Annotated in this window: 56 protein-coding genes (2 of these 56 running past the window's edge); 33 read left to right on the top strand and 23 right to left on the bottom strand. The window is 71.7% G+C overall.

The window, feature by feature from the left end:
* On the bottom strand, nt 1–210 hold the 5' portion of the coding sequence (locus QBL25_RS03680) for a 2'-5' RNA ligase family protein (RefSeq protein ID WP_409055506.1). 339 nt of this gene lie to the left of the window's left edge; only the first 210 of its 549 coding nucleotides appear in the window; the start codon lies at nt 208–210; the stop codon falls past the left edge of the window.
* 106 nt (nt 211–316) lie between these two features.
* Here QBL25_RS03680 and QBL25_RS03675 point away from each other — a divergent pair, with 106 nt between their 5' ends.
* Nucleotides 317–883: a cysteine hydrolase family protein gene (locus QBL25_RS03675; protein ID WP_409055505.1), complete on the top strand. Its 567-nt coding sequence runs from the start codon at nt 317–319 to the stop codon at nt 881–883.
* 15 nt (nt 884–898) lie between these two features.
* Here QBL25_RS03675 and QBL25_RS03670 read toward each other — a convergent pair whose 3' ends face one another.
* Complete coding sequence (locus tag QBL25_RS03670; RefSeq protein ID WP_409055504.1) at nt 899–1,219, bottom strand: cupin; 321 nt, start codon at nt 1,217–1,219, stop codon at nt 899–901.
* A 190-nt stretch (nt 1,220–1,409) separates the two neighbouring features.
* On the opposite strand from QBL25_RS03670, the gene QBL25_RS03665 reads away from it, so the two are divergent.
* Nucleotides 1,410–2,465: an endonuclease/exonuclease/phosphatase family protein gene (locus QBL25_RS03665; protein ID WP_409062539.1), complete on the top strand. Its 1,056-nt coding sequence runs from the start codon at nt 1,410–1,412 to the stop codon at nt 2,463–2,465.
* A 67-nt stretch (nt 2,466–2,532) separates the two neighbouring features.
* Nucleotides 2,533–3,000: a hypothetical protein gene (locus tag QBL25_RS03660; RefSeq protein WP_409055503.1), complete on the top strand. Its 468-nt coding sequence runs from the start codon at nt 2,533–2,535 to the stop codon at nt 2,998–3,000.
* Between the two features lie 27 nt (nt 3,001–3,027).
* Here the strand turns inward: QBL25_RS03660 and QBL25_RS03655 are convergent, their stop codons facing one another.
* The 3 genes from QBL25_RS03655 to QBL25_RS03645 all read right to left on the bottom strand — a co-directional run bounded on the left by QBL25_RS03655 (nt 3,028) and on the right by QBL25_RS03645 (nt 7,207).
* Nucleotides 3,028–4,560 carry an aldehyde dehydrogenase family protein gene (locus tag QBL25_RS03655; protein WP_409055502.1) on the bottom strand — a complete coding sequence of 511 codons (1,533 nt, stop codon included), beginning with the start codon at nt 4,558–4,560 and terminating at the stop codon, nt 3,028–3,030.
* A 52-nt stretch (nt 4,561–4,612) separates the two neighbouring features.
* Entirely contained in the window at nt 4,613–6,016 is a 1,404-nt protein-coding gene (locus QBL25_RS03650) for a 2-oxoadipate dioxygenase/decarboxylase family protein (protein WP_409055501.1), read from the bottom strand.
* 63 nt (nt 6,017–6,079) lie between these two features.
* A complete protein-coding gene (locus QBL25_RS03645; RefSeq protein WP_409055500.1) occupies nt 6,080–7,207 on the bottom strand; it encodes an NAD(P)/FAD-dependent oxidoreductase in 1,128 nt (375 codons plus the stop codon).
* 367 nt (nt 7,208–7,574) lie between these two features.
* Between QBL25_RS03645 and QBL25_RS03640 the strand changes: the two genes are divergently transcribed.
* The gene (locus QBL25_RS03640) at nt 7,575–8,525 is read left to right on the top strand and encodes a LysR family transcriptional regulator (RefSeq protein ID WP_409055499.1); all 951 of its coding nucleotides are present in this window, start codon (nt 7,575–7,577) and stop codon (nt 8,523–8,525) included.
* Here the strand turns inward: QBL25_RS03640 and QBL25_RS03635 are convergent.
* Both QBL25_RS03635 and QBL25_RS03630 read right to left on the bottom strand, forming a co-directional pair.
* Nucleotides 8,516–9,682: an alanine--tRNA ligase-related protein gene (locus QBL25_RS03635; RefSeq protein ID WP_409062538.1), complete on the bottom strand. Its 1,167-nt coding sequence runs from the start codon at nt 9,680–9,682 to the stop codon at nt 8,516–8,518. The two genes, QBL25_RS03640 and QBL25_RS03635, sit on opposite strands and share 10 nt — an antisense overlap.
* A 356-nt stretch (nt 9,683–10,038) precedes the next feature.
* Nucleotides 10,039–10,497 (bottom strand): DUF3592 domain-containing protein, encoded by a 459-nt coding sequence (locus tag QBL25_RS03630; protein ID WP_409062537.1) that lies wholly within the window; start codon nt 10,495–10,497, stop codon nt 10,039–10,041.
* 203 nt (nt 10,498–10,700) lie between these two features.
* Between QBL25_RS03630 and QBL25_RS03625 the strand changes: the two genes are divergently transcribed.
* Nucleotides 10,701–11,363: a TetR/AcrR family transcriptional regulator gene (locus QBL25_RS03625; protein WP_409055498.1), complete on the top strand. Its 663-nt coding sequence runs from the start codon at nt 10,701–10,703 to the stop codon at nt 11,361–11,363.
* A gap of 80 nt (nt 11,364–11,443) precedes the next feature.
* Here the strand turns inward: QBL25_RS03625 and QBL25_RS03620 are convergent, their stop codons facing one another.
* The gene (locus QBL25_RS03620; protein WP_409055497.1) at nt 11,444–11,986 is read right to left on the bottom strand and encodes a hypothetical protein; all 543 of its coding nucleotides are present in this window, start codon (nt 11,984–11,986) and stop codon (nt 11,444–11,446) included.
* A 151-nt stretch (nt 11,987–12,137) separates the two neighbouring features.
* On the opposite strand from QBL25_RS03620, the gene QBL25_RS03615 reads away from it, so the two are divergent.
* The gene (locus QBL25_RS03615) at nt 12,138–12,719 is read left to right on the top strand and encodes a sugar O-acetyltransferase (RefSeq protein WP_409055496.1); all 582 of its coding nucleotides are present in this window, start codon (nt 12,138–12,140) and stop codon (nt 12,717–12,719) included.
* 12 nt (nt 12,720–12,731) lie between these two features.
* Nucleotides 12,732–13,280: a TetR/AcrR family transcriptional regulator gene (locus QBL25_RS03610; protein ID WP_409055495.1), complete on the top strand. Its 549-nt coding sequence runs from the start codon at nt 12,732–12,734 to the stop codon at nt 13,278–13,280.
* Between the two features lie 174 nt (nt 13,281–13,454).
* Here the strand turns inward: QBL25_RS03610 and QBL25_RS03605 are convergent, their stop codons facing one another.
* Together QBL25_RS03605 and QBL25_RS03600 are read right to left on the bottom strand one after the other, a co-directional pair.
* Nucleotides 13,455–14,366, bottom strand: coding sequence for a calcium-binding protein (locus tag QBL25_RS03605; RefSeq protein ID WP_409055494.1), 912 nt, complete (start codon nt 14,364–14,366; stop codon nt 13,455–13,457).
* Between the two features lie 280 nt (nt 14,367–14,646).
* Complete coding sequence (locus QBL25_RS03600) at nt 14,647–15,684, bottom strand: NAD(P)-dependent alcohol dehydrogenase (RefSeq protein WP_409055493.1); 1,038 nt, start codon at nt 15,682–15,684, stop codon at nt 14,647–14,649.
* A 132-nt stretch (nt 15,685–15,816) separates the two neighbouring features.
* On the opposite strand from QBL25_RS03600, the gene QBL25_RS03595 reads away from it, so the two are divergent.
* The 3 genes from QBL25_RS03595 to QBL25_RS03585 all read left to right on the top strand — a co-directional run bounded on the left by QBL25_RS03595 (nt 15,817) and on the right by QBL25_RS03585 (nt 18,612).
* Complete coding sequence (locus QBL25_RS03595) at nt 15,817–16,404, top strand: TetR family transcriptional regulator (RefSeq protein ID WP_409055492.1); 588 nt, start codon at nt 15,817–15,819, stop codon at nt 16,402–16,404.
* A 280-nt stretch (nt 16,405–16,684) separates the two neighbouring features.
* Entirely contained in the window at nt 16,685–16,858 is a 174-nt protein-coding gene (locus QBL25_RS03590) for a hypothetical protein (protein ID WP_409055491.1), read from the top strand.
* Nucleotides 16,859–16,887: 29 nt separating this feature from the next.
* A complete protein-coding gene (locus QBL25_RS03585) occupies nt 16,888–18,612 on the top strand; it encodes an HEXXH motif domain-containing protein (RefSeq protein WP_409055490.1) in 1,725 nt (574 codons plus the stop codon).
* Between the two features lie 21 nt (nt 18,613–18,633).
* Here the strand turns inward: QBL25_RS03585 and fxsT are convergent, their stop codons facing one another.
* The 4 genes from fxsT to QBL25_RS03565 are packed head-to-tail and all read right to left on the bottom strand — an operon-like array spanning nt 18,634 to nt 26,146.
* On the bottom strand, nt 18,634–22,521 hold the full coding sequence (fxsT, locus tag QBL25_RS03580) for an FxSxx-COOH system tetratricopeptide repeat protein (protein ID WP_409055489.1): 3,888 nt from the start codon (nt 22,519–22,521) through the stop codon (nt 18,634–18,636).
* Nucleotides 22,518–23,534 (bottom strand): MoxR family ATPase, encoded by a 1,017-nt coding sequence (locus tag QBL25_RS03575; RefSeq protein ID WP_409055488.1) that lies wholly within the window; start codon nt 23,532–23,534, stop codon nt 22,518–22,520. Before QBL25_RS03575 ends, fxsT begins: the two co-directional genes overlap by 4 nt.
* Nucleotides 23,531–25,801 carry a hypothetical protein gene (locus QBL25_RS03570; RefSeq protein WP_409055487.1) on the bottom strand — a complete coding sequence of 757 codons (2,271 nt, stop codon included), beginning with the start codon at nt 25,799–25,801 and terminating at the stop codon, nt 23,531–23,533. Before QBL25_RS03570 ends, QBL25_RS03575 begins: the two co-directional genes overlap by 4 nt.
* A gap of 24 nt (nt 25,802–25,825) precedes the next feature.
* Entirely contained in the window at nt 25,826–26,146 is a 321-nt protein-coding gene (locus QBL25_RS03565) for a trypco2 family protein (protein ID WP_409055486.1), read from the bottom strand.
* 305 nt (nt 26,147–26,451) lie between these two features.
* On the opposite strand from QBL25_RS03565, the gene QBL25_RS03560 reads away from it, so the two are divergent.
* From QBL25_RS03560 to QBL25_RS03545, 4 genes are all read left to right on the top strand, one after another.
* The gene (locus QBL25_RS03560) at nt 26,452–27,579 is read left to right on the top strand and encodes an NAD(P)/FAD-dependent oxidoreductase (RefSeq protein WP_409055485.1); all 1,128 of its coding nucleotides are present in this window, start codon (nt 26,452–26,454) and stop codon (nt 27,577–27,579) included.
* 187 nt (nt 27,580–27,766) lie between these two features.
* Nucleotides 27,767–28,195, top strand: a complete 429-nt coding sequence (locus QBL25_RS03555; RefSeq protein ID WP_409062536.1) for a DUF6010 family protein — start codon at nt 27,767–27,769, stop codon at nt 28,193–28,195.
* Nucleotides 28,196–28,330: 135 nt separating this feature from the next.
* Nucleotides 28,331–29,698: a magnesium transporter gene (gene mgtE / locus QBL25_RS03550; protein ID WP_409055484.1), complete on the top strand. Its 1,368-nt coding sequence runs from the start codon at nt 28,331–28,333 to the stop codon at nt 29,696–29,698.
* Between the two features lie 278 nt (nt 29,699–29,976).
* Entirely contained in the window at nt 29,977–30,423 is a 447-nt protein-coding gene (locus tag QBL25_RS03545; RefSeq protein ID WP_409055483.1) for a hypothetical protein, read from the top strand.
* Nucleotides 30,424–30,520: 97 nt separating this feature from the next.
* Here QBL25_RS03545 and QBL25_RS03540 read toward each other — a convergent pair whose 3' ends face one another.
* On the bottom strand, nt 30,521–31,411 hold the full coding sequence (locus QBL25_RS03540; RefSeq protein ID WP_409055482.1) for an SAM-dependent methyltransferase: 891 nt from the start codon (nt 31,409–31,411) through the stop codon (nt 30,521–30,523).
* A 271-nt stretch (nt 31,412–31,682) separates the two neighbouring features.
* Complete coding sequence (locus QBL25_RS03535; RefSeq protein WP_409055481.1) at nt 31,683–31,973, bottom strand: hypothetical protein; 291 nt, start codon at nt 31,971–31,973, stop codon at nt 31,683–31,685.
* A gap of 183 nt (nt 31,974–32,156) precedes the next feature.
* Here QBL25_RS03535 and QBL25_RS03530 point away from each other — a divergent pair, with 183 nt between their 5' ends.
* Entirely contained in the window at nt 32,157–33,566 is a 1,410-nt protein-coding gene (locus QBL25_RS03530; protein ID WP_409055480.1) for a PepSY-associated TM helix domain-containing protein, read from the top strand.
* A 6-nt stretch (nt 33,567–33,572) separates the two neighbouring features.
* On the opposite strand, the gene QBL25_RS03525 is transcribed toward QBL25_RS03530, so the two are convergent.
* Entirely contained in the window at nt 33,573–33,932 is a 360-nt protein-coding gene (locus QBL25_RS03525; protein WP_409055479.1) for an ArsR/SmtB family transcription factor, read from the bottom strand.
* A gap of 66 nt (nt 33,933–33,998) precedes the next feature.
* On the opposite strand from QBL25_RS03525, the gene QBL25_RS03520 reads away from it, so the two are divergent.
* The 6 genes from QBL25_RS03520 to QBL25_RS03495 all read left to right on the top strand — a co-directional run bounded on the left by QBL25_RS03520 (nt 33,999) and on the right by QBL25_RS03495 (nt 39,060).
* Nucleotides 33,999–35,156 (top strand): cation diffusion facilitator family transporter, encoded by a 1,158-nt coding sequence (locus QBL25_RS03520; RefSeq protein WP_409055478.1) that lies wholly within the window; start codon nt 33,999–34,001, stop codon nt 35,154–35,156.
* A gap of 134 nt (nt 35,157–35,290) precedes the next feature.
* Nucleotides 35,291–35,704, top strand: coding sequence for a hypothetical protein (locus tag QBL25_RS03515; RefSeq protein ID WP_409055477.1), 414 nt, complete (start codon nt 35,291–35,293; stop codon nt 35,702–35,704).
* A gap of 156 nt (nt 35,705–35,860) precedes the next feature.
* Complete coding sequence (locus QBL25_RS03510; RefSeq protein ID WP_409055476.1) at nt 35,861–36,526, top strand: DUF3105 domain-containing protein; 666 nt, start codon at nt 35,861–35,863, stop codon at nt 36,524–36,526.
* An 84-nt stretch (nt 36,527–36,610) separates the two neighbouring features.
* On the top strand, nt 36,611–37,363 hold the full coding sequence (locus QBL25_RS03505) for a hypothetical protein (protein WP_409055475.1): 753 nt from the start codon (nt 36,611–36,613) through the stop codon (nt 37,361–37,363).
* 52 nt (nt 37,364–37,415) lie between these two features.
* On the top strand, nt 37,416–38,324 hold the full coding sequence (locus tag QBL25_RS03500) for a DNA-binding protein (protein ID WP_409055474.1): 909 nt from the start codon (nt 37,416–37,418) through the stop codon (nt 38,322–38,324).
* Nucleotides 38,325–38,334: 10 nt separating this feature from the next.
* Complete coding sequence (locus tag QBL25_RS03495) at nt 38,335–39,060, top strand: tyrosine-protein phosphatase (protein WP_409055473.1); 726 nt, start codon at nt 38,335–38,337, stop codon at nt 39,058–39,060.
* Nucleotides 39,061–39,072: 12 nt separating this feature from the next.
* Here QBL25_RS03495 and QBL25_RS03490 read toward each other — a convergent pair whose 3' ends face one another.
* From QBL25_RS03490 to QBL25_RS03480, 3 genes are all read right to left on the bottom strand, one after another.
* Entirely contained in the window at nt 39,073–40,104 is a 1,032-nt protein-coding gene (locus tag QBL25_RS03490) for a phosphotransferase enzyme family protein (RefSeq protein WP_409055472.1), read from the bottom strand.
* Between the two features lie 101 nt (nt 40,105–40,205).
* The gene (locus QBL25_RS03485; RefSeq protein WP_409062535.1) at nt 40,206–42,398 is read right to left on the bottom strand and encodes an FUSC family protein; all 2,193 of its coding nucleotides are present in this window, start codon (nt 42,396–42,398) and stop codon (nt 40,206–40,208) included.
* Between the two features lie 196 nt (nt 42,399–42,594).
* Nucleotides 42,595–43,167: a TetR/AcrR family transcriptional regulator gene (locus QBL25_RS03480; RefSeq protein ID WP_409055471.1), complete on the bottom strand. Its 573-nt coding sequence runs from the start codon at nt 43,165–43,167 to the stop codon at nt 42,595–42,597.
* Nucleotides 43,168–43,487: 320 nt separating this feature from the next.
* Here QBL25_RS03480 and QBL25_RS03475 point away from each other — a divergent pair, with 320 nt between their 5' ends.
* From QBL25_RS03475 to QBL25_RS03445, 7 genes are read left to right on the top strand one after another with little or no spacing between them, the layout of a single operon-like run.
* Nucleotides 43,488–44,051 carry a (2Fe-2S)-binding protein gene (locus QBL25_RS03475; RefSeq protein WP_409055470.1) on the top strand — a complete coding sequence of 188 codons (564 nt, stop codon included), beginning with the start codon at nt 43,488–43,490 and terminating at the stop codon, nt 44,049–44,051.
* Complete coding sequence (locus tag QBL25_RS03470) at nt 44,048–45,040, top strand: FAD binding domain-containing protein (RefSeq protein ID WP_409055469.1); 993 nt, start codon at nt 44,048–44,050, stop codon at nt 45,038–45,040. Before QBL25_RS03475 ends, QBL25_RS03470 begins: the two co-directional genes overlap by 4 nt.
* Nucleotides 45,037–47,175, top strand: a complete 2,139-nt coding sequence (locus tag QBL25_RS03465) for a xanthine dehydrogenase family protein molybdopterin-binding subunit (RefSeq protein ID WP_409055468.1) — start codon at nt 45,037–45,039, stop codon at nt 47,173–47,175. Before QBL25_RS03470 ends, QBL25_RS03465 begins: the two co-directional genes overlap by 4 nt.
* A complete protein-coding gene (locus tag QBL25_RS03460) occupies nt 47,168–48,316 on the top strand; it encodes an XdhC family protein (RefSeq protein ID WP_409055467.1) in 1,149 nt (382 codons plus the stop codon). The genes QBL25_RS03465 and QBL25_RS03460 overlap by 8 nt, the downstream gene beginning before the upstream one ends.
* A 53-nt stretch (nt 48,317–48,369) precedes the next feature.
* On the top strand, nt 48,370–48,717 hold the full coding sequence (locus QBL25_RS03455) for a PadR family transcriptional regulator (protein ID WP_409055466.1): 348 nt from the start codon (nt 48,370–48,372) through the stop codon (nt 48,715–48,717).
* The gene (locus QBL25_RS03450) at nt 48,714–49,421 is read left to right on the top strand and encodes a hypothetical protein (RefSeq protein WP_409055465.1); all 708 of its coding nucleotides are present in this window, start codon (nt 48,714–48,716) and stop codon (nt 49,419–49,421) included. Before QBL25_RS03455 ends, QBL25_RS03450 begins: the two co-directional genes overlap by 4 nt.
* Nucleotides 49,422–49,450: 29 nt before the next feature.
* Entirely contained in the window at nt 49,451–49,663 is a 213-nt protein-coding gene (locus QBL25_RS03445) for a hypothetical protein (protein ID WP_409055464.1), read from the top strand.
* Nucleotides 49,664–49,665: 2 nt separating this feature from the next.
* Here the strand turns inward: QBL25_RS03445 and QBL25_RS03440 are convergent, their stop codons facing one another.
* Nucleotides 49,666–50,430: a YqjF family protein gene (locus QBL25_RS03440; protein WP_409055463.1), complete on the bottom strand. Its 765-nt coding sequence runs from the start codon at nt 50,428–50,430 to the stop codon at nt 49,666–49,668.
* A 92-nt stretch (nt 50,431–50,522) separates the two neighbouring features.
* The gene (locus tag QBL25_RS03435) at nt 50,523–50,927 is read right to left on the bottom strand and encodes a DUF5997 family protein (RefSeq protein WP_409055462.1); all 405 of its coding nucleotides are present in this window, start codon (nt 50,925–50,927) and stop codon (nt 50,523–50,525) included.
* A gap of 58 nt (nt 50,928–50,985) precedes the next feature.
* Here QBL25_RS03435 and QBL25_RS03430 point away from each other — a divergent pair, with 58 nt between their 5' ends.
* Nucleotides 50,986–51,813: a LysR family substrate-binding domain-containing protein gene (locus tag QBL25_RS03430; protein ID WP_409055461.1), complete on the top strand. Its 828-nt coding sequence runs from the start codon at nt 50,986–50,988 to the stop codon at nt 51,811–51,813.
* A gap of 135 nt (nt 51,814–51,948) precedes the next feature.
* On the opposite strand, the gene QBL25_RS03425 is transcribed toward QBL25_RS03430, so the two are convergent.
* A complete protein-coding gene (locus QBL25_RS03425; RefSeq protein ID WP_409055460.1) occupies nt 51,949–52,965 on the bottom strand; it encodes a YdcF family protein in 1,017 nt (338 codons plus the stop codon).
* Between the two features lie 114 nt (nt 52,966–53,079).
* On the opposite strand from QBL25_RS03425, the gene QBL25_RS03420 reads away from it, so the two are divergent.
* The 4 genes from QBL25_RS03420 to QBL25_RS03405 all read left to right on the top strand — a co-directional run.
* A complete protein-coding gene (locus tag QBL25_RS03420) occupies nt 53,080–53,310 on the top strand; it encodes a hypothetical protein (RefSeq protein WP_409055459.1) in 231 nt (76 codons plus the stop codon).
* Between the two features lie 122 nt (nt 53,311–53,432).
* On the top strand, nt 53,433–53,744 hold the full coding sequence (locus QBL25_RS03415) for a hypothetical protein (protein ID WP_409055458.1): 312 nt from the start codon (nt 53,433–53,435) through the stop codon (nt 53,742–53,744).
* 628 nt (nt 53,745–54,372) lie between these two features.
* Entirely contained in the window at nt 54,373–55,461 is a 1,089-nt protein-coding gene (locus QBL25_RS03410; protein ID WP_409055457.1) for a DUF1996 domain-containing protein, read from the top strand.
* Between the two features lie 119 nt (nt 55,462–55,580).
* Nucleotides 55,581–55,785, top strand: partial view of a discoidin domain-containing protein gene (locus tag QBL25_RS03405; RefSeq protein WP_409055456.1) — the beginning only. 1,550 nt of this gene lie beyond the right edge of the window; 205 of the gene's 1,755 nt are visible here — the first part of the coding sequence; its start codon is at nt 55,581–55,583; its stop codon lies beyond the right edge, outside the window.

The following is a 55,785-nucleotide window of genomic DNA, read 5'->3' as shown; positions in this document are numbered from 1 at the left end:
GGCGAAGAGGGCGGACAGCTCGCGGTGGGCCGCGGCGTCGATGCGGCTCGCGTGCACGAAGGGGTAGAGCACCGTCACATGGGCCGGGAACCCCGCCCGGACCAGCGGATCGGCCGCCGGCACCTTGATGGTCAGCGCGGTCTCACCCGGCACGTCCGGCCACCCGTCCCCCGTGGGCTCGGGCTCGGCGTGCTTTTGGTCGGCAGTCATCACGCGCCATGATCGCACTGGCCGGAGGTGACCTTGTCCCGGCGGCACGGACGGGGTGGACTGGGCGGGCCCCGCGGAAGAACCGAGAGACGAAGGGACCACGAGCATGGCGGCGAACAGCGCCCTCCTCGTCATGGACGTCCAGCGCGAGATCGTCGGCCTCGCCGACGCCGGCCCGGATTATCTGCCTGGCCTGCGCCGGGCGATCGACGGCGCACGCGCGGCGGACATCCCCGTGATCTACGTGGCCATCGGGTTACGGCCGGACCGCCCCGACGTCAGCCCCCGCAACAAGGCGCTCACCGCGGTGGTGCGGGCGGGTCTGCACGTCGAGGGCGGGCCGGGCAGCGAGATCCATCCCGACATCGCGCCCCGGCCGGGCGAAATTGTGATCACCAAGCGGCGCGGCAGCGCGTTCTCCGGCAGCGACCTGGACCTGGTGCTCAGGGCGCGCGACATCGACCACCTCGTGCTCACGGGCATCGCCACCAGCGGCGTCGTCCTGCACACCGCGTGTCACGCCAACGACCACGACCTCGGGCTGACCGTGCTGTCGGACGCCTGCCTCGACCTGGACCCCGAGGTGCACGAACTCCTGGTCCGCAAGCTGTTCCCGCAGTGGGCGGAGGTCATGGCCGTGGAGGAGTGGCTCAAGGCCGTCGCGGCGCACTAGCGCGGGTCCGCCGGCTCAGACCTCGGTGACGGCCGTCAGGACGACCGCCGAGTCGTCGAGCGCGGTCAGGCCGTGCCGCTCGTGCGGGATGGGCGCGAACTCGCCCTCGCCCAGTTCGAGCGTGTCGCTGCCGGTGGTGAGACCGACCCGGCCGCGCAGGACGAACAGGGTGGCGGCCCGCGGCGTGTCGTGCTCGCCCAGCTCGGTCCCGGTGGTGAGCACGATGAGGCTCTGCCGCAGTGGGCCGTCGTGCAGGAGCAGCTCGGCGCTGCGCCCGTGTGCGGCGGTGCGGGCCTTTTCGAGGTGCTCCCCGACGAGGGCGTAGAGGTCGGCCACGGCAGGTCCCTTCGACGGGAACGGGCGTTTGGGTGCGGACGCGCGTACGAACGCACGTCACCTCAGTGTTCCCGCTGCCGGCACGATCCGCATCCGTCGGCCGCAACCCGGTCACCCGACGGGGGCGTCCTTCTGGCCAGCCGCGCTCACGTCCGGGGAGCGGGCGGAACACGGAAGACGGGTGCGCGGAGTGGAGCGGGTGGACGGCGGCAGCGCGCCGGGAACGCCGGGAACGACGGAGTCACGGAGGGCGCGCCTGCGGCGGTGGCCCAGGGCCGGCGGCCTGCTGCGGTGGGGAGCGGAGGCGACGGGCCGCTCGCCCTGGGCGCGCGGCCGCGTCCTCGCGGCGCTCGCCGTCGTGACCGCGGCCCTGCTGGCGTTCCACTCCGCCGTGCCCAACAGGGTCGGACGCCTGGGCAGCCTCCTGGAGACGTTCCTGCCCTGGCTCGGTCTGGCCGTGCCCCTTCTGCTGGTCCTGGCCTTGCTGCGCCGATCGGCCGTGGCTCTGGTGGCGCTGCTGTGGCCGGCCGCCGTCTGGGGATTCCTCTTCGGCGGGCGGGTGGTCGCCGGGGACCGTGGCGCCCATGACATCACGGCCGTCCAGCACAACGTCAGCGACGTGAACACCGACCCGGCGGGCACCGCCCGCGCTCTGAGTGAGTCCGGACCTGATCTCATCGCCCTGGAGGAACTGACACCGGCCGCCCGGCCGGCGTACGCGAGGGAACTGGCGGCACGCTATCCCCACCGGGCCGTGCGGGGCACGGTCGGCCTGTGGTCGAAGTACCCCCTGGCCGACGTCCGGGCGGTGGACATCAGGCCGCAAGGCGTCGGCACGGACTGGAACCGCGGGCTGCGGGCGAGTGCCCGTACGCCGTGGGGCGAGGTCGCGGTGTACGTGGCGCACCTGCCCTCGGTGCGTGTCCAGGCGCGCGGTCTGACCTCCGGGCGACGCGACGAGAGCGCCGGTCTGCTGGGCGCGGAACTGGCCGCCGAGAAACGGCAGAAGGTGATCCTCCTCGGTGACCTCAACGGCACGGTGGACGACCGCGGCCTCGACCCGGTCACGGCCCGGCTGGACTCCGTGGGCCGGGAATTCTCCGCCTTCAGCTGGCCGACGGCTTTCCCCGTGGCCCGGATCGACCACGTCATGACCCGCGCGGCCACCGTCACCCACGTCCGCACGCTCCCGGCCACCACCAGCGACCACCTCCCCCTCGCCGCCGACATCACCTTCACCCCTTGATCCGCACTTCCCCGGCCTCCACCCGTGCGACAGCATGAGGTCTTTCGCCGTCGCAGAAGGAGTGGGAATGGGATACGACCTGCAAGCAGTGATCGGCGGCGAGATGCTGCGCACCGCGTCGCGGGAGCTGCCTGCCGCCCGGCTGGCTTCGATCGGGCAGGGCCTGTCGCTGATGCCGATGACGGACGCCTTCCTCGACTCCCTCGCAAAGGGCGGTGAGGACGGCGCTCTGGGCTTCTGGCAGCTGCGAGCAGGGTTCGCGGAAACCCTCGCCACGTGGTCAGCCGCCGGGCCGCTCGCGTACGTCGAGGCCGAGTACTTCGGCGGCGCGGGTGAACAGACGGCGGTCGTCTGGGACGGGGGCGCAGTCGTGCTGGGGCCGCTCCACGAGCCGGAGGGGCAGGCGTCGCCGCCCGAGGGCAGCCCGATCTCCCGGGCGCTGCGGCGGCTGGGTGCGGTCGCGGCCCCCGGGCAGGACGAGTTCACGGCCGTGGGCCTTGACCGGCACCGGAGCAACGAGCGGTGGATCGCGTGAGCTCCTGACGGGGCCGGCCCCGTTCGGTCAGAGGAAGCTGACGTTCTGGGCCAGGGCCAGGCGGCCGGAGTAGTTGATGGTGTTGGTGGCCGGGCGCATGTACGCGCGCCAGGCGTCCGAGCCGGACTCGCGGCCTCCGCCCGTCTCCTTCTCGCCGCCGAACGCGCCCCCGATCTCGGCCCCGGACGTCCCGATGTTGACGTTGGCGATGCCGCAGTCGGACCCCTCGCAGGACAGGAAGAGCTCGGCCTCCTGCTGGTCGCGGGTGAAGATGCTGGAGGAAAGACCCTGCGCGACGTCGTTGTGCAGCGCGACGGCCTCCTCCAGGGAGTCGTAGGTGAGCACGTACAGGATGGGGGCGAAGGTCTCCTGGCGTACGACGTCGGTCTGCTCGTCGACGCGGACCATGACCGGCTCGGCGTAGGCGGCCCGTGGCGCCACGTCCGCCAGGCGCCGGTTGCCCCCGGCGAGGACCTTGCCGCCCTGCGCCTGTACGCGGCTGAGCGCGTCCCGCATGCGGTCGAGGGCGGCGGTCGAGATGAGCGGACCGACCAGGGTGCTCTCGTCGAACGGGTCACCGATGGGGAGCTTGCCGTACGCGGCGGTGAGACGCGCGAGGAGGGTGTCGGCGATGTCGCGGTGGACGATGAGGCGGCGCAGCGTGGTGCACCGCTGGCCCGCCGTCCCCGCCGCCGCGAAGACGATGCCCTGCACCGCCAGGTCCAGGTCGGCCGACGGCGCCACGACCGCGGCGTTGTTGCCGCCGAGTTCCAGCAGGCTGCGCCCGAAGCGCGCGGCCACCCGGGGGCCGACCTCCCGGCCCATGCGGGTGGATCCGGTGGCGCTGAGCAGCGCGACACGCGGATCGTCGACCAGCCGCTCGCCCACGGCCCGGTCACCGAGCAGCAGCCGGTGCACGTCGCGGGGCGCGCCGACCTCCTCCGCCGCCCGGGCGAGGAGCCGGTCGCAGGCCAGCGAGATCAGCGGGGTCAGCTCGGACGGCTTCCAGACCACGGTGTCACCGCAGACCAGGGCCACCGCCGTGTTCCAGGACCAGACCGCGGCGGGGAAGTTGAACGCGGAGATCACGCCGACCACGCCCAGCGGATGCCAGGTCTCGGCGAGGCGGTGGCCGGGGCGCTCGGAGGCGATGGTGCGCCCGTAGAGCTGGCGCGAGAGACCGACGGCGAATTCGCAGATGTCGATCATCTCCTGGACCTCGCCCAGCGCCTCGGAGCGGATCTTGCCCGCTTCGATCGTGATCAGGTCCGCCAGGTCGCTCTGGTGGTCGCGCAGCAACTCGCCCAGGCGGCGCACCAGTTCGCCGCGGCGCGGGGCCGGTGTGGTGCGCCAGGCGAGGAACGCCTCGCGGGCGGCGGCCACGGCGTCGTCGGCGTCGACCGCGCTCGACGCCGTCAGCCCGAAGAGGTCCTCGCCCGTGATGGGTGTGCGGGCCCGCAGGGCGCCGCCCTCCGGGACGGTCACGCCGACGCGCCGCAGGCTCGTACGGGCACGGGTGCGCAGGTCGTCGGTGGTGGGCAGGGCGGTGGTGCCGGTCATGGCGCTCCCTGGGTGAGGTGTGCGGACGGGCTGAGGACGAACACGGAGGAAGTCAGCGGGGCCCGGGCCCGGCCTGGACGTCGATGCCCAGTTCGCGTCCTGCCCGGGCGATCGACAGGCGCTGTTGATCCGCGTACAGGGCGAACGGGTCGATGACCTCGCGGTCCATGGCCCCGGACAGCCAGGCGTCGTCGTACGCGGCGCCCTCCTGTCCGGTGTGCCGGGAGCCCTCGCCGCTGAGGTTGGACTGGAAGATGCCGGCGGCGGAGCGCGGCAGGAAGTCCTCGTACACGATGGGCTCGGCCCGCAGCCAGCCCCGGCTCTCCAGCTCGCCGAGGGTGGTCGGGGGCTGCGTCCCGTCGCGCGGCCGGTCGGGCTCGGCGCGGTAGGTGAAGTAGGCCAGCTCCTGGGCGGCCAGTTCACGTTCGGTGGCCGGGACGTGCGCGGTCCACAGGGCGCGGGCCGTTTCGGCGCGGTCGGCTGCGGGGCGCCGGGCGCACTCCTCGTCCACGAGGGTGAGCAGGCGGTCGTAGAGGGCGCGGCCCGCCGGGGTCAGGGCGATGCCGCGGGCCTCGACCTCGCCGAACCGCACCCGCAGGGCGCCGCGCGTGACGCTGCCGTCGGCCAGACGCAGGGCGCGCGGTTCGGCCAGGGCGCGGAAGGACGTCTGGCGCAGGAGCAGGTCAGGTCCCTTCCAGGCGGGTGGACCCTGGATGGTGTCGATCATCTCGATGCCGCGGTCGGTCATCCGCCGGTACAGCTCGTCGATGTCCAGGACCCGCGGAGTGAGGTGGTTGATGTGGGTGGAGCGGACGCCCCCGATGTCCGCGGCGACCGCCGAGACCCTCTCCAGTTCCTCGTACCAGGACCGGTCGATCGGTTCGGCGGACAACTCGAAGGCGCGCACGGCGAGGTGGAGGAAGCGCCCGGCATCCGCCTCGGGCAGCGCACGCTCCGCCTCGGCCCGGTCGGCCAGCGTGAGCAGCTCCGGCGGGAACAGCTCGCGCCCGGCGAGGAAGGTCTCCAGGCGCGAGCGCAGGTCGGCGTCGAAGAAGCGCGGATCCGCGGGTGTGAGCAGGGAGGTGAAGACCCGGAAGGGATTGCGCGCCAACTCGTCGGCGTCCACCGGCCGGAACGCCGTCGACACGACCGGCACCGCGCTCGCGGCCGCCTCCCGCAGGTCGTAGAACCCGACGGGACGCATGCCGAGCGCGCCGAAGATCCGGGCGACGTCGCGCAGTTCGGCGGGGGTGCCGACACGGATGGCGCCGTGCCGCTCCGCGGTGACCCGGCCGATGGATCCCAGCCGTTCGGCGTCGGCGCCCCGCGCCCTCAGGGTCTCCTCGTTCACCTCGCGCGAGACGTCCACGAGGGTGGTGTAGGCGGGGACTTCCCGTCCGTACATCTCCGAGAGCCGTGCGGCGAAGGCGGCCCGCAGCCGCCACTGGCTGATCATGAGTGTTCTGCCTTTCGGACGACTCGGATGCGTACGGCTAGGACGGCTCGGACGGGACAGGGGTCATACGACATGGGCCTCGGGACGGCTCGCGGCCCCGGCCCGGAAGCGGTCGACGCTCATCGGTGCGATGTCGACGCAGGGCGCACGCCCCAGATACAGATCGCGCACGATCTCGCCGACCGCCGGTGCCTGGAGGAAACCGTGCCCCGAAAAGCCGGTGGCGTAAAGGAAGTTGGACGGCTCGTCGGAGCGGCCGATCAGGGCGTTGTGGTCGGGCGTGACCTCGTACAGGCCGGCCCAGCCACCGGCGAGGGGCATCGTGGCGAGGGCCGGGGCGCGGTGGCGTACGACTTCTTGGAACAGGTCGAGCCACTCCGGGGTCCAGGTGGTGTCGAAGCCATCGGCCTGCCGGGGGTCCGCGAGGCCGAGGAGCAGGCCGTCGTCGCTGTTGTGGAAGTAGGCCGACGAGGTGAAGTCGATGGTGAAGGGGATGCGCGGGGCCTGCGGGGACAGCGGCGCGGTGAAGGCGAGTTGGCGCCGCACGGGCCGGACGGGAAGCTCGACGCCGACCATGGAGCCGAGCTGCGCGGCCCAGGCTCCCGCCGCGCAGATCACGGTGGAGCAGCCGACGGTCCCACGGTCGGTGTGCACGGCGCTGACGCGGTCGCCGGTGGTGTCCATGCCGGTCACGCGGGTGTGCGTGGCGAAGCGGACGCCCGCCCCGCTCGCCGCGTCGGCGTAGCCGTGCACGACCAGACCGGGGCGGGCGTGCCCGTCCGTGGGGGAGTGGACGGCGGCGACCAGGCCCTCGGTGGACAGGTAGGGGCAGAGGCGTCGGGCCTCGGCGGCGTCGATCATGCGGCTGGGCACGCCGAGGCTGTTCTGCAACCGCACGCTCTCGGTGAACTGCTCTGCCTGGCGCTCGCCGGTGAGCAGGAAGAGGTAGCCCACGGTGTCCAGGCGGATGTCGGCGCCGGGCCGGTGCGGGAAGTCCTGGAAGGCGCGCAGGCTGCGGCGGCCGAGCTCGATGTTGAGCGGGTCGGAGAAGTGGGCGCGTACGCCGCCGATGGGTTTGCCGGAGCTGCCGCAGGCGAGTTCGCCGCGTTCGACCACGAGGACGTCGCTCACGCCCGCTTCGGCGAGGTGGAAGGCGATGGAGGCGCCCATCACGCCTCCTCCGACGATCACGACATCGGCGGCCGACGGAAGGGCGCGGAAGGCGGGGGTGCCGGACGCGCGAGGGGAGGACGGACCCGGTGGGGAGGAAGGACTCGGCGGGGAGGACGGGCGCGGTATGGAGGACGGGCGCGGTGAAGAGGGCACAAGAAGCCGATCCCTTCCGGAGGCCGCGCCCGGACCGACGCCCCTGAAAGGGCATCAGTTCACGTGCACGGCAGGGCCGTCAGAAACTTGCTCATGCTCATGGTGCGGAGAAGGCTCAGGAACTCGCGGGGCGCAGATCAGCCGGCTGCCCGCCATCGTGACGCAGCCCGACCGTTGACGTCCATGAACGGTTTCTGCTCCTGATCTTTGACGGTCTCTGTACGGTCGCCTCATGGACTGGACGAGTGCGCAGCTGCGGTCCCTGGTGGAGCTGACCCGGCGCGGCACCGTCACCGCCGTCGCCCAGGCCCTCGGCTACACCCCGGGCGGGGTCTCCCAGCAGATCGCCGCGCTGGAGAGGGCGGCGGGGACGCCCCTGCTGTGCCGGGCGGGCCGCCGGGTGGAGCTGACCGACGCCGGGCTCACGCTGGCCCGGCACGCCCAGCGGATCCTGGCCGCGGAGGCCGAGGCCGTCGAGGAGCTGGAGCGCGGTCGCGGCACGGTCACCGGCACCCTGGTGGTCGGCCTGTTCGCCACGGCCGCCGCCGAGATACTGCCGCCCGCCCTGCGGCAGGTGCACGCGGCTCACCCCGAACTCGCCGTGCACAGCCGCGACATGGACGTGGACGAGGTGTACGACGCCGTCGCCTCGGGAGGCGTCGACCTGGCGCTCGGCCTCGACTATCCGGACGTGCCCATCCCGCGTGACGCCGCGCTGCGCGTGAGCCGGCTCTACCGTGAGCGCTTCGCCCTTGCGGTGCCCACCGGCTGGATGGAGGGCCGCGACCGCGCCGCCTTGGCCGACACCCGGGACCTGGCGTGGATCCTGCCGTCGGCCGACAGCTACTACGGGCGGGCCGTGCGCACCGCGTGCCGCCGAGCGGGTCTGGAACCGGACGTGCGCCACGAGGTCACCGACACCGCCGCGACCCTGGCGCTCGTGGAGGCGGGCATCGGCGTGAGCACGGTGACCGAGTTGATGCTCGGCCTCCGTGCCTCACGCTTCGACGTGGTGCGGCTGCGCGAGCGGATCGAACGGCACGTGGTCGTGGTGTGCCGCGCCTCCGCCGAACGGCGCCCGGCGGTGGCGGCACTGGTCGACGTCCTGCGCACGGTGACCGATCAGCGCCGCCAGGCGCACGGGGGAAGCACCCCCGAAGCGCCGGACACCCGTCAGCCCTGACGCAGGGCCACGACCAGATCGCGCGGCAGGCCGTGGGTGTCGTGGAGGTAGTGGAAGTCCTCCTCGCCGATCGGACCCCGGAAGCGCGGGCGGGCGAGCACCTGCCGCCCCCGCTCGATGAGCCCCCGGAACCGTCGCTCCTCGTCGAGCAGAACGCCGCGCACCTCGTGCGGATCCACGGCCTGACGGAAATGGTCCACGGTGTGCCGCACCAACTCGTCGGGCAGGTCGACCAGTTGACGCGAAGGGTCGTCCCGCCACAGCACGGTGAGCACACGCCGTACGAGTCGGCGCAGCACATAGCCGCGCCCGGTGTTGGAAGGACGCACCCCGTCGCCGATCACCACCATGGCCGAGCGGAGTTGGTCGCAGACCAGCCGCAGCGTCGGCTCGTCCAGCTGCCACAGCCCCGGCAGGTGCCGACGCCACGGATCGAAGAGGTCGCCTCCGTACACCGACGTCTGTCCCTGGAGCAGCGAGGCCAGCCGCTCCAGGCCGAGCCCGGTGTCGACGTTGCGCTGGGTAAGCGGTACGAGTGACCCGTCGTCGAGCCGACGGTGGCGCATCATCACGTGGTTCCACACCTCGACCCAGCGGTCGTCGCCGGTCGGCGTGGACTTGGGCGGGGTGTCGCCCGTCCAGAGGAAGATCTCCGAGTCGGGTCCGCACGGCCCGGTGGTGCCGTTGGGCCACCAGTTGTCCTCGACGGTGAGCTCCACCGGAACTCCGCGCTCCTGCCACGACTCCAGGGAGGCGGTGTCGGGACCGACCTGGTCGTCGCCGCCGAAGACGGTGGCGTGCAACAGCCGCGGATCGATGCCGAACCCCTCGGTGAGCAGGTCGTATCCCCAGTCGAGGCTCTGCGGTCCCTCGTAGTCGCCGAGCGACCAGGTGCCCAGCATCTCGAAGACGGTGAGGTGGGTGGGGTCGCCGACCTCCTCCAGGTCGGTGGTGCGCAGACAGCGCTGCACGTTGACGAGCCGCCTGCCGAGAGGATGCGGCCGTCCTTGCAGGTACGGGATGAGCGGATGCATGCCCGAGGTGGTGAACAGCACGGGGTCGCCGGGCGGGGGCAGCAGCGTCGAGCCGGTGATCCTGCGGTGGCCGCGCTCCTCGAAGTACTCGACGAACGTGCGGACGACGTCCTCGGTGGTCATCTTCACGGTGTTCATGGGTGGCTCCTTCGCGTGCAGCGGGGAGGCACCGGACGACGGGTCCGCACATCGGAGCCGGGACGGGAGAGCCACGGAGAACCACCGGCGGACCGTGTCCGGTCGCCGGTGGAAAGGGGAGGTACGTCAGGCGGCGGCAACCGGCGAGCTGGGCGCTCGCGCGGTCGCGGTGGTGTACAAGCCGGTGACGTTCATGAGCCCGACGATAACGCGCGCCTCTTCCGGGCGCACACGAATTTCAGCCGACCGCCGGCCACGCACGCCGAGACCACCGGCGACCCCACGCCGAGCCCACCGGCCGCCCCAAGCAGAGATGACCGGCGGCCCTCGGTCGACCGCGGCTACGAACGCCTTCGGCCCACCAGCGCCACGACCGTCCCGGCCCCGATGATGATCAGGCCGATTCCGCCGAAGATCAGCGGCAGCAGCCACAGCGAGACGAACCCGTCGATCCGCGCGTCCTCGGGGGAATCCGCGCGGTAGAGGACGTCGACCCGCTCACCCTGGTCGTAGGACGGGGGATTGGAGCCCATCGAGCTCTCGAAGGTCCGCGGCTTCCCGTCCGCCGACGTGAACTCGACCACGGGGTAGGCCACCGGCCCGTCGTTCCCCCGCGTCTTGCGGGACGAGCCGCTGTGGTCGGTGCGCCACTCCAGCGACACCACCGTGCCCTTGGCGCGCTCCGCATCCGTCAGGAAGGAGATGGACACCCCCGCCAGGATCACTCCGATGACCGTGAACAACGTCCCGAACGCGACCAACCCGAACGTGATCCACCGACGGGCACCCCACCCACGCACCTGCAACCGCACGACGTTCCTCTCGCTCCGCAAAGGAGAGGGACGCTATCCCAGGCGCGAGGGCCGCCGTCACCCGCCCCGGGGCCACCGCCACCTCGCACACGAGCCGGACACGTCCTGCCCACAGCCCCACGGATCGCTCTATGTCATCTAGTGACATAATGTCGCTTGAGGATGCACGAGATGGAGGGCGGCGAGGCGGTATGGCGACGGAGAAGCGCGGCTCGGGAGGAATGAGCGAGCAGCGGCGCACCCGGCTGCGCCTCGAGATCTCCCGGGAGGCGGCCCGCCTGTTCTGGGAGCAGGGAGTGGCCGCCACGAGCGGCGACCAGATCGCGGAGGCCGTGGGGCTGTCCACGCGCACGATCTGGCGGCACTTCCGCAGCAAGGAAAGCTGTGCCGAGCCGGTCGTCATGCAGGGCGTCGTCACCCTGCTGAGCGTGCTGCGCAGTTGGCCCCGAGCGGTCTCCCTCGAAGACCACCTGGCCACGGAGCTGGCCGCGTTCCGCCACACGAAGCCGCCCGTCGACCTCGCCGACGAGATGCTCGCGGTGAAGATGATCCGTCTCGCGGACACGGAACCCGCCCTGCGAACGGCATGGTTGATGGCCTGCGACCAGACGGAACAGGAGATGTGCGCGATCATCGGCGGCCGTCTCGACCGTCCGGCCGACGACCTGGAGGTGCGGATGCACGCCGCCGCCTCCGCCGGAGTCATCCGGGTGCTCGACGAGCACATCGGCGCCGCTCTCCTGGCCGACGCCGACGACCTGGCGGACTTCGCCGGCGTGGCGGCCGTCTCCCGGCGCTACGCCCACGCGATCCGTACGGCGACGGGCGGAGCGGTGGGCGACCCCGTCACCTGAGGACGCCGAGCCCCGGACGCCGGTGGCTCACGGGGCGGGCGCCGGCGTCCCGCTGGCTCACGGGGCAGTCGTCGTGCGTCTCAGGCGGCCGTAGTGGTCGTGTGCCGCAAGGACGAGTCCATGTGGCGGAAGTGGTCGAGGGTGCGGCGGCGCATCCACAGCGCCCAGCAGCAGAACCCGATCAAGGCGCCCGCGAGGACCAGCGGCATGGCCGAGAGTCCGGTGGTCACCGCCCCGAGGACGACCATGCCGACGGCGAGCAGGACCAGCGCGCCCAGCCAGTAGGGCAGCCACCGGCCGCCGCGTTCCATCTGGCCCAGCTGGTGGGTGACGAGCCGACGCATGGATGCCCGCTCCTCCGGCTCCTGCGGCACCTCGCGATGCCGGATCTTCCGGTGGAGCTCGACGACCCCTCGCCCGTCGGTGCCGGCGGCCCGGCCGGCCTTGCGCCGCTGCACGGCGACGAAGGCCATGGCGATGGCGGAGTAGAACACGCTCTGGATCACCCACACGACCGGGTGCTCGTCCGGGCGGAACAGCGCGGTGACCCCCACGCCCAGCACGAAGATCAGGGCGGCTTGGGTGATCAGGCTCTGGTCGAGCCAGCGCTTGACGACACGCATGGAACTTCCCCCTCGAAGTGGACCGACGTACGGGCGACGGGCACCGTTACCGCCTCCGAATACCCCGCCGGGACCGGAACATGAGCGATCCACGCGGGGTGGGAGCGTACGTTCGTACCTTCCGACTTCCCGAGAGTGTACGATCGTACGCATGTCGACGGACCACTTCGCGGGCGATCCGCGCACCAACCTCGAGCGCATGCTCGCGGGCGACCTCTACATCGCGGACGATCCCGAGATCGCCCGCAGGCAGCAGCGGGCCATGCGGCTCGCCGCCCGCTACCAGGCCGACTTCCTGGACGACGCGGGCGCGGCCCGGTCGGTCCTCGCCGAACTGCTCGGCTCGGTGGGCGAAGACGTCGAGGTGCGGCCTCCGCTGTACGTCGACTACGGCAGCAACATCAGCATCGGGGCCCGCACCTTCGTCAACTACCACCTCACCGCCCTGGACGTCGCGCGCATCACCATCGGCGAGGACTGCCAGATCGGCCCCAACGTCCAACTCCTGACCCCCACCCACCCCGTGGAGCCCCGGCCCCGGCGCGACAAACTGGAGGCGGCGCTCCCCATCACCATCGGGGACAACGTCTGGCTCGGCGGCGGCGCCATCGTCTGCCCCGGCGTGACGATCGGGGACAACAGCGTCATCGGGGCGGGCGCCGTGGTCACGAGAGACGTTCCCGCCGACGTGGTCGCCGTGGGGAACCCCGCCCGGCCGATCCGCGCTCTCTAGGGGCGCGTCACCATGGCCACCGGACACGCGGATCCCCGGCGGCGCGAGCGCATCCTCGCCGCCACCCTCGACCACATCGCCGACGAAGGCGTCGCCGGCGTCTCCCACCGCAAGATCGCCACCCGCGCCGCCGTGCCCCTCGGCTCGATGACGTACCACTTCACCGGCATCGACGACCTGCTCCGCGAGGCCTTCACCCTGTTCGCCGACCACATCGAGGTCGTCTTCGAACGGCACTTGGAGGACGCCGACAGCCAGGAGCAGGCCCGCGAGGCCGTCACCGACCTCATTCACGCACTTTCCGAGGGGCCCCGCCGCGACCTGGTCCTCACCCAGGAGCTCTACACCCTCGCCGCCCGCCGCCCGGAATACCGCGAGCTGACCCAGGCATGGATGCGTCGCAGCCGCCGTCTCCTGGAACGTCACTTCGACGCGGACACCTCGCGGCAACTGGACGCGCTCATCGAGGGGATGACCCTGCACCGCGCCCTGGACGGCGCACCGCACGGCCGCGAACTGACCCGTCGAGCGGTCGAACGCATCACCACCGCCGTCGCATAGCCGAGCACCTCACCACCGCCGCTCGGCCGAGCGCTTCACCGCCATCGCACGCGGGCGGCAACAGACGGCCTGTGGGCGCGCGGACCTGACGCCGCGCGCCCACAGGCGTGTGCCCGTACACATTCCGCTCGCGCGGCGCCCCCGGGTTGGCGTGATGTGCCGTGACGTGCGGCGTCAGTCCTGGTGGACGACGTTCGTGCCGGGGCCACCGGAGAGGGTGTCCCGGCCCGCGCCGCCGTACAGCTTGTCGTCGCCGCTGTTCCCGTAGATCGTGTCGTTCCCGCTGTTGCCGTACAGCGTGTCGTTGCCCCTGCCGCCGTAGACGAAGTCGTCGCCGGCGCCGGCGCGAACGGTGTCGTTGCCGTCGCCGCCGGAGAGGTTCTGCCGCTCCGCGCCGCCTTGGAGCACGTCATGGCCCGCGCCGCCGTCGGCCGCGCTCTCCGCGCCGTCCGAGTAGATCGTGTCGTTGTCGTCGCCGCCCTGCGCGATGCCTCCGGACGCGGCGTGGAGCGTGTCGCTGCCGCCGTCTCCGGCCACCACCCCGCCCGAACCCGCCGTCAGGTCGTCGTCACCCGCACCGCCCAGGACGGAGTTGCCGTCGACGTCGCCGGTGTGGGTCGAGGTGTCCTTGCCGGGGCCGAGTTCCGCCCGGGCGAAGCAGTAGGACTGGTCGGTGGCGTTGTCGTAGGCGAGCGTGTCGTCGCCGTCGCCGAGGTCCAGACGCAAGGTGACGTACGGGTCCTGGCTCTCCAAGGTGTCGACCGTGCAGGAGACCTTGGTGCGGTCCGCGCCGTCGGGGTAGGCGCAGCCGTCGAGCGCGCTGATCGGGACGGCGTCGTCGATCACGTACGTGATCTGTTCGGAGCCTTCGGACATCGACGCCCTGACGGTGACCTTGTTGGTCTGGCCGGGGGCCGCCGTGTAGACGATCTCCCGCTCGGACGTACTGAGTGCGGCGGTCGCCGTCGGCGCCGCGGCACCGGCGCTGCCCGCCAGGAGCAGCGGCGCGGCCAGCCCCGTACCGAGAGCCAGCGTCACCGCCGACGCGGAACGAACAACCCGGCGAGGAATGAGAGAAGAGGGCATGGAAAACCTCCGTGAGGCATACGTGGTCCTTGCAATGACGTGTGACTGACGGGGTTTGATGTTGGTTGTGATCCGATGAGGGAGGTGAGCGCGCACGGACTTTCGGTTACGAATTCCCACGTACCCGCTGACCAGCGGTGTTTGACCACGCATTCAGGAAGCGACGCATTGCCGTAAAGCGAGGTTGGGCGGAAATTCACGGGGGCGAGAAGATGTTTCCCGCGCCCGTCGAGCACGCCGTACAACGGGTCGAGCCTTTCCCGATCCAGCTCAGTCCAGCTCAGCCCAGGTCGGACATGTCGAGGACGAAGCGGTAGCGGACGTCATTGCGCCGGAGCCGGTCGAGGGCTTCGTTCACCTGCGCCGACGGGAGCAGTTCGATGTCGGCGGCGATGCCGTGCTCGGCGCAGAAGGCCAGCAGGGCGGCGGTGGCGGGGCGGCCGCCGCTGCCCGCCGAACTGAGCTTCTTGCGTCCGATGAGCAGGTCGGTCGTCTCCAGTGTGATCGAACCGAGGTGTCCGAGGTGGCTGAGCGTGCCGTCCATGGCGACCAGACGCAGATAGGGGCCGAGGTCGTGCGGTGCGGCGATGGTGTCGATGACGACGTCGAAGCTGTCGCGAGCGGCGGCCATCTGGTCCGGATCGGTGGAGACGACCACCTCGCGGGCGCCGAGGCGACGCGCGTCGTCGGCCTTGCCCGGCGACCTGCTGATGACCGAGGTGTCGGCACCGAGCGCCACGGCGATCTTGACGGCGAGATGCCCGAGCCCGCCCAGGCCCGCCACGGCGACGCGGCTGCCCGGTCCCACGCCCAGGGCGCGCAGCGGTTCCCAGACGGTGACCCCGGCGCAGAGCAGGGGAGCGGCGGCGGCCGGATCGAGCCCGGCGGGAAGCGGATAGGCGAAGGACGCGCGGACGACGTACTCACGGGAGTAGCCGCCCTGGGTGGTCGACCCGTCGTGACGGTCGACGCCGCCGTAGGTCAGCGTCGGGAACGCGTGGCAGAAGTTCTCCTGACCGGCCCGGCACATGGCACACGTGCCGCACGAGTCGACGATGTTGCCCACGGCCACCGGGTCGCCGACGGCGAACCCCGTGACCTCGGCCCCCGTCGCCGTCACCACACCCGTGAACTCGTGCCCCGGGACGAGGGGTTGGCCGCCGTCGCGGGCGTCCAGGGCATGCAGATCCGTGTGGCAGACCCCGCAGTAGTCCACACGGACGGCGAGATCGTCGGCGCGCAGAGCACGCCGCTTCAGCGGCATCCGCCGCAGCGTCGCGTCCGGTCCGTGGGCCTGCCGGCTGATGGTGGTCCTCATGGGGGTTCCTCTCCTGGAGTGGCGTCTTCCACGCCAATGCAAACAGACTGTTCGGTCTATCCATCTCGTCAGAAGAGTAGGGGGCCATCGCCCCTCAGGCAAACCAACTGTTCTGTTTGGTAGCCTGCGGGCATGCCGGAACAGCCCTTGACCACGCGCGGAGCCGCGACCTACCAGCGCATTCTCGACGTGGCGACCCAGGAGTTCGCCGACCACGGAATCGCCGGGGCGCGCATCGAGCGCATCGTGGCCGCGGCACGCACCAACAAGGCGCAGCTCTACTCCTACTTCGGGAACAAGGAGGGGCTCTTCGACGCCATCTTCTTCGGTTCGCTGGAGCGGATCGTGAACGTCGTCCCGATCGACGCCACGGACCTCGCGGACTGGGCGGTCCGGCTGTACGACGAGTACCTCCGCCGCCCCGACCTCATCCGCCTGGCCACCTGGGCGCGCCTGGAGCGCCGCCCGGCAGGACACCTGGTCGAGAACCCCGACCGCCTGGACGACCACAAGCTGCGCGCCATCGCCGAGGCGCAGGCCGCGGGCCGGGTGCGCGCAGGAGATCCGTTCGACGTCATGGCCATGGTCATCGCCATGTCCATGGCCTGGTCCCCGGTGAGCAACGTCTACGCGGCAACCGCCGAGGAACCCCAGGAACTGCACGACCAACGCCGAACCCTGCTCCACGACAGCGTCCGGCGCGCCATGGCCGGTGCTTGACCGCCGTGTCACCTCTCGACCGCACGTCCGAATCGTTCGACGCCATGGGGGCCGGAGACGTCCCGTGACGTATGGGCCCGTCGCTTCGCCCCGCGTCGGCCGGCCCCGCGCTCGCAGAGGGGGCGCAGCCGACCGGGCCCACGCCATATCCATTCGAAGTCCGTCATCCCGTCGCGCTATCGTGACCCGGCAATCCGCCTGGGTTGTCGATCCCCGGTGAGGGACTGCATCTTGTCCGGTTGCGGCAGCAGCGCCGCCTATTCATAGATGTGAGTGCGGTGTGACTGAGCAGCACGGAGTCGAATCAGAGCTGGTTGACCTCGGCGCGGTCAGCCCGGCCGACGCCCGCACCCTGGATGCCGCACTCGTCGAGGCGTCGATGCAGCGGCTCCTCAGCCGTATCGACGATCCGGCGAGCAGCATGGGTGGCTACAACCCGCAGCGCGACGAGTAGCGCGAGCGCGGCAGGAACCTGGAGCTGTCATGCACGTGGACGCACAACCGCTGCAACCGCATCGGGTGGGCCGTGAGCCGTACCGCGATCTGCTGGCGGGGGCTTGCGGACCGGAGGCCGTGGATGCGCTGTGTGCTGCCGAGCGCAGTTGGCGGTTGCTTCTCCTGCGCGCGCTCATCGATGCCGCGGCTGATGTCCCCATGGCGCTGCTGCCGTCGCTGAACGACGGCTGGCAGTTGCTGAACCGTGCCTGGGAGGCCGATCCTGAGCCGGTGGAGCGTCTGCTCCTCTATCCCACCGTGGGCACATGGGCCGCTCACGCCTTGCGGCGTGTGCGCGGCACAGAGGTGGGCGAGTCCCCGCTGTGGGTGGAGCTGGGCCAGCTGCACACGGTGGCGGCCTCCGCCGCAGTCCTCGCCGGGCTGGAATTCCGCACCACCGTGCCGGTGCGGGACGGGTGGGTGGTCCTCCCGATGCTGGGCGGCGCCAAGATGCCGACCGTTGGTGGCCGTTGGGGCAACGTCCAGGTGACCGCAGAGGCAGGATCGGTGCGGATCGGTGCGGTGCACCAGGGCGGTCCGGACTGGTCGCCTCTGCGGGAGTTGAGCGGCGAGGGATGCTCGGCCGTCCTGGACGACCTGGACCCCTACCGTGCGCTGCGCACCCCGCAGCCGCCGCAGCCGCTGGACACGACCGGCCGGTATGCCGCCCTCTTCGAGGAGGCCTGGCAGCTGCTGCACGCGGAGGATCCCGAAACGGCCCGGGCCGTGGCGAAGGGCCTGAGGTCGGTGGTTCCCCGTCCGCGGGCGGAGCCGTACCGCCCGCACAGCGCGTCGTCGGGCGACGCGTTCGGGGCGGTGGTGGCTTCGGAGCCCGACGACGCGGAACAGTTCGCGTCGACCCTGGTGCACGAGTTCCAGCACAACAAACTCGGTGCCTTCATGCACCTGTTCACGCTCTACCGCGAGGGCGGCACCGAGCGCTTCTACGCACCGTGGCGTGATGATCCACGGCCTCTTGGAGGGCTCCTGCAGGGGGTGTACGCCTTCTTCGGCGTCACTCGCTTCTACCGGCGGCGGCAGACTCCGCTGGGCGCATTCGAATTCGCGTTGTGGCGCGCACAGACGCTCAGGGCCTTGCGCGGCATCCGTGGGGCACACCGGCTCACCGCTCTGGGCCGGGAGTTGGTCGACGCACTGACCGAAGGTCTCACCCCCTGGCAGGACGAGCCGCTCAGCCCCGAAGCGCTGGACGCGGCCCGGTGCGCCGCCGCCGACCATTACGCGTCGTGGCGGGCCCACCACGTGCAAGCCGATCCGGACGCGGTCACTCGTGCTGCCAGGGCCTACGAAGGCGACCGTCCGATCACGCTGCCGCAGGGCGCCGACGTCATTGTGCCGGGCGCTCCGCAGCGAGGTCTCGACACGCGCGCCGTCCTCCTGCGCCGCCTGCTCGTCGACCCCGAGGCCCTGCGTGCGCTGCGCCGGGCGCCGGAGGCGGTGGTGGAAGGAGCTCGCCCGGAGGACGTGGCTCTCGTCACCGGTGACACCGACTGGGCCCGTCTGCGTTTCGAGACCCGCGTACACGAAGACGGAGCTCCCGAGGCGTGGGTCGGTCTCGGCCTTGCCCTGCGGGCCGTACACCACCCGGCGGCGGACGTTCTGCTGACCCGTCCCGAGTTCGTGCGGGCGGTGCACGCGGAGCTTGGCGGCGACGTCGATCCGGTGGGGCTTGCGTCCCGCTTCCGCTCCTGAGCCGCCGGACCCGACCGTCCGTTACAGCGGCAGCGGATCGATGTAGCAGTTGGCGCGCGTGCGGTTGGTCAGGTTCGTGGTCGCCGGATGTGTGGCACCCAGTTGGGTCCGCAACTCGCCCAGAACCGTGCTGAGCAGGTCATCGCACTCCTCGTGCCGCCCCACCGCGTCGAGGTCCAACGCCCGGTTCGCGGCGGCGCTGAGCGTGGAGGGGTGTGTCGGCCCCAGCACTTCGGCGCATCGCTCCAGGGTCGCCGTGCCCAGGGCCAGCGCCTCCTCGTACCGCTCGAGCGCCGCCAGATCGCTGGCCAGATTGGTCGCGACGACCAGCGTCAGCGGGTGCCGCTCGCCCAGCTTCCCGGCGAGCGCGGCATGGGCGCGCAGGTCCACCTCGTACGCCTCTTGCAGGCGTCCGTCCAGGCGCAGAGTGATGGCGAGATTGGCTTCCGCGGAGACCGTGTGCGGATGCTGTGAACCAAAGATGCGCTGGTAGCGGTGACAGCACGCGTCGGCCAGCTCCCTGGCCCGCTCCAGCTGTCCGTCGTGTCGGAGGTCGACCGACAGACTGAGCGAGGCGGCGATCGTGTCCGGGTGCTCCTGGCCGAACGCGAACCGGCCGACGGTGACGCCCAGCACTTCTTCCGAGATCTCGAGCGCCGCCCGGTGGTCACCCGCCTTGCGGCGCGCCACCGCCAGGACACGTTTGGCGTGCAGGGCGGCCGGGCTCTCCGCCTGGGACTGCCGCTGGTATTGGGCCACCACCTCCTCCTGCCGATCGCGGGCGTAGGCATAACGGCCCAGTTCGCGCTCGTCGATGGTCAGACCGACCCGGGTGAGCAGCGTCAGTTCGTGATCGGTGCCCAAGAGAGCCTGCTTCAGCTCCCAGGTGGTGCAGTCCAACTCGTAGGCGTCCTGGAAGCGGCCGACGAGCCGCAGGCAGACGGCAAGGTTGTGGGCGGCGTTCATGGTGGCCGGATCGTCCGCACCGAAAGCGGCCGTCGCCCGGTCATACACCTGCTGGGTGAGCGCCAGGGCTTCGTCGAAGTCGCCCGTGACCCGCAGGTCGGCCGCGACGGCCCCCATGGCGTCCAGATGGCTCTCCCGGGGCTCGGCCACCGGGACACGGGGCGGAAGCTGCGCGGACTCGTACGCCGCCAGCGTCACCCTGTTGATCTCCGCCGCCTCCTTGTAGCGCCCCATGCTGAACAGGGTCCAGCCCAGCCAGAAGGCCAGCGTGAGGGTCTTCTCGTCCTCGGGACCGAAGAGCTCGCGGGCCGCCGCGTACGCCTCCTGGGTGAAGCGCTGCGCGCTTTCGTGGTCGCCCCAGCGCTGGAGATACTTGGCGATGTCGACCACGAGGTTGTGCACCCACGGATCCGTGGAGTGGACGGCGTCGGCGGCCACGGCGTGCGGATACAGCATGGAGTAGCGGGCCCATGTCGCGGTGGACTCCGGATTGCGGGGGTCGGCCGAGGCGAGGAGCACCTGCGCGCCGCGCTTCATCTGCTCCTGCTGCAGCGGCGTCATGCGGTTGACCAGTACGGCCTGGACGAGCCGATGTATCTGGAGGGAGTTGGTGCGCAGGTCGACCCGTGCCAGCGAGTACCGCTTGATCTCCCGGACGGCCCGGCTGAGGCGCAGCGGATCCGCAAGTGCCGCGTCCAGCTGCGGGGCGATGGAGCCGCGGTGCACATTGGAGAACAGATCGCGTGGAATCGCCTCCGGAGCCAAGTAGGCACAGACCTGCAGGAGTTGGATGGCCTCGGGGTTGGTCTGCTCGACGTGGTCGAGAGAGACGTTCCAGGCGGTGGCGATGGACTGCTGATAGGCGTACGGCGCGGACTCGAAGAGCAGCTCGCTGCGCTTCTCCTTGAAGAGCCGCAGGTACTCCTGGACCGGCATCCCTGTCTCGGCGCGCCAGGCCGCGGCCTGCTCTATGGCAAGCGGGAGGTCCCCCAGGGCGTGGGCGAGCTCATCGGCGTCCTCCTCGGTGAGCTCCGGGCCGCGTTTGTTGAGCAGCCTGATGCTCTCGCCGCGTTCGAAGACGTCCACCTCGAGGCAGCGTGCCACATTGTCCCAGTGCGGATTGCGCGAGGTGATCAGGACGGTGCCGAGGCGGGAGTTGGGCAGGAAGGGCGCCAGCGTCTCGGCGCTCTCGGCGTTGTCGAAGACGAGCAGCCAGCGGCTGTACGGATCTCCGCGGCGCAGGGCATCGAGGACGGCCGACACCGTGACGCTGGCCTCGGAACCCTGGCTGATGCCCAGGCGCGAAGCCAGCTGCGCCAGTCCGTTGATGATGCCGGAGGCGCGTTCGCTCGATATCCAGCAGATGAGGTCGTACGAACTCTGGTGTACGTAGACGTACTCGAGGGCCAGCTGGGACTTGCCGATGCCGCCAAGGCCGTACATGGCCTCGGGCAGTACGGCTGCCGTTCCGCCGCTGTCCAAGCGTTCCGCGAGCTCTCCGAGCAGCCGCTCGCGGCCCGTGAAGTTCGGGTTCCGCGGGGGCACGTTCTCCCACACGGCCGGTGATGACGGGGCGTGCCGTGGGGGAACATGCGGATGCTGCGGTGGATCTCCCGTCGGAACAGGTGTGCTGGTCATGGATCCTCCCCCTCGGGCGCCGACGTCCGTCGACGTGATGGTGGATGCCCGGTCGATGTGCCGTGCCAGCGCCTGTCCCAGGAGCCGGGCGCGCTCTTGGAAGGGGCCCGCGAGCGCGCGCAGGGCGAGTTGCTCGATGCGGAGAAGACGTGCGTTGTCCGCGCGGACCACGGGAAGCGGCGCAGTCGTCGGTGCGGTGACCACCGCGGTGTAGTAGCCGGCCCCCGGAACCGGCCGGACTTGGGCGGCCGACGCCGCGTCCAGTTCGTCGAGTGCGAGCAGCACGCGCTGCGTGTCCGCACGCCGCGCCCCGTCGAGCAGAAGTTCCCGGCTCCCGTCGTCCATGTCGAAGCCGCCCCTGCCCGGCACGGGAACGAGCAGGCCGAACGCCCTCAACTCGGCCAGATCGGCGGGCCCTGCGCCCGGCGCGAACCGGTCTCGCAGCCTGTGGATCACCGGGAGCGTCAGGGGCGCGGCGGCCAGCAGCGCCGCGAGTGCTGCCCCGGCCGCCGAGCAGCCGGCCCGGTAGGCGGCCACTTTCTCGGCGGCGTACGCCGCCGTCCGGTTGCCGTACGCCGACCCGGGTGCGTCCGGCGACGGAATCACGCAGGCCGGCAGCTCCGTCCAGCCCTCGGCGTCGCCCGTGAGCCATCGCGACCAGCGTGCAAGCCATCGGCCGCGCAAGGGCAGCAGCGGCATCGGAAGGGTCCCGTGGGGCAGCGCGGTGTCGTGCGGAGCCAGGGCGTTGTCGCCGACGAGGATGCCGAGGGGGGCGCGGCCGGGGGCTGCCCAGGCGGAAGCCGGGAAGCGGATGCGTCGGGCGGGCAGTCCGGAACGTGACCAGAGACGCTGCGGCAGCAGATGGATGCAGGCCACCGGATGCCTTCGCGCCCAGTGGGCCAGGGTGGCGGAGGCGGTGCCGTCCCACCAGGCCGGGCCGAGTGCGTCCGTGACGACAAGGATCAGCCGATTGCTGCTCCCGGCCGCAAAGCGGTCGGGTTCACGACCGGCCACGAGCTCGCCGTGCCACGCGAACTCCGCTACACGCAGGCCTCGTTGCCGTCGCAGCGTGGTGCGCAGTCGGGAGATCACCGGGTCCCACAGAACCATGCCTGGCGCCGCGTCGAGGACCAGGCTGACGTGACGTCCGCCGTCCGCGTGGCCCAAACGGTGCAGGCTCCGCGCGACGAGCGTCCAGTCCGGGTTATCTCCGCCGGCGGTACCGGTCGGGGACCCGGCCGCGGAGCTGAGCGGGTGGCCCAGGAGTGCGCTGTCGAGCCGGTCCAGGAGACGGCGGTCGCTCATGGTGCTCCTGGCGCCTGGCCTCGCAGCAGATCGAGCAGGCGAGCCGCGACGGAGTCCGGGCTCTCCTCGGGCGGCCAGGGGCCGGCGGCGGCGAACGCGACCGCGTCCAGAGCGTGGGCCACGCTCAGTTGGCCCAGCGCGCGGGGATCAGCGGCCCAGGCGTCAGCCAGCTCCGCGACCAAGGCCAGTAGACGCGGGTCGGCGTCCTCGGTGATCCCGGCCCGGCTCTTCACCGTCGCCATGAGTTCTGCCGCCGTCGGCAGCGGATGCTCCCAGTGCAGACAGTCGGCCAGGAACTCGGCCGGGAAGCTTGTGTCCCGCCCCGCGGTGATGACCGTGACCGGTGGTTCGTGGCAGGCGACGACTCCACCAGACACCGGTGCCGTCACACCCGGGTCGTCCGTTCTGACGGTGGCCGGATCGTCCGCCGCCAGCTCCGGAACGTCGAAGCCGCCGCGCCGCAGCACGGCGCTCAGCTCGACGGGCAGATCGAAGTCGCCTCGGTCCAGACCCTCGACGAGCAGGACGCGGGGGCGGCCGTACGGCAGCAGTGCCGTACCCAGGGGGCCGAGCCGCACATTGGTCACGCCCTCCGCCGGGCGCGCCGCGTACAAGGCGTCTTGGAGCGTCGACGACCCGGTCACCGTCCAATGCAGGACCCGTCCGAGACCCAGCTCCCGGGCGACACGGAAGGCCACCGTGGCTCGGCCGACCCCGGGCGGGCCCGTGATCAGCAGAGGCCGGCGCAAGGACAGTGCCGCGTTCACCGCGACCGTCTCGCCGGTTGCGGTCGCCATGCCCAGCGCCGCTCGCGCCGTCGTCCCGAGCCGGCGCTCGGCCTCGGCGACGTCGTCCGGCGGCGGCTCCAGGTCCGGTCCTCCCGTGTACGTGCGCCAAGGAGGGGGAGCCGGCAGCACGGGGGCGGCCGTGCCGTGCGGCAGTCCTGTGCCGCGATACGGGCCCGGGGCGGCGTGCGTGCGGGCGGTGGGCCTGGCACTGGGTGGCGAGTTCACGAAGCCGCTCCGTATATGAGCTCGGGTAACCCGTCCGGTGTGTCGTAGATGATGACGATCCGCTGGTGCCAGCCGATGGTCCATGGCGCGACGGCACCGACGTCCTGGCCATCATCCCGACCGTGCTCTCGTACGTCGAGCCCTCCCTCGGTCATGATGCGCGAGAACAGCACCGAGAAGTCGGGCTGCGCACGCTCGTCGTGCCGCCACATCACCAGTGGCACCCCGTGCCGGAGGGCTTTGGTGACGTCCCTGCGCCCTTCGGCGGAGCTGGGTTTGTGGGCGAGCACCAGACCGGCCACCGGCTCCTCGCCGTCGAACTCCCGTCCGTCCTCGCTGAGCGCCCGCACGAGCTGGAGCAGACGTCCTGCCTCCGGCTGCCCGCTGAGGGGCCGCCAGCGCTCTCGCCAGGTGCGGCACCAGGGGGGATGTCGCATCCGGTCGCGGCTGTGGACGATCACGGGGAAGGACACCGCGAACTCCGGCAGCGCGCCGCGCCGTATCAGGGTGTCCGGGTGGTCGATGAGATCGAGCGGCAGCACGTACTCGACCTCGATGCGCTCTCTGGGCACGCCGTGGTCCCGTCTCAGTCGCTCCCTGGCCAGGTCGACGCGTGCCAGCAGATCGGCGAGGCGGATGCTCCGTTCGGTGTGCGGCAGCGGCAGGCGCAGCCAGGTACCAGGGAGCGGCCGACAGTGAAAGTAGAAGGAAACGGCCCAGTCGTCCGGGTCATTCCCGGGGTCGGGCTCCAGCTCTACCAGCAGTTTCGCGGAAGTGGCAGGTTGCACCGGGGTTTTGACCAGGCTGCTGCGCAGGGCGTCGACCTGCTCCTGGTAGGTGGCGGGCCGCGGCGCGGGCGATCCTTGGCCGAGCGGCTGCCACTCCGATTCCGTGCGCGGGCCGCCACCCTGGCGGGCGGATTCCAGACGCAGCGCCCAGGCGCGGCTGTAGGCCTGAATTTCCCCGGCTGTCTCACCGCCGACCGCGCTGGCGACGAGTTCGAGGAAGTGCACGGCCGGGGGCAGACCCTCTGAGGGCATATTGGTGCCCGCGAGATGGGCGAACGCTTTCCACAATCCGTCGCAGTGGGCGGGCATTCCCTCGCTCCGGCTCCTGGTCGCGCGTGCGAAGAGGGCGGAAACCGGCACTCCGTTCAGATCCGACTCGTACAAGCGGGCGAGAGCGGACCGTAATCGGACCCACCCCTCGGCTCCGATCTGGCGCAGCGCCTCCATTTCGTCCGCTCGGAAGCGCAGCCCGGCCGCGACGGTCCGGTCGCCCGGATACCGCTCTTCGTAAGCCGCCACCAGCTCGCTCATTCCGGTGGGGCCCGCGGCGCACCGGTCGATGAGGAGGGGCAGCAGGTAATCCGAAGAGAGGCAGGCCCTCTCCGCGTCCTCAGCCGCATCCGGGAACAGCCGCCGCAGCAGCGCGAGCCGGGGAGCGTATTCACTCAGGGACGGTGACCTCTCCAGTTGAGCGCGGACTTCGGCCAGGATGCGACGCCTGTGGTGCGGTTCGCTGAAGCCGCCCGTGTACTCGGACAGGCGCAGGCGGCAGTCGATGTCGTCCAACAGCGCCTCGACCGGCAGCACGGTGAGTCTTCTGCGGCTGCTGACGTCGCTGTGCAGAACGACCCCGACCAGCGTGCGCCGCTGATCGATGAGAACCGCTGCGCCCGAGATGCCGCCCCAGTCGGCGCCGGATTCGGGGCAGTCCTCCTCGGCCATGTACAGAGCCATCAGTTCAGACCGCGCGAGATTGGCGGGCCTGATCCTGCCGCCACCCTGAAAGGGATTGTGGGCGTGCTGAACTTCGTAGTTGAAGCTGGGAAAGCCGAAGATCTGGAACTCGGTGATATCGGCTTCCACGAGACCGAGGTGGGGTTTGGTGGCCGGCTTCGGCGGTGCCCAGCCAGACCCGGTCACCACCAGGAGAGCGGCGTCCACCGGGGAAGCGGGGCCGAGATCGAGGCTCGTGCCCCAGCCGGACAGGTGCGCCAGGCCGGTGGTACGGGTCCGGGACGGGAGCGGGAGGCCGCTCCAGATGACCTCGCAGGGGTGCCAGGGCAGATGAGCGGCGTGCATGCCTTGTCGCACTTCCACGACGAGTCCGCCCCCTGCCGTCGTCCGGTCCGCGGGCGCTTCAGGTACCAGGAGATGGGCGGCGGTCACGATGAGATCCGCGTCGATGACCCAGCCCGAGCCGTAGCCGATCTGGCGACCCCGGACGTCCCGCACGCTGATCTCCACCAGCCGGTCCGGCACGAGGCGTGCGGAGCCGACCATGCATCACTCTCCGGTGCCGGCCGCCGTATGCCCCGGGGAACCGGGCGGTGGGGCGTTCCGGGGGCGGTCGAACCGGTCGCCGACATTGAGGATGCCGCGTGGTTTCAGCGAGACGACGAGCCGGGTCCCCGTGCGCTTCACGCCGATACGCCCGCGTTTTGCCGTCACGTACCAGGAGACCCCGCCCTCCACGGTGTCGCTCTGTTCGGCCTGGACGTCCAGTTCGACGCTGATGCCGTCGACCGAGAATCCGATGGCCTTGCCGATGCCCTGCTCTTGTGCGGCGGTCAAGTCCTGACGCAGCGACTCGATCGCTTCGGTCAACGTCAGTCGCCGTGATTCACGTGCCACTCGGTCCCCCCGATGCATGCGCGCCGACTTCTGCGCACGGAAAGAGTGCCACTCGGCGTCGCGCCGTGCGCCCTGTTCCTGTGTACGCAGCCCGAAATCGTCCTACCCGTTTGGCAACTGCCCGACACTGTATGGGAGTTGGGGCCTTCTCAAAGTGAAGCCCTTTCCGGTCACGGAATCCGGACCACATGAACCGCCGGGTGATCGGTGCAGCCGAAGAGTTGCTGAAGCGGCAAGTTGGCTTGCCGGTCTGCTGGGTCCGGGCGCACGGTGTCGTCATGACCGATACAGAGACTGAGACGAACAGCCGGACGGATTCCCGGACGGGCTCCCGCGCGCACCCCGCGACGACCGCCGCGGCCGACGGGCGAGACGTCGTGGACGTGGTGGTGGTCGGGGGCGGCGCGGCCGGTCTGTCGGCGGCGCTGACCCTGTCCAGGGCCAGGCGCTCCGTGCTGGTGGTGGACTCCGGTGAACCGCGCAACGCACCCGCCGACGGCGTGCACGGCTTCCTCTCCCGCGAAGGCCTCGCGCCGGGCGAACTGCTGCGGATCGGCCGGGAGGAGGTCGCCGGGTACGGCGGGCGCGTCGTGGCGGACCGGGTGACGGAGATCCGGCGGGACGGCGAGGCCTTCGTCGTGCGGACCGCCGGCGGGCGCAGCCAGGTTGCGCGCCGGTTGCTGGTGACGACGGGGCTCGTCGACGGGCTGCCCGAGGTCCCCGGCGTACGCGAGCGGTGGGGGCGTGACGTCCTGCACTGCCCCTACTGCCATGGCTGGGAGGTGCGTGACGAGCCGATCGGCGTCCTGGCGACCAGCCCGATGGCGGTGCACCAGGCGCTGCTGTTCCGTCAGTGGTCGCCGGACGTGACCCTGTTCCTGCACACGGCGGGGGAGTTGACCGAGGAGCAGTGGGAGCAGCTCGCCGCCCGTGGCATCGCCGTCGTCGACGGTGTGGTGGCCGGTCTCGACGTGGCGGAGGACCGGCTCGTCGGCGTACGGCTGGACACCGGCAGGCGCGTCCCGGTGCGGGCTCTCGCCGTGGCGCCGCGGTTCGAGGCGCGCGCGGCGATGTTCGAGGGCCTGGGTCTGAGGAGCGTCGAGCACCCCATGGGCGTGGGGAGTCACGTGGAGTCGGACGCGACCGGGTACACGGGTGTCCCGGGGGTGTGGGCCGCGGGCAACGTCACCGATCTCATGGCCGGAGTCATGCTCTCCGCGGCCAGTGGCATGACGGCGGCGATCGCCCTCAACGGAGATCTCGTGGCGGCCGACACCGCGGCCGCGGTGGCCGCCCGGCGTGCCCCGGAGCCTTTCGGAGCGGCCGCCGAGGCGGCCAACTGCGAGCGTGTACTGGGGGAACGGAGGCACGGGATCGAGTCCGTCCTGGCCGCGCAGCAGGGGTGACGCGGAGAACCCCGGGCCGGCTGAGGGGGCGTGCGGGAGGGCGTCGTCGGGCACAACGCCGGTGGCGCTATCCCGTCGCAGACTGTCATTAATGCCACTGGGAGGCACGAGCGGCCCCGGATACCTTCGGCGGTGATCCCGGCGAGGACCGGGCGCGCGGCACCACCGAAGGAACTCCATGCAGGTCATCCCGTACGTCGCACCGATCCTGATCGGCGTCCTCTACGCCCTCGCGATGTCCCTGATCCGCGCACCGCACCGGCGCCGCTTCAACGCGATCATGCTGGCCGGTGCGGGCGCCGCCTATCTCAGCGGCGGCGGGCTGGGCGGCTGGGAGTTCCTCTTCACCGCGGCCGTCACCTACTGCGCGTACCGCGGTCTGGAGTCCTGGACCTTCATCGGCATCGGCTGGCTGCTGCACACCGGATGGGACCTGGTGCACCACGTCAAGGGCAACCCGATCATCCCCTTCGCCCACGACTCGTCACTGGGGTGTGCGATCTGCGATCCCGTCATCGCGCTCTGGTGCCTGCGCGGCGGCCCCTCGCTCATCGCCCTCGTCCGCGGCGGCCGACGCGCGGGCGCACCGCGCGGGCAGACCGTGCGGGCGCGGTGACGCGGGGGCGGTGACCGGCGGCTTTCACGAGGTGCGGCGCAGGCGCGTTCACCGGGCCCATGTAGCCTTCGTCGGCGCGCTCTTCCCCCGGGTGCACCGTGTCGTGTCTCATCGCTGCGCCGAGGACCTTGCCTCATGCCTCAGACGAACCTGCCCGAAGAACTGCGCCCGGAGCCCTCGGAATCGCTTCAGGACATACTCAAGTCCCACGAACTGCACGCCGCTCTGGAGTGGTTGGAGACCAACCCGCCCCACGTGATAGCCGACGAACTCGGCCGCATGGACGCCGACGACGCGGGCAAGGCCTTCCGGCTCCTCGACAAGGACCGGGCGCTGACCGTCTTCGAGGAACTGGAGCCGGTCGACCAGCAGCAGATCCTGGAAGGGCTGCGCGAGCGCACCTTCCGGGAACTCGTCGAGGGCATGGACCCCGACGACCGGGCGCGGATGCTGCGCGAGGCCCCCGCCGACGTCGCCGAGCGGGTGCTCGCCGGACTGAGCACGAACGAACGGCGGATGACCTCCGCACTGTTGGACTACCCCGAGGGCTCCGTCGGCCGCTACATGACCCCCGAAGTCGTGGCGCTCGCCCAGGACCTCACCGTCCAGCAGGCGTTGGAGGTCGTCCGGGAGGAGGGCGCGCGGGCCGAGACGGTCTACACCCTGCCCGTCGTGGACGAGGGCCGGCGCCTGGCCGGGATCGCCGAGCTGCGCGAGCTGGTGCTCAGCCCGCCGCAGACGCTGATCTCCACGCTGGTCGTCACCGAGCCGGTGTCCGTCTACGCCACCGACACCGCCGAGCGGGCCGCCCGGCTGATGCGGGAGACCAACGACCTGAACCTGCCGGTCGTCGACGCCGAGAACCGGCTCGTCGGCCTGCTCACCATCGACGACGCGCTCGAAGTCATCGAGGCCGCCGACTCCGAGGACGTGGCGCGGCAGTCGGGCGCCGCCCCCTGGGCCGGGCACTACATGGCCGCGACGGTGTGGCAGCTCGCGCGCTACCGGGCGCTGTGGCTCAGTCTGTTGCTCGTCGCGGCGACCCTGACGGTCAGCGTGACCCAGTCCTTCGAGGGCACCCTGGAGAAGGCCGCGCAGCTCGCCATCTTCATCCCGATGCTCATCGGCGCGGGCGGCAACGCGGGCGCCCAGGCCGCCACCTCGTGCGTACGCGCCCTGGCCGTCGGCGAGGTACGGGGCTCGGACCTGCTGAAGGTCATCTGGCGGGAGTTCCGGGTGGGCCTGGTCCTCGGCTCGCTCCTCGCGGTCCTCGGCGTGGCGGTGGGCACGCTGTTCGTCAGCGCGAAGATCGCCGTGGTGGTCGGCATCACGCTGGTGGTCATCTGCGGCTGGGCGGCGACCATCGGCGGCACGATGCCGATCCTCGCCAAGCGGCTGCGGATCGACCCGGCGGTGGTGTCGGCGCCGATGGTCACCACGCTCGTCGACGCGACCGGTTTGATCATCTACTTCATGACGGCGAAGGCCGTGCTCGGCATCTGAGACTCCCGTGACGAGAGGACATCCGGGGCTCCCGTGAGGAGAGCGAATGCCCCCGACAAGGCTCCCGAGCGGGAAGCCCGAGGAGGGCGGCGTCATGCCGAAGGCAACCCGGGCGACCGTGGGGGCAGTTGCGGCGCTGTGACCGTTTTTAGCGGATTCCGTTACGCGCTCTCCGGGTGATCGCAATGTCGGGTGCATACGTTTATGTTCCTCATTGTGCGACTCGTCGCACGACGAGGCTCGCGTACCGACCGACACACAAGGGGATCTCTGCCGCCATGCGAAACAACCGCCGCAGCCTTCTGCGCACCACCGCCGTCTCCGCTCTCGTCGGGTCGGTCCTGCTGATTCCCGCCACTGCCGCGCTCGCCGCCGGGTCGGACCCGGAGCCCCAGCCGGCGCCCGCCGCACCGACCGCGCCCACCGCACCCACGGCTGCCGTCGCGCCCGCCGCGGCCACGCTCACCGCGAAGGCGTCCGTCTCCCACGTCCGCGCCTGGCAGGAGTTCCGCATCACCGGCAAGGCCACCGGGCTGAAGGCCGGCAGCAAGATCACCTTGCAGCAGAAGCAGCACGGGACGTGGAAGGCCCTGCCGGCCAGTACGGTCACCAACGCGTCCGGGAGTTACGGCCTGCGCGTCAAGCTGGGCCTCAAGGGCAAGAACGAACTGCGGGTGGCCGGCGGAGCCGCCGTCTCGCCCGTGGTCACGGTGACCGTGAGCTGACGCGCGCATCCACCGCCGGACGCGACCCGCTGCGCCCCGGCTTCCTGACCCGCTGACCCGCTGAGGGCCGGCGGGTCGCGTCTTGCCGGGCGCCGCCTCAGGCCTCGGGGGCGCGCACCATGAGCAGGTAGTACTCCATGTGGTCCCGGCAGAAGCTGCGGTAGGGAGCCATCAGCGGATCGGTGTGGGCCAGGGCCTCCTTGCCGAACCGCTCCTCGATCTCGCCGCGCCGGTCCTCGTAGAGCACGCACATGAGCTCGCCGCACAGCGCCGAGTTCGCGGTCATGTCGCGTACGGACTCCACGTGGAAGCCCGCCTGTTGGAGCTCGCCGACGAGCGTGGCGAAGGGGGTGAGCGGGGGACAGGACCACATCTGCGTGAAGGCCGCCACCTCCTCGGCGCTGGGGCTTGTGCGCAGGGCGAACTCCGTGAAGAGGAACCGCCCGCCCGGACGCAGCACCCGCAGGGCTTCGCGCAGTCCCGCGAGGCGGTCCGAGAGATGGGGGATGCAGTCGATGGACCACGCGGCGTCGAAAGCGTGGTCCGCGAAGTCCAGTCGCATGGCGTTGCCGTAGGCGAAGTTCACCCGCTCGGCGAGGCCTTGGGGCGCGTTCGGCGCGGTGAGGCGTTCCTGGCAGCGGGCGAGCTGGCTCTTGCTGACGTTGATGCCGGTGACGCGGGCGCCCGTGCGCTCGGCGAGGCGGACGGCCGGACCGCCGGTGCCGCAGCCGATGTCGAGGAGGTGTTCGTGGGGCGCCAGGTCGATGGTGTCGACGAGGAAATCGGTCTGCCGGTCCTGGGCCAGGTCGGCCAACGCGACCAGATCGGCCACGGGCGGGTGCTGCCCGTGCGGTGCGTACATGCCGATGTGGAGGGCGGTCGAGCCGAGCGTCATGGCGAGCATCTCGCCGAACTGGTCGTACATCGCCCCGATTTCTTCCGGGGTGGGGGCCGTCGTGCCGCGTGCGCCGAGGTCGTCCATGGTCATGGTGCATCCCTTTCAGCGACGGGGTCCGGTCAAGGAATCGCGCTCAAGAAGACGTGAACGGCGCGTACGGGGTACGCGCCGGACCTTGGGACGCTAGCACCGGCCGGGGCGCGCGGTGGAGCCCGGAAACCGCCAAGCACCGGACGCCTGCATCGGGCGCCAAGCACCGGACGCCAAGCGCCGGGCCTCGCCCATCTTGCCCCGACTGCCGGGCCCCGACCGGCGAGCGCCTGAGCCGCCCGGCGCTCCGGCGACCGGCGACCGAGCGCGGTCACTCGTGCTCGGCGTGCCCCCGCGCGTCGGCGGAACTCTCGGCGGCGGCGTGCGCGTCGACCTGCCGCTCCACCTCGCGCGCCTCGTCGGTCAGCATCCGCAGCCTGGCCTCGGCCTGGTCGGCGCGGGCCTGGAGGCGGGCGGTGTCGTCGGCGATGACCTGGCAGGCCAGATCCATCGCGGCGTCCACGTCCTCGGCGGAGCCGCGCTCGGCCAGCTCCTCCAGTGCGCTCTTGACCGCGGAGATGCCGCCGCGGGTGTGGATGTCGTTCCAGAACTCATAGTCCATCCGGGCAGTTTGCCGGATCGGACACCGCGGAGCGAACCGCGCCGACGCACCACGACCCGAACTGCTGTGACTCAGGTCACACGGCTGGCGGAGATCGCCGGGAACTCTTCCGCCCCGCCGGCCGACTCCTGCACCGGCCCGACACGGCCGATCCGCGCCACCTTTCACCCAGGAGAGCAGCTCATGTCCGCCGAATCCACACTTCTGGCCCCGGATGACGGGCCGGAGACCCAGGAGGCGCAGCCCTCCGCAGGACGGTCCGGATGGGCGTCGCTGCGTCCGCTGGTGCTGCGCCTGCACTTCTACGCCGGGGTGCTCATCGCACCCTTCCTGCTGGTCGCCGCCACCACGGGGCTCCTGTACGCCTGCTCGTACCAGGCCGAGAAGATCGTGTACTCCCACGAACTGCGCGTGCCGGTGGGCGAGAACACGACGGAACTGCCGATATCGAAACAGGTGGCCGCCGCCCGCAAGGCGCACCCCGAGGGCACGGTCAGCGCCGTGCGGCCCTCGCCCGAGGAGGGTGCGACCACCCGCGTGATGCTCTCCGGGGCCCCGGGCGTGGACGCCGACCACACGCTCGCCGTGTTCGTGAACCCCTACAACGGCGAGGTGCGGGGCGCGCTGGAGCAGTACGGCTCCTCCGGCGCCCTGCCGCTGCGCACCTGGATCGACGAACTCCACCGCGATCTGCACCTGGGCGAGACCGGCCGCCTCTACAGCGAACTCGCCGCCAGCTGGCTGTGGGTGATCGCGGGCGGCGGTCTGGTGCTGTGGTTCGCGCGGCGGCGCTCCCAGCGCAAGCTGCGCGGGACCAGCGGCCGGCGGCGCACGCTCTCGCTGCACGGTTCGGTGGGCGTGTGGGCCGCCGCCGGATTCATCTTCCTTTCGGCGACGGGACTTACCTGGTCGGCGTATGCCGGAGCGAGCGTCGGCGACCTGCGCTCGGCCATCGGGCAGACCACGCCGGAGCTGACGGCGAGCGCCTCGGGCGGCGAGCACGCGGGTCACGGCGGATCGGGTGCGGGCGGCGGCGCCGGGGAGGGCGGGGTGGGCCTCGACGCCGTCCTGAAGGCGGCCCGCGGCGAAGGGCTCTCCCACCCCGTGGAGGTCGTGCCGCCGGCCGACGCGTCGTCCGCGTACGTCGTCCGGCAGATCCAGCGCAGCTGGCCTGAGAAACAGGACTCCGTCGCCGTCGATCCCGCGAGCGGTGAAGTCACCGAAGTGCTGCGGTTCGCCGACTACCCCGTGCTCGCCAAGCTGACCCGCTGGGGCATCGACGCGCACACCGGCACGCTGTTCGGGCTCGCCAACCAGATCGCCCTCGTGGCGCTCGCCCTCTGCCTGATCCTGATGATCGTGTGGGGATACCGCATGTGGTGGCAGCGCGGACGCGGCAGTTCCTTCGGCCGGCCGCTGCCGCGCGGGGCGTGGCAGCACGTTCCGGCATACGTCCTGGTCCCGCTGATGGCGGCGATCGCCGCGCTCGGCTACTTCGTGCCGCTGCTCGGTATCCCGCTGGCGGCGTTCCTCGCCGTGGACATCCTGCTGGGCGAGATCGCCTATCGGCGGGGCAAGCGCAGTTACGCCTGAGGCCGTTCAGTCGTGGGTGTCCGCGCCGCTGAGGTGGTGGTCGGCGAGGTTCAGGACCTCGTCGACCACGCGGCGCAGATGTCCGTCGGGCGGGCCGTAGACCATCCGCCGCCCTTCCTTGCGCACGGACACGAGCCCGGCGAGGCGCAGTTTGGCCAGGTGCTGGCTGACCGCCGGACGCGCGGCGCCGCACGCCGCGGTCAGCGTCATGACGTCGGCCTCGCCCTTGCCGAGCGTGTGCAGCAGGGCGAGGCGGGTGCGGTCGGCGAGGAGGCCGAGGACCTCGGCCGCGTGCGTGTAGTGCTCGGCGCCCGGATCTTGCGGGTGCGCATCGTGCGCAGATGATAGGTGCATGCGTGCGCTCATACGCACATAATGGGTGCGGGCGCCCGGCGGTGTCCACTCTCCGTCCCGCGTCGGAAGGCCGTACTCGTGAGTGAACAGCACGGACACCCCCACCCTTCGCCCGAGCACGAGCACGAGCACGAGCATCAGCACGACGCCGGCCATGGTCCCGCGTACCAGCACGGCCATGGCCCCGCACACCCCCACGCGCACGGTCACGGTCACGGTCGTGGTCATGAGGCCGGTGGTGGCGGCCGGTTGGCCCGGTGGCGGCACACGGCAGAGCACCTGGTGAAGCCCCACTCGCACGAGACCGCCGACAAGGTCGACCCGGCGCTGGAATCCTCCGCGCGCGGCATGCGCGCCCTGTGGATCTCGCTGGCCGTGCTCGGCGTGACGGCCGCGGCCCAGGCGGTGATCGTGGTCCTCACCGGTTCCGTCGCCCTGCTGGGCGACACCGTGCACAACGCGGCGGACGCGCTGACCGCGATCCCCCTCGGCATCGCGTTCGTGCTCGGCCGACGCGCCGCCACCCGCCGCTTCACCTACGGCTACGGCCGCGCCGAGGACCTCGCGGGCATCGTCATCCTCCTGACGATCGCCGCGTCGGCGGCCTTCGCGGCCTGGGCGGCGGTCGACAGGCTGCTCCATCCGCGCACCCTGGAGCACCTCTGGGTGGTGGCCGCCGCCGCTGTCATCGGCTTCGTCGGCAACGAATGGGTCGCCCGCTACCGCATCCGCGTCGGCCGCGAGATCGGCTCGGCCGCCCTGGTGGCCGACGGGCTGCACGCCCGGACGGACGGATTCACCTCGCTCGCCGTCCTGTTGAGCGCGGGCGGCGCCGCCCTGGGCTGGCGGCTGGCCGACCCCGTCGTGGGCCTGCTCATCACCGGCGCGATCCTGCTGGTCCTGCGGGACGCGGCGCGCGAGGTCTTCCGCCGGGTGATGGACGCCGTGGACCCGGCCCTGGTCGACGCGGCGGAGGCGGCGCTCCTGACGGTTCCCGGCGTACGGGGCGTCGGCGAGCTGCGCCTTCGCTGGATCGGGCACCGGCTGCGCGCCGAGGTGGCGGTCGTGGTGGACGGCGAGTTGACCGTACGGGAGGCGCACGAGGTCGCGGTGGACGCGGAGCACGCCCTGCTGCACGCGGTGCCGAAGCTGACCGCGGCGCTGGTGCACGCCGACCCGGCGGTCGTGCCCGGAGCACCGGACCCGCACAAGGTCCTCGCGCACCACGGGGTATGAGAGAGGCGTCCGCCCGATTCACCGTCGGGGCTCGCGGCGCTCCGGCCCCGAGCGCCTCAGGCTCCAGGGCCTGAGCCCCCGAGCCCCGAGCCCCCTGGGCCCCGCCGGCCCGGCAGCGGCTACTATCTGCGGCCATGGCGTCAGACCTGCGGGACACGGTGTGCGGAGAGCGGCGGACCGCCGCGCGCTGCGCCGTGTTCGGGATCGGGCTCGCCACCCTGCTCGCGGTCCTGTGCGTGTGCTTCGGCTCCGCGGCCCACCACGACGAGCCGGGCACCCGCGACGTGATCTCCTCGTCCGCCGTGGCTGCCGCCGACGCGTCGCCCGCCGGAGAATCCTCCCTGGGCCACAGCTGCCCGCCCCGGGACGCCTGCGCTGCGGCCACGCACGCGACGGCGATCGCGCTCCCGGCGCCGGAACCGTCGATGCCGACGACGCTGGGGGAGGGGGGACTGCCCGCGACCCTGGCCGCGCCCCATCCCGTACCGCAGGCGCCCGTTCACCGGTACGCCCCCGATCTCCACGTCCTTCAGGTGCAGCGGACCTAGGCCCCACCCGCGCGTCGCCGAACCCGTCCCGTCCGCGTCCGTCCTCCGGCACGGACCCGCGGGCGTGGTCCCGGTGCGCGCGCGTGCCCTCACCTCACTCCGCCACCATCACCACCGCCGTGCCCCGACACGGCGGGGACAAGGACATCCCCGGACATGGGTACCTCCAAGACCGGCAACAAGGCCGCGACCTCGGCCGCCCGCAAGGCCCGCATACAGGAACTGCGCCGCGCCGAGCAGGCACGCGACCGCCGCCACCGCGTCATCGCCATCACCGCGGGCGTGGCCGTACTCGCCGGCGTCGCCGGATTCGGCTCGTACGTCCTGCTCGACGCGTCGGAGAAGAAGGACAAAGAGGAAGCTGCCGCGCAGGCCCCCGTCAAGGGCGAGAAGACGTGGGACGCGAAGAAGCTCGGGCGCAACCACGTCACGAAGAAGGTCGACTACCCGATGACCCCGGCCGTGGGCGGCGACCACAGCCAGGCGTGGGCCAACTGCCAGGGCGATGTGTACGACAAGCCGCTGGGCGAGGAGAACGCGGTCCACTCGCTGGAGCACGGCGCCGTCTGGATCACGTACAACGACAAGGCGGCGAGCGGCGACATCAAGACGCTGAGCCAGAAGGTCCGCACGACGCCGTACACGCTGATGAGCCCGGTCAAGGAGCAGAAGGGCGCCCTCACGCTCACCGCCTGGGGCCGTCAGCTCACCGTGGACAAGGCGTCCGACCCGCGAGTCGAGCAGTTCCTGGGCAAGTACGTCCAGGGAGAGCAGACTCCCGAGCCCGGCGCGGCCTGCACGGGCGGGGTCGGACCGGCGTGAGCCCGCGCGGGCGGGTCCCACCGGCGTGAGGCCGAGCCGTCCGGCCGGGTGCCATCGCGGGGCGGTACGCCTACTCTCGGGGGTGTGCTGAACATCGTCGACGATCTGGCCGGGTTCGGACCGCTGCGCGTGTGCGCCCACGCGCCATCGGCCGACGACCCGGACGACCCGACCGGTCTGCGCGTGCTCCTCGTCGCGGATGTGCTGGCCCGCGTCGTCGAGCTGCGCGGCCGGACCGTGCTCATCGGGTGGACCTGCCCACCGGCGGCGTCGGCCGACGCCGCCGGTATCCGTCCGGCCGACGCCCACGGCACGGTCGACGAGATCACCGAAGCCCTCGGCGGCCCGCCGACGGTGCACCTCACCAGCCGCACGTACGAGGGCACGGGCGGTCTGTCGCTCCACGTCGGCGAAGCCATTGGTACGGAAGGCGCTGCCCGCGAAGCCGACCGGGAGGCGACGGACCCGGATGCCGGCCGGGACGCGCTGGCCCTGCGGCTGCTCCTGCTGGGCAGCCCGCACCACGAACCCGTCGACGTCTCCGCGGAGGCGGTCGAGGCGGCCGGTGAGAGGCTGGCCAACTGGCGCAAGTCCGTGGCCGCGTGGGCGGACGAGCCGTCCAAGGCGATGCCCGCCGCCTTCGTCGAAGGGGCCCGCGACGCCCTGGAGAACGGCCTCGACACTCCGGCGGTGCTGCGGCTCCTCGCCGATCTGGAGGCAGCCGTGGACGTGCCGAGCGGTGCCAAGTTCGAGACGTTCGCCCACCTGGACCGCGTCCTGGCCCTGGAAATCGTCCGCGACGTGGGCCGGTCACAGGCCACCGAGGTGTATCGCTGACGGTGCGGTGGGGGCATGCGTGCTCTGCGGTGACGTCGGGCGGTGCGGCTCCGTGGTGACATCGGTGGAGGCGGCTCTGCGTACCGTCGAGCGCCTCGTGGCGGTGGACGCCACGTCGGGCGCGATCACCGCGATGCCTGCCGTGAGGGAGGCGATGCGCCACATCCCCGAACCGTCCGCCGATCCCGGGAGCCTCCGCGCCCTAAGCGGCGAACACCTGGCGGCCCTCGCCGAGTTGTGTGAGGTCGTCGGATGGATCCTCTTCGACGCGGGCTTCTGCCGTGAGGCGCACCGGATGAACGCACGGGCGCTGGCCTTGGCGGAGCTGTGCGGTGACCGCTGGACGGCCCGCTTCGTCCTCTTGAACGACAGCATGCTCCAGGCCCACACGGGAGCGCCCCGCGCGGCCCTGGAAGCCACCGACCGCGTGCACGGGACGCGGGCGCTGCCGGCCAGGGTCAGCAGCCTCGTCCTGATCCGCCGGGCGCACGCCATCGCCCTGCTCGGCGGGCAGCGCGAGCCGATGGAGCTGATGGACCGCGCCCGGAGCCGCTTCCTCGACGGCGTCTCGCGCCACGATCCGCCCTGGGCCTGGTGGATCGACGCGACCGAACTGCTCGGCCACCGGGGCTGGGTCCTGGCCAGGCTGGGCCGGTGGAACCAGGCGATCCCCCTCCTGCACGAGGCGGCCACCGCGCCCGGCCCTTCCTACCGGAACCTGTTCACCGCGCAGCTCCTGTCGGCCCTGGCGCGAGCGGGAGCCTGGCGGGAGGCGCAGGACCTCATCGCCGAACTCGCTCCCGGCGCGGCCCGCATCGGGTCCGCGCGGACAATCCAGACACTCGCGAGGACGGCATCCCGTCTGGAGAGGCGGGCCAGCACCCCGGCCGGCGTGCGGGACGCCGCGGTCTTCCTCCGCGCTTGCCTGCCGGCACCGGATCCCGGGAACCCCACACCGTAAGATCCCGCAGGTGAGACGACACATGGACTTCGAGCGGCTGCACAACTTCCGTGATCTGGGCGGCTATCGGACAGCGGAGGGCCGTACGGTGCGCTGGGGCCGCCTGTACCGTTCGGACTCGCTCGGCAAGCTGGAGGGCGCCGACTGGGACCGCTTCCTGTCCCTGGGGATCCGCACGGTGATCGATCTGCGCTATCCGTGGGAGATCGAGGCCAAGGGGCGCGTGCCCGAGGCGGAGGGCCTCACGTACGTCAACCTCAGCGTGGAGCACCGCCCTTACGACCAGGCGGAGATCGACCCCGGCCTCGACCCCTGGCGCTACCTCGCCGACCGGTACGCGGAGGTCGCTCTCGACGGCGCGGAGGAACTGCACCAGGCCCTGGAGGTCATCGCCTCCGGCAGCGACCCCCAGGTCTTCCACTGTGCCTCGGGCAAGGACCGCACCGGGCTGCTCGCCGCGCTCGTCCTCTCGCTCCTCGGAGTGGACGAAGACACCATCGCCGCGGACTTCGCCCTGACCGAACTGGCCACGGACCGGCTGATCGCGGACTGGAAAGCGGCCCACCCGGACCGGCCCTTGAACTGGCCCGGTTACGGCCGGGCACCCGAAGAGATCATGCGCCTGTTCCTGGCCGACCTGACCGCCACGTACGGCTCGACGCGCGACTACGCGGTCAAGCAGCTCGGCGTGGACGACGCCCTGATCGACCGGCTGCGTACGCACCTGCTGGACTGAACGGCCGGCAGCTCAGCCCCGCAGGGCCGCATACGTCCGCCCGGCGATGTCGACGACATCGCCGGGCCGGAACTGACCGGCGAACTGACGCAGGCTCAGCTCGCGGGCGCGGTGGTCGTCGCTGTCGCCGTCGCGAGGCGTGCCGAACAGCAGCTGGTCGCAGTATTCGGCGATGTCCCGCACGATGCGTTCACAGCGGTAGTACGCGAGTGCCTGCGCGTCGATCTCCTGCGCGCCGTAACCGCGGTAGAAGGCGGCGGACTCGGCGGGCTCGTTCCAGACGCCGCCCACGCCGCCGCCGATGAACATCAGGTCGCGCTCCCGCGGGGCCAGCACGGGCTCGTCCCAGTCGACCACGACCAGTGATCCGTCGTCGGCGACCATGACGTTCCCGGCGTGCAGATCGCCGTGGCAGAGGACCGGCCGCACGTCCTTCCCGCGCAGTACCGCCGCCAGCTGCTCGGCGCGCTCGACGAGGGTGGACAGCTGCGGCCGCCGCGCCTTGAGGAGGGCGGCCAACTCCCGCGCCGGGGCGTCGGGCAGGCGCTGCGGCGGGGGATCGGTGGCCAGATGACCGCGCACCTTGTCGCGCCACTGAGGCCCGTACGCCTCCACCCTCACCGCCGCGCGCAACGCGGACGGCAGGTCGACGGAGTGCAGGGCGCGGACCGCGGCCCCCAGCTCCTCCCACTGGCCCTGCGTCAGCGCCGTGGCGAAGCCGCTGCGCCCGTCGACGAAGGGATAAAGGACGACGGCACCCCCGTCGAACTCCGTGACGAGCCGCCCGTCGCGGTCGGGCAGCGGCGCGAGCACGCGGCCCGCGTTCGCCGCGGCGAGGAAATCCTGGAGCCGGGCCCGGGTGTCGTCCGCGCCGTCGCGCCGGAGTTTGAGGAAGTACGCCCCGCCGTCCGCGACGAGGCGGAACGTATCCGCACCGGCGTCCGCGCCGAGGTTCAGCGCAGCGATGCCGACGCCGGTGAATCCGTAGCGGTCTTGGACGTGGCGGACGACGGCCTCGCGGTCGGCACCGTTATTTCCGATCATGGTGCATTCTGGCACCCGCGTCCGGAACCGCACCATCTCGCGCGATCACCCTCCGTACGGCCGCCCGGCGTTCGTGCGGGCCGTCGTCCCGGCAGGAGTCCTCAGACCCGCGTGCCCTTGCCCGAGCGTCCCGCGACCGGCACGTCCAGGGGGCGGGCCAGGCCCACCACTCCCTCGTCCAGGCGTTGCAGGTGGCGCAGGACGCGGTAGGTGACCGTGCCCGAGCGCGGGGCGCCGGAGCCGTCGGCCTCCAGCATCGAGGCGATGCTCGCGCCCGACTCGACCTCTCCCGTGGCCTTGTCGTCCGCCACGTGCGCCGCGATGACCTCGATGTTGTGGGCGATGCGCAGGCCGGCCCGCTCCAGGCGCGGGTCGGCCGCGACGTTCTTGCTGTAGGGCACGAGTTCGGCGGTGGCCGCCAGGGAGCGGGCGTGGTAGGCGCAGGTCTCCAGGAGCGCCACCAGGTAGCGGGCGGTCCTGCGGCGGCCGCGCAGGGGGGTGATGGGGTGGGTCAACGGCTGGATGGAGGCGCGCAGATCGTCCAGCGCGGTGTCCAGGTCCCGTGCCTTGTCCAGGAGATCGGCCGCCGGGCCGCCACTGAGCTGCTCCACCGACGCGGAGATGACGTCGGCGAGCCGGTCCAGGACCGTGTTCAGGAGGTCGTCGGTGCGGCGGTCGGTGTGCACCGGAAGCACCAGCACCGCCGCGATGATGCCGCAGGCGGCTCCGAGCGCCGTCTCCTCGATGCGCAGCCAGAGCACGGACAGGCTGTAGGTGTTCAGCAGGGTGTAGAGCAGGCCCAGCATCGCCGTGACGAAGAACGACATGAGGGCGTACGACAGGGGAGCGGTGAAGAACATCGCGAAGATGAAGAGCAGGACCAGCGCGAACGCGACCCAGGTGTGGTTGCCGACCAGACCGGCGAGGGCCACACCGGCGACCACGCCGAGCACCGTGCCGAGCAGCCGCCGGTAGCCCTTGACCAGGATCTCGCCCGTGGACGCGGTGTTGAGGAACACCACCCAGCAGGTGAGCACCGCCCAGTACCAGCGCTGGGTGGAGAGGAACTCGCCGCCGATGATGGCCAGCGTCGATCCCACCGAGACCTGGAAGGCGGCCCGCGTGGTGGGGCGCCGCAGCCCGGTGCGGTCGTCCTCCTCCGGTTCGGCGGCCTCCTCGGCTCCGGCGATCGCGATGTCCTCGGCGTCGAACTCCTCGCGGGAGCGGGTCGTCGCCGGGGAGTCGTCGGACTCGTCCTGGGGGCCGTCCAGCGCGATGCGCAGACCGAGCACCGCGCGGGCCGCCTCACCGATGCCGCGGAAGACGTCCTGGACGGCCGCCGAGGCCCGCGGCAGATTGTCCTCGTCGCGGTATCCCAGCAGCCGGTTGCGCACGTGGGCCAGGGCCGTGCCCCGGTCGTCGGCGACCGGGCGGCCGACCAGGAGGTGCAGCGCCTTCAGGTCGCGGCGCAGGGTGACGGTCGCGTCGTCCTCGGCCCGGATGCGCGTTCCGGTCGCCGGCACCGGCGCGTACGGCAGGTGCAGGGTGAGGGTGTCGGCGCGTTCGGCGCTGCGCGCGTTCAGGAGGAGCACGCCGAGGCGTTCGGCGGCGATCTCCGCGTCCGCCACGCGGCGTTGGACCAGGGTCGCCGTGGCCGCGTCGGGGGTGCCTTCCTCCAGGCGGCCCTGGATCATCAGGGCGGTCTCGTGCAGCCGGGAGGTGCCGCGCCGCAGCTCGGCGAGGACCTTCTCCAGCTGCTCCGGGGTGGCGTCGAGCAGTTCGATCTGCGTGGCCACCAGCTGCGCGAGCCGCGCCCTGAAGGCGACGCGCAGCCTGGCCAGGTCGCGTCCCGGAGTCTCCGGCACGACCGCGAACCGGACGACGGCGCTGCACGCGAAGGCGACGGCGAGCGCCAGATACAGGCTGGGCAGGGCGGAGGTGGTGGCGCCCACGAACAGGGAGACGAAGTAGACCTGAAAGCCGATCAGGCCGAGTGCGGTGCCCCGGTCGCCGAACCGGCGGCTGTAGACGGCGCCGAAGATCAGCGCGACGAAGAAGATGTCGCCCGCGACGACCTGGTCGTGCAGCAGCGCCCCCAGGGAGATCGCCGTGAGCGCGACGGGCAGACCGAGCGCGACGGTGATCGCCTGGCCGCGCACCTCCTTCTCCTTGATGGCGAAGGTGGAGACCATCGCGGTCATGGCGCCCGCGACCATGTGGGTCACGTCGGTGCCGAGCAGCGCGAGGACGACGAGGGTGAGCGCGATCGCGCCGACCGTGCGCAGTCCCGCCATGAGCCGCAGGAGTCCGGGGTCCGACGCCACGAAACGGTCCCATGTGCCGGTCCTGGTCCGCCGTCTCACTGCGCTCACACCCTCATCGCCGCTGTTCAGGCCGCGATTCTGTCACGGCGGGGTACAGCGGAGGCTTGAGGGTTCACTGCGTGATATGCGGACCGGGCAGCGCGAGCACCTTCGGGCGCGGCAGGCCTCAGCGCGGCGCTCCCGCGCGCAGTCCGTCCATCACCAGGTCCAGGAGCCGGCCGGAGCGGGTCTGCCAGTCGCCGTGCGGGTCGATCTGCCAGAGGCCCGCGATGGCGAGCAGGAAGTCGTCGGGGGTGACGCCGGGGCGGATGGTGCCCGCTTCCTCGTTCGCCTTCAGGAGCAGGGTGACCGCCGAGGTGACCGGCCCGTGGCCCACTCCGGCCAGGGTGCCCAGGGTGCTGGTGGCCTTGCGCATCGCGTCGGCCAGGCCCGCCTTGGCCATGGCGTACTGCGCGAGGCGGTCCATCCACTCCCGCAGGGCCTGGTCCGGTGCGCGCGTGTCGAGGAGCTGGCAGGCGGTGTCGGCGACCTGCTGGACCTCGTAGCGGTAGACCTCCAGGACGAGGGCCTCGCGGTTGGGGAAGTTGCGGTAGAACGTCCCCTGGCCGACGCCCGCCTTCTTGGCGATGAGGCTGAGCGGGGCGTCCGCCGAGCGGGTCAGTTCGGCCAGTGCCACTTCCAGGATGCGTTCGCGATTTCGTTGCGCGTCCGAGCGCAGCGCGTCCTTCTTCTGGTGCACTCGTCCTCCTCCCGAGAATCGCGGCCCACGCCACTCTTGCTAAGCGGACAGCTGTCCGTTAAGTTTTGAAGCTAACGGACAGTTGTCCGCTTAGGGTCACCATACCGGCCGACGCCGCCGGTGGGGAGGTCGGCCGACACGGCCGTGGACCGCTCGCCCCACCGCACGCGCCACGGTGCCCCGAGCCGACCCCCCTCGACGCACGGCGCCATCATCCCCCGAGCTCCACCCCCAGGAGCCCCCACACGACGGTCACGTCGGTACGTGACAAAAGCTGCCAGAAGCTGCCAGAAGCTGAGAGAAGTGAAAGAAGGCTGATCGTGGCCCCATCGACGTCCAGCGCCATCACGCTGAACATCAACGGCGAAAAGCACTCGCTGCCCGTCGACCACCGCACCACCCTGCTCGACGCCCTGCGCGAGCGCCTCGATCTGACCGGCACGAAGAAGGGCTGTGACCAAGGACAGTGCGGCGCCTGCACGGTGCTGATCGACGGCCGCCGCGCCGTCTCCTGTCTGCAACTCGCCGTCGCCTCCGAGGGACGGGAGATCACCACCATCGAAGGCGTGGCCGACGGAGAGCAACTGCACGCGGTGCAGCAGGCGTTCCTCGACCTCGACGGCTACCAGTGCGGCTACTGCACCCCCGGACAGATCTGTTCGGCCATCGCCGTCATCGAGGAACACGCGGCCGGCTGGCCCAGCGCCGCGACCACCGACGTACGGCCCGAGGCCGGCGTCCCCGAACTGAGCGCCGAGGAGATCCGGGAACGGATGAGCGGCAACCTGTGCCGCTGCGGCGCGTACGTGTCCATCGTCCAGGCGGTCGCGCGGGCGGCCGCCGCCGAGACCGAGACCGCCGAGACCGCGGAGGCCGTGGCATGAGGGAATTCGGCTACCGGCGCGCCGACGACGTGTCCGGCGCGGTCGCGCTGCTCGGCACCGACCCCGACGCGCGCGTCCTGGGCGGCGGCACCAATCTCGTCGACCTGATGAAGACCGGCGTGGAGCGGCCCGGACTGCTCGTCGACGTCCGTGAGTTGCCTCTCGACCGGATCGAGACCACCGACGACGGCGGACTGCGGATCGGCGCCACCGTCACCAACAGCGACCTCGCGGCCCACCCCGAAGTCCGCCGCCGCTACCCGGCGTTGGCCGAAGCGGTCCTGGCCGGCGCGTCGGGCCAGCTGCGCAACATGGCCACCGTCGGCGGCAACCTGCTCCAGCGCACCCGCTGCGGCTACTTCACCGACCTGTCCAAACCCTGCAACAAACGCTCTCCCGGCAGCGGCTGCCCCGCCATCGAGGGCGAGCACCACAACCACGCCATCCTGGGCGCCAGCGAGCACTGCGTGGCCGTGCACCCCTCCGACATGGGAGTGGCGCTCGCCGCCTTCGACGCCGTCATCGCCTACGAGACGGCGCAGGGCACCGGCGAACTGCCGCTCGCGGACTTCTACCTGTCCGTGGGCAGCACCCCGCACCTGGAGACCGCGCTGCCCTCCGGCGCACTCATCACCGGCATCACCCTGCCGCCCGCCCCGGTCGCCGCCCGCTCCCGCTACCGCAAGGTGCGCGAGCGCGCCTCGTACGCCTTCGCGATCGGCTCGATCGCCGCGGCGCTCGACGTCCGCGACGGTGTCGTGCGCGAGGTGCGCCTCGCCTTCGGCGCCGTGGCGTCCCGGCCCTGGCGCGCCCGGGAGGCCGAGCGGGTCCTGACCGGCGGCCCCGCGACCGCCGAGGCGTTCGCCGCCGCCGCGGACGCCGAACTGGCCGCCGCCAGGACGCTGCCCGACAACGGCTACAAGGTGACGCTGATGCGCAACCTCGTCGTCGCCCTGCTGACCGAGCTCACCGAGGAGGCCACCCGATGACCACGACGACCACGTCCGGAGCGGCGGCGAGCACCGCCGGCGTTTCGTACACCCGCGTGGAGGGTCTCGACAAGGTCACCGGCGCGGCCCGGTACGCGGGAGAGATCCCCTTCGCCGAACTCGCCCACGGCTGGCTCGTGCTGTCCACGATCGCGCGCGGCCGGATCCTCGCGGTCGAATCGGATCCCGTGCGCGCGATGCCCGGCGTCCTGGCCGTCCTGCACCACGGCAACGCGCCGCGCGTCGACGGGGACTACATGAGCGTCGTCGGCACCCCCGACCCGATCGTCGAGGTCTTCCAGCACGACCGCGTGCCGTTCGTCGGCTGGCCGGTGGCGATGGTGGTCGCCGAGACGTCCGAGCAGGCGCGGGAAGCCGCGGAGGCGCTGGTGGTGCGCTACGAGGAGGAGCCGCACGACGTCGCGTTCTCCGCCGAGCACCCCGGCATCTACACCCCGGAGGGCGACGGGACGCTGCGCGAGAAGGGTGACCTGGAGGCCGAACTGGCCGCCTCCACCCACGTCGTGGACGCGGAGTACACCACGCCCGAGGAGCACCACGGCTCCATGGAACCGCACGCGGCGATGGCGCGCTGGGACAACGGACGCCTCGAAGTCGTCGACTCCAACCAGAGCAGCATGTGGATCGCGGACGACCTGGCCAACCTGTTCTCGCTCGACCGGGCCTCGGTCCGGGTGCGGTCCGAGCACATCGGCGGCGCCTTCGGATCCAAGGGCGTACGCGTGCACCAGGTCCTCGCCGTGATGGCGGCGACACTGCTCGACCGCCCCGTCCGGGTCGTCCTCAGCCGCCGCCAGCTGTTCACGCTCACCGGCTACCGCAGCCCGACCTCCCAGCGCGTCCGGCTGGGCGCGGACGCCGACGGACGGCTGCGCGCCGTCGACCACCAGTCGCACAGCCTCACCTCCACGGTCCACGAGTTCGTCGAGGCGAGCGCCGGGTTCGGGCGTCCGATGTACGCCTCCGACGCTCACCGCAGCGTCAACCGCGTGGTGCGCCTGGACGTGCCGACACCGACCTTCATGCGCGCCCCCGGCGAGGCTCCCGGGTCGTTCGCCCTGGAGTCCGCGCTGGACGAGCTCGCCGAGCGGTGCGGCGTGGACCCCATCGCGCTGCGCGCCCGCAACGAACCGGACGTGGGCCCCGTCTCGGGACTGCCGTTCGCCAGCCGCAACCTCCTGTCCGCCTTCCGGGAAGGGGCCCGCCGGTTCGGCTGGGCCGAGCGCGACCCGCGTCCCGGCGTACGGCGCGAGGGGCGCTGGCTGCTGGGCACCGGCACGGCGTCGGCCACCTTCCCGGTGATCGTCTCTCCCTCCACGGCGGCCGTGACGGCGGAGGCCGACGGCACCTTCACGGTGCGGATCACCGCGTCGGACGTCGGTACGGGAGCACGCACCGCGCTCACCTTGATCGCCGCGGAGGCGCTCGAAGTTCCCCGGGACCGGGTCCGGGTGCGCATCGGCGACAGCGACTTCGGCAAGGCGGCGATCTCCGGCGGTTCGATGGGCACCCGCTCCTGGGGCTGGGCCGTCCGGACGGCGGTGGCCGACCTGCGCGAGCAGCTGGCCCTGGGCGGCGACATCCCGCCGCAGGGCATCACCGTGCGCTCGGACACCAGCGCGGCCGTCGGCGCCCTCGCGGAGAAGGAACGCCACTCCTACGGCGCGCAGTTCGCCGAGGTCGCCGTCGACGTCGCCACCGGCGAGGTGCGCGTGCGGCGCATGCTCGGCGTCTTCGCGGCGGGCCGGATCATCAACCCGCTGACCGCGCGCAGCCAGTTCGTCGGCGGGATGACCTGGGGCCTGTCCATGGCCCTGCACGAGGAGGCGCACCGGGACCAGGCCACGGGCGGCCATGTCGGCGCCGACTTCGCCGGGTACCACTTCGCCGCCAACGCCGACGTGCCCGTCATCGAGGCGGACTGGGTGGAGGACACCGACGCCGACGACCCGGTCGGCATCAAGGGCATCGGTGAGATCGGCATCGTGGGAGCCGCCGCGGCCATCGCCAACGCGGTCTGGCACGCGACCGGCGTACGCCACCGCCACCTGCCCATCCGCCCCGACCGCGTCCTGAACGCGGCGGCGGCCACGGGAGGAGCCACGGGTGCTTGACATCGCCGAAGAGCTGAACCGCTGGGCCGAGGAGGGCCGGGACTTCGCCGTCGCCACCGTCGTGACGGTCGGCGGCAGCGCACCGCGCCCGCCCGGCGCCGCCCTCGCCGTCGACAGCAGGGGCACGGTCATCGGTTCGGTCTCCGGCGGCTGCGTGGAGGGCGCGGTGTACGAGCTGTGCGTCCAGGCCCTCCAGGACGGCGCGACCGTCCGCGAAAGGTTCGGCTACAGCGACGAGGACGCCTTCGCGGTCGGCCTGACCTGCGGCGGCGTGATCGAGGTCCTGGTCACGCCGCTGGGGGCGGACGCGCCCGGCCGGCAGGTCTTCGCGGCGGCGCTCGCGGCCGCCGCCCGCGGCGAGGCGGCGGCGATCGCCCGCGTGGCCCACGGCCCCGCCGAACTCCTCGGCAGGGTCGTGCTCGTCCACCCCGACGGCTCGTACGAAGGGAGCATCGAGGGCCATCGGGAGCTCGACCGGACGGTGGTGGGGGAGACGCGGGCCATGCTGGACGCGGGCCGCACCGGCGAGTTCGACGTCTCGGAGAGCGGGTCGCGCTGCGGCGCACCCCTGACCGTGTTCGTCGAGTCGTCCGTGCCCCCGCCCCGCATGATCGTCTTCGGGGCGATCGACTTCGTGGCGGCCCTGGTGCGTGCGGGCAAGTTCCTCGGCTACCACGTGACCGTGTGCGACGCCCGTCCGGTGTTCGCCACCCGGGCCCGTTTCCCCGAGGCCGACGACATCGTGATCGACTGGCCGCACCGCTACCTCCGGGACACCGCGACCGACGGCCGAACGGTCTTGTGCGTGCTCACCCATGACGCCAAGTTCGACATCCCGTTGCTCGAAGTGGCCCTGCGGCTGCCGGTCGCGTTCGTCGGCGCGATGGGCTCACGCCGCACCCACCAGGACCGCAACCAGCGCCTGCGCGACGTCGGCGTCACCGAAGCGGAACTGGCCCGCTTGCACTCCCCGATAGGGCTCGACCTGGGGGCCCGCACCCCGGAGGAGACCGCCCTGTCGATAGCGGCCGAGATCGTCGCGGCCCGGCGGGGCGGGACGGGCGCTCCGCTGACCGGCTCGGGGCGGCCGATCCACCACGAGACACCCCCACGAGGTCCGTACGAACTGATTTCGCATTAGGGCAGAACGGCTGTCTTGGTCCAACTCTACTTAGCCCTAAGTAGAGTTGGACCATGCCCCATGAGCCCTCCGCCCCGCGTATGACGCTGCCGACCCAGCTGGTGCTCCGGGCCTTCCTGGAGAAGCCCGCGGAAGAGCTGTACGGCCTGGAGGTGTGCGCCAGAGCCCAGCTCGCCAGCGGCACGATCCACCCCATCCTGGCCCGTCTGGAGTCCATCGGCTGGCTGGTCTCGCGCTGGGAGGAAGCCGACCCGCACGAGCAGGGCCGCCCCCGGCGCCGCTACTACCGGCTGAGCCCCGACGGCACCGTCTCCGCCAGAGAAGCACTCGCCCGCACCACGGCCCGCAGAAACACGCTCGGCGTCCTGCGCCCCGGCCTGGCCGGAGGCGCCGGCGCATGAGCCAGGCCCCCGCCGCCGGCGCCCCGGCCCTCGCCGCTGAGCTCCACCACGGCCACGCCCGTGCCCTGTCCCGGCACCTCGGCCGCAAGCTCGCCCGCACCGACCTCCGTGCCAGGCGGCTCGCGCACACGCTCGCCCTCCAGCGGGCCGGCACCGCCAGCAGTGACGTCGACCTCGCGTTCGAGCTGGCCGATGCCGTGACCGGCCTCCACCTCCGCGCCCGCCGCCTCCCCTCCATGATCGGCGCGCCCCCTTCCCCCGGCGCGGAAGCCCGTACCGACCACCTGGCCCAGGGGTTGGAGGTCGCGGTCGAGTCCGCGTACGAGCTGGTGCGACAGCTCGAGCGTGAACACCCTCGCGGCAGTGCCCAGGCCAAGCGCATCGGCTATGCCTGCGCCCAGGCCTCCGCCCTGCTGTCCGAGTTCACGACGGCCCTGCACGGTCCCGCGACGGCCCCGGCCGCCCTCTCCAGGCAGCGCCGCGTCAGCCTGACCGCGCGATGGCTCATCTGCTCCGCGGCCCATGTCCTGCCGGCCTCGGAACAGGCGCGCTACGCCGAGGAATGGCGCGGCGAACTGTGGGACCTCGCCGCCGAGCCGCGCCGCCGCCACCTCGCCCATGCCGTGCGCGTCACCCTGCGTGCCTGGACCACGCGGCGGGCGATCCTGCGGTCGCGGCGCGACGACGACGGCGGGGCGTGGTGACGGGGATGCGGGCGACGGGTGTGGCAGCGGTGGCGTCTCCCTTCGCGACGGCGCTGCCCACGGGGACCATGCCCTGGCCCGCGGAGCTCGCGCTGGCCCTGTCCGGGCCCCTGGTCTACGGACTGCACCAGTTCTGGATGTACCGGCTCAGCCGCCGGGCCCTGGAATGCGCGCCCCGCAACGACGTCGTCCACGTGCTCGCCTACGGCACCGGCCAGTCCCCGAACCGCCGCGCGCCCTGACCTCAGGGCGTGGGGATACCGCCGGGACGGGCGGGCCGCCCGAAACGCACCGGAACACCCGGCGAATACAGCACGCTCACCGGATCCCCGGCCGGCCGCGGCAGCCCCGCGGCCGCGACGAGGTCCTCGTCGCACTCGACCAGATCGGCCCGGTGCAGCGGCCAGCGCGGATGGGCGTTCGGCAGGAACATCTGCCGCCCGAAGAACGTGTTGTGCATGCCCCACCGGGCCGTCAGGAAGTGCTCGAAATCCGTGGGCTCCCCGACCCGCTCGCCCACCCGCACGGCGATCCGGCTGTGCGCGCCCCGCGGCCCCGGCCAGCGCCGGGCACTGGTGTACGTGACGATGTCACCGGTGTGCCGGATGCTCATCCGCGCCCACTGGTACGGCAGCCGGAAGGCACCCCGCGCCACCGCCACCGGGATCAGGCGCGAGGCGTCCAGGGAGCGGAAGACGACACCGCGGCGGCCATCGGCGTCCACCGAGTAGAGGCGGACGTTGGTCTCGGGGAACGTCCCCAGATAGGGGATGCCCGGCAGCCGGAACCAGCCGACCCGGTGCATGCGGAAGGCGACCAGCCCCACATAGGTCACCCCGTCGTGGAGGTCGGGAACCGTGCCGGCCGGAAGGAGCGGCGCCACGTCCGCGGGATCCACGGCCCAGTGCACGAAGGCGAGGTCCAGCCACGACTGCGTGAGCAGCGGATTCTCGGCGGAGGCGGGCGGATCGGCGGTGATCGGTTCCGGGACGGCGGGGGAGAGGGCCACATAGACAGCATCGCAGAGGCCCCGGTGGCATGAGAGAGCCCCCGGCCGACCGACCGTGTCGGCGTCCGGGGGCCCGGCAGGAGCCCGGGAGCTCAGGAGCGGGACTGGCGGTTCTGCTCGGCGCGCTCCGCGTTCTTCTCCTTGATGCGTACCGCTTCCTTGCGGACCTCGGCCTGGGTGGCGCGCTCCTTCTGGAGCCACTCCGGGTTGTCCGCCTTCAGCGCGTCGATCTGCTCCGTGGTGAGGGCTTCGGTGACCCCGCCACGCGCGAGACCGGCGATGGACACGCCGAGCTTCGACGCGACGACCGGGCGGGGATGCGGGCCGTTGCGCCGCAGCTCCTTGAGCCACTCGGGCGGCTCGGTCTGCAGGGCGTTGAGCTCGGTGCGCGAGACGACACCCTCCTGGAACTCGGCGGGGGTGGCCTCGAGGTACACACCCAGCTTCTTCGCCGCGGTCGCCGGCTTCATGGTCTGGGTGGTCTGGTGCGACGTCATGGTCCCCAGGGTATCGAGCATGTGAGCTACCGCCGACCACGACCGGTAACCTGGCGGGGTGACGGACTCGCAGGTGACCCCTTCTTTCAGGCTCGCGTACGTCCCGGGGGTGACACCCACCAAGTGGGTGCGGATCTGGAACGAGCGGCTGCCCGACGTGCCGCTGACCCTCGTGGCGGTGACCCCCGGCGAGTCCTTCGCGCTTCTGCGCGAGGGCGGCGCCGACGCCGGTTTCGTCCGGCTTCCGGTCGACGGTACGGACCTCAGTGCGATCCCCCTCTACACCGAGACCACGGTCGTGGTGATCCCCAAGGACCACGTGATCGCGGCGGTCGACGAGGTGACGGCCGAGGACCTGGCCGACGAGGTCCTGCTGCACCCCCTCGACGACACGCTCCCGTGGGAGACCCTGCCCGGGCGGCCCGCGAACGAGCGCCCGGCCACGACGGCCGACGCCATCGAACTGGTGGCCGCGGGCATCGGCGTCCTCGCCGTGCCCCAGTCCCTGGCCCGCCTGCACCACCGCAAGGACCTGACCTACCGGCCGCTCACGGAGGCCCCCGAGTCACGGGTGGCGCTGTCCTGGCCGGAGGACGCGACGACGGACCTGGTGGAGGACTTCATCGGGATCGTGCGCGGCCGCACCGTCAACAGCTCCCGTGGCCGTTCCCAGACCTCCGCGGGTGGGCCGGGGGCGGATCAGACGAAGCGCAAGAGCCCCGACAAGGGCGCCGCCAAGCGCAAGCCGACGGCCGGAAAGGCCGGCAAGCAGACGGCGGGCAAGCCCGCCGGAAAGTCGGGCAAGAGCGCACGCGGTGGTTCCGGCGGCGGACCCAAGAACGCAAAGAACGCCAAGAGCCCCAAGCGGGGCAAGCCCCGTCGCTAGGCCGTAGCCTCCCTGCCACCTGCCACCTGCCACCTGCCACCTGCCACCTGCCACCTGCCACCTGCCCTCGCCCAGAGCATCACCGGCGGCGACGGCCCTCGTCGACCAGTGGGGACGGTCCGCGTCGGCGCGCTCTCACCAAGCGTGCGTCTTCGCCCACCAGGCGAGCACCCCGCCGAGGACGAGCAGCAGGCAGATCGCCGCGTTCGTGCGCCGGTAGGCGACGAGGATCGCCGCGAACTCACGGATCGTCGCGGTGGGCCAGAAGTACGCGGCGGTCGGCGAGCCCACCACCTGGCCGTTGATCCCCGTCCGCCGAGCGGTGAGGGCGGCCCGGAAGGCGTGGTAGTTGTTCGTGACGATGACGCACCGGTAGTCGGGCTTGGCCTTCTCCATGATCGCCTTGCTGAAGCGCAGGTTCTCGTCGGTCGTCGTCGAGCGGTCCTCCCGCTCGATCAGACGGGCGGGGAAGCCGTGGGCGATCAGATCGTCGGCCATCGCGTGGGACTCCGGCAGGTCCTCGTCCGGCCCCTGGCCCCCCGAGGTGATGAGCACCGGCGCCTCACCCCGCTCGGCGAGGCGCGCGTGCACCGAGTGCGCCCGCCGCAGGCGGCTGGCCAGCAGCGGCGGCACGGTGGACCCGCCGATCAGCCCCGAGCCGAGCACGACCACGAAGTCCGCCTTGCGGTGCACCCGCAGCCGCCCGTAGAGGAAGGCGTAGCATACGAAGCAGAGGAACAGGAACGCGAGATAGGCGGCCAGTCCGCCGGCCGCGGTGCCCACCCCGATCCACACCGGCGTGCGGACGATCACCGCCGTGACCACCAGCGTCACGACCGCGAGGATGGCCAACGCGGCCAGCAGGGACAGCAGGTTGGTCGGGCTCCTGCCTTCCTTGCGCACCATCTGCAAGCCGTTGGAGAACAGGAAGCACGTCAGTACGAGGATGCTCAGCGCCCCCAGGACCACCAGCGCCCATCCGACGGCCTGCCCCGAGGCCGAGCCGGACCTGACCAGTTGGAACAGCCAGGCCGCCAGAGCACAGAGCCCGGCGAGGCCCAGGATCACGGCATTGGAGAACTTCCGGCGCTCGCGCACCACGAGCACACAGAAGACGAGGAAGAGGAGTGCCGCCGGGGCGTAGACCAACATCCGCACAGCGTAAGGGCCGTCAAACCCGGTCTTGGACCGGCCCCCGAGACGTCCGCTGTAGTGATCTGTGGAAAAAGACCGTGCCCTTATGGGCGACCGGCAGTTGACCCCGGTATGAAGAAGCGAAGCGTACTGGCCGTTGCCTCCCTCGCCGCCGGGGCTGTCATCGCCGCGATCAGCCCGCCCCAGGGCGCGGACACCGCTGACACCCGGGAGCCCGCCCACGCCGCGGGCGCACTGGACGTGCTCGACGAGGCCGGTGAGTGGACCGAGGAAGCCCCGCGGACACCCGGTGCCGGGGTCGGCGTGGTCGCCCCCGACGTCTCCAGCACCCAGCACCTCTGAGCAGAACCGAGCCGAGCCGACGGACGCGGGGCAGGAGGCCGGCCACACGCCTCCTGGTCCGCCGTCCCCATCCCGCCCGGAACGAGCACGTGGCGCGCTCGTCCACTCCCGAAGGACTCCCCATGTCCCGTACCCGACGACCGATCCGCAGGAGTGCGGCGCGACTCGCGGCCGTGCTGGCGCTGAGCCTGCTGGCGCTGCCGGTGCTCGGCGGCACCGCCACGGCCGGCGGCACCTGCTTCGCCACCCACGCCGACGCCCCGATCTACGCCGGTGACAACCCCTGGACCGAGATCGTCGGCTACCTCGACCCGGGCGCCCCGGTGAACGGCACCCGCCAGGGCGCGGACGCCCTGTGGCGCGTCTCGCGCACCGACAACGGCCAGCAGCTGGGCTACATGCGGCCCACCGACCTGCGCTGCGACGGCGGCTGACGACGCCTCACGAGCGCTCCTTGGCGGTCCCGGCGCATCGGGCTCGCCACCGCCCGGCTCCCCGTTGAAGACCGTGCGCCCAACCGAACATCGTGGCCCGCACGCCAGTCGTGCCAACATCGTCCGCCTCTCGACAGCCGCTTCGGCGGCTTCGGCAAGAGGCGGATTTCTCATGACCAGCCGCCCTGCGACGACGCCCCCGTGACACGCGATCACCCGCGATCGTCCCTGCGGGAGAGCGCTCTCCCGCAGTACCGCATCCTCCCCGCGGACGGTCGAGACGTCAACGCTCGTGACCGCCCCTTCACGTCGCCGCCACATGGCGCCACATGGCAGGAGCAGTGGTCGGTGTCGGCGCGAACCTGCACGCAATGCTCCCTGAGCAGCGCGGAGTTGCGGCCTGACGGCTGCCGCGACCGGGGGAGGGGTGGTCCCCCGCGCCAGGTGTGCGGCGGCGGCCCGCGGGTGGCGGAACTCATTCCATCCTTCTCTCTTGACACGCTCGCGTCATGATGGAAACACTCCGGGAGAGCGCTCTCCCGCAGTGTTCCCATGGAGGTGCGCTCCGCGACAGACGGCTCCCGGCAGGCCGGTCCCCCCATCCCTCTCCACGTGGCAGGAGGTCTCCATGGCACGGAGATCGAGAACGATCTCAGGAGCGCTGATCGCGGGCGCCCTGATCCTCAGCTCGCTCGGCATCGGCGGCATCGCGGTGAGCGCCGACCACGCGTCCGAGTCCCGGACGTCGAAGGCCGCGGCCTCACACGCGGGACACACCATGGCCGCATCCACCCGCGCGGCGGCGGAGGACGCCGACGGGGACGGGTACATCCCCGCGAAGCGGCCCGTCACCGGCGCGCAAGCGGCGGCCGAGCAGCCGCCGCACCGCTACTTCCACGAGTTTCAGGCGCACTGTTCGGTGACGCACACCGCCCCCGACGACCCCGTCGTCTACCCCGGGCAGCCCGGCAAGTCGCACGACCACACGTTCATGGGCAACACCACGACGAACGCCCACAGCACCACGGCGTCCCTGGACGCGGGCTCCACCAAGTGCCTGGCGCCCGGTGACAGGTCGGCGTACTGGATGCCCACGCTCTACAACGGCGACAAGGAGGTCCGGCCCGTAGGGGATCAGACGATCTACTACAAGGCAGGGGTCACCGACTACACGAGCGTGCGGCCCTTCCCCAAGGGGCTCCGGTTCGTCGTCGGCAGTCCGATGCAAAGTGCGCAGGAGTTCCGCGACCACCCCGGCTTCGTCGAGGGATGGGAGTGCGGGACCAGCTACTTCAACGTCGATTTCCCCAAGAACTGCCCCACCAGCCAGGACACGCAGCTCAACATCCGTTTCCAGGCGCCGAGTTGCTGGGACGGGAAGTCGCTGGATTCCCCCGACCACCAGAGCCACATGTCGTACCCGGTGGTCAAGAACGGCACCAACGACAACGAGTGCCCGACGAGTCACCCCGTCGCCCTGCCGATGATCGAGTTCAAGATGGCGTTCCCCGTGAACGGGGACATGTCGAAGGTCCGCCTGGCGAGCGGGACCGGCCACTCCTTCCACTACGACTTCTTCAACGCGTGGGACGACGCGACGCTGAAGGCGCTGGTGGATCACTGCATCGTCGGCGGTCTGCAGTGCGACCCGCGCGGCTATGACCAGACCCACCCCGAAGCGGGCGCGGCGCTGGACGAGAACTACGAACTGCCGTGACACCCGGCCTGCGAAGGGCGGGGCTCCCCTCCGCCCTTCGCGGGCACCCCCCGCGCGCCCACTCCGCCCCGCGCCCACCCCATCCCCCCTTGTCAATCCCCCTCGCCCAGGAGACCCCCATGCGCAGACCTGGTACCGCTCCATCCCTACGCGCCATCGTGGCCCCCGCGACCGCGGGCCTGCTCGTGACCGCGGCCCTGACGCTCCCCGCCCAGCCGGCACACGCGGCCGGCAGCGTCGTGAAGGTGACCGGCTCACAAGGCAACTGGCAGCTGTCCGTCGACGGTTCGCCCTACCAGGTCAAGGGCCTGACCTGGGGCCCGT

Origin of the sequence: Streptomyces sp. SYP-A7185 (genome assembly GCF_046103685.1) — a bacterium.
Lineage (GTDB): Bacteria > Actinomycetota > Actinomycetes > Streptomycetales > Streptomycetaceae > Streptomyces.
Note: the sequence above shows the minus strand (reverse complement) of the source record. Positions and strands in the feature narration are given on the sequence as shown.

What these genes read in the sequence shown, in the direction of transcription:
- QBL25_RS03675 (WP_409055505.1), top strand. Translation starts at nt 317, where the DNA reads ATGGCGGCGAACAGCGCCCTCCTCGTCATGGACGTCCAGCGCGAGATC.
- QBL25_RS03660 (WP_409055503.1), top strand. Translation starts at nt 2,533, where the DNA reads ATGGGATACGACCTGCAAGCAGTGATCGGCGGCGAGATGCTGCGCACC.
- QBL25_RS03655 (WP_409055502.1), bottom strand. Translation starts at nt 4,560, where the DNA reads ATGACCGGCACCACCGCCCTGCCCACCACCGACGACCTGCGCACCCGT.
- QBL25_RS03650 (WP_409055501.1), bottom strand. Translation starts at nt 6,016, where the DNA reads ATGATCAGCCAGTGGCGGCTGCGGGCCGCCTTCGCCGCACGGCTCTCG.
- QBL25_RS03640 (WP_409055499.1), top strand. Translation starts at nt 7,575, where the DNA reads ATGGACTGGACGAGTGCGCAGCTGCGGTCCCTGGTGGAGCTGACCCGG.
- QBL25_RS03635 (WP_409062538.1), bottom strand. Translation starts at nt 9,682, where the DNA reads ATGACCACCGAGGACGTCGTCCGCACGTTCGTCGAGTACTTCGAGGAG.
- QBL25_RS03625 (WP_409055498.1), top strand. Translation starts at nt 10,701, where the DNA reads ATGGCGACGGAGAAGCGCGGCTCGGGAGGAATGAGCGAGCAGCGGCGC.
- QBL25_RS03620 (WP_409055497.1), bottom strand. Translation starts at nt 11,986, where the DNA reads ATGCGTGTCGTCAAGCGCTGGCTCGACCAGAGCCTGATCACCCAAGCC.
- QBL25_RS03615 (WP_409055496.1), top strand. Translation starts at nt 12,138, where the DNA reads ATGTCGACGGACCACTTCGCGGGCGATCCGCGCACCAACCTCGAGCGC.
- QBL25_RS03610 (WP_409055495.1), top strand. Translation starts at nt 12,732, where the DNA reads ATGGCCACCGGACACGCGGATCCCCGGCGGCGCGAGCGCATCCTCGCC.
- QBL25_RS03605 (WP_409055494.1), bottom strand. Translation starts at nt 14,366, where the DNA reads ATGCCCTCTTCTCTCATTCCTCGCCGGGTTGTTCGTTCCGCGTCGGCG.
- QBL25_RS03600 (WP_409055493.1), bottom strand. Translation starts at nt 15,684, where the DNA reads ATGAGGACCACCATCAGCCGGCAGGCCCACGGACCGGACGCGACGCTG.
- QBL25_RS03595 (WP_409055492.1), top strand. Translation starts at nt 15,817, where the DNA reads ATGCCGGAACAGCCCTTGACCACGCGCGGAGCCGCGACCTACCAGCGC.
- QBL25_RS03585 (WP_409055490.1), top strand. Translation starts at nt 16,888, where the DNA reads ATGCACGTGGACGCACAACCGCTGCAACCGCATCGGGTGGGCCGTGAG.
- fxsT (WP_409055489.1), bottom strand. Translation starts at nt 22,521, where the DNA reads ATGAGCGACCGCCGTCTCCTGGACCGGCTCGACAGCGCACTCCTGGGC.
- QBL25_RS03560 (WP_409055485.1), top strand. Translation starts at nt 26,452, where the DNA reads ATGACCGATACAGAGACTGAGACGAACAGCCGGACGGATTCCCGGACG.
- mgtE (WP_409055484.1), top strand. Translation starts at nt 28,331, where the DNA reads ATGCCTCAGACGAACCTGCCCGAAGAACTGCGCCCGGAGCCCTCGGAA.
- QBL25_RS03545 (WP_409055483.1), top strand. Translation starts at nt 29,977, where the DNA reads ATGCGAAACAACCGCCGCAGCCTTCTGCGCACCACCGCCGTCTCCGCT.
- QBL25_RS03540 (WP_409055482.1), bottom strand. Translation starts at nt 31,411, where the DNA reads ATGACCATGGACGACCTCGGCGCACGCGGCACGACGGCCCCCACCCCG.
- QBL25_RS03535 (WP_409055481.1), bottom strand. Translation starts at nt 31,973, where the DNA reads ATGGACTATGAGTTCTGGAACGACATCCACACCCGCGGCGGCATCTCC.
- QBL25_RS03530 (WP_409055480.1), top strand. Translation starts at nt 32,157, where the DNA reads ATGTCCGCCGAATCCACACTTCTGGCCCCGGATGACGGGCCGGAGACC.
- QBL25_RS03525 (WP_409055479.1), bottom strand. Translation starts at nt 33,932, where the DNA reads ATGAGCGCACGCATGCACCTATCATCTGCGCACGATGCGCACCCGCAA.
- QBL25_RS03515 (WP_409055477.1), top strand. Translation starts at nt 35,291, where the DNA reads ATGGCGTCAGACCTGCGGGACACGGTGTGCGGAGAGCGGCGGACCGCC.
- QBL25_RS03510 (WP_409055476.1), top strand. Translation starts at nt 35,861, where the DNA reads ATGGGTACCTCCAAGACCGGCAACAAGGCCGCGACCTCGGCCGCCCGC.
- QBL25_RS03490 (WP_409055472.1), bottom strand. Translation starts at nt 40,104, where the DNA reads ATGATCGGAAATAACGGTGCCGACCGCGAGGCCGTCGTCCGCCACGTC.
- QBL25_RS03485 (WP_409062535.1), bottom strand. Translation starts at nt 42,398, where the DNA reads ATGGCGGGACTGCGCACGGTCGGCGCGATCGCGCTCACCCTCGTCGTC.
- QBL25_RS03470 (WP_409055469.1), top strand. Translation starts at nt 44,048, where the DNA reads ATGAGGGAATTCGGCTACCGGCGCGCCGACGACGTGTCCGGCGCGGTC.
- QBL25_RS03465 (WP_409055468.1), top strand. Translation starts at nt 45,037, where the DNA reads ATGACCACGACGACCACGTCCGGAGCGGCGGCGAGCACCGCCGGCGTT.
- QBL25_RS03455 (WP_409055466.1), top strand. Translation starts at nt 48,370, where the DNA reads ATGCCCCATGAGCCCTCCGCCCCGCGTATGACGCTGCCGACCCAGCTG.
- QBL25_RS03450 (WP_409055465.1), top strand. Translation starts at nt 48,714, where the DNA reads ATGAGCCAGGCCCCCGCCGCCGGCGCCCCGGCCCTCGCCGCTGAGCTC.
- QBL25_RS03435 (WP_409055462.1), bottom strand. Translation starts at nt 50,927, where the DNA reads ATGACGTCGCACCAGACCACCCAGACCATGAAGCCGGCGACCGCGGCG.
- QBL25_RS03425 (WP_409055460.1), bottom strand. Translation starts at nt 52,965, where the DNA reads ATGTTGGTCTACGCCCCGGCGGCACTCCTCTTCCTCGTCTTCTGTGTG.
- QBL25_RS03420 (WP_409055459.1), top strand. Translation starts at nt 53,080, where the DNA reads ATGAAGAAGCGAAGCGTACTGGCCGTTGCCTCCCTCGCCGCCGGGGCT.
- QBL25_RS03415 (WP_409055458.1), top strand. Translation starts at nt 53,433, where the DNA reads ATGTCCCGTACCCGACGACCGATCCGCAGGAGTGCGGCGCGACTCGCG.
- QBL25_RS03410 (WP_409055457.1), top strand. Translation starts at nt 54,373, where the DNA reads ATGGCACGGAGATCGAGAACGATCTCAGGAGCGCTGATCGCGGGCGCC.